Source organism: Kitasatospora purpeofusca, assembly GCF_000718025.1.
In the GTDB taxonomy this organism is placed as follows: Bacteria; Actinomycetota; Actinomycetes; order Streptomycetales; family Streptomycetaceae; genus Kitasatospora; species Kitasatospora purpeofusca.
In genome coordinates, this window is sequence record NZ_JODS01000050.1 from 1 (window position 1) to 40,466 (window position 40,466).

The following is a 40,466-nucleotide window of genomic DNA, read 5'->3' on the forward strand; positions in this document are numbered from 1 at the left end:
GTCGAGCACGACGGTGTCGACCCGGCGGGTGTTCTCCAGCACCTCGGGGCCCTTGATCAGGATGCCGAGCTGGGCGCCGCGGCCGGTGCCGACCATCAGCGCGGTCGGGGTGGCCAGGCCCAGGGCGCACGGGCAGGCGATGATCAGCACCGCCACGGCCGCGGTGAAGGCGGCCGTCCAGCCCTCCCCGGTGGCGAGCCAGTAGCCGAGGGTGGCGAGGGCCAGCGCGATCACGATCGGTACGAAGACGGCGGAGATCCGGTCGGCGAGCCGCTGGGCGGCGGCCTTGCCGTTCTGGGCGTCCTCGACCAGCTGGGCCATCCGGGCGAGCCTGGTGTCGGCGCCGACCCGGGTGGCCTCCACCACGAGCCGGCCGCCGGCGTTCACGGTGGCGCCGGTGACGGTGTCGCCGGGAGCGGGCCTCGAACCAGCGCCCGGCCAGGATGAAGGCGGTGACCCCGGCGGCGGCCTCCAGGTAGATGCTGGACGAGCCGTCGCCCCGGGCGACGGTGAACTCGAAGCCGTGCCGCATCCCGGGCATGCCCGCGTGGCCGAGGAACAGCGCCCACAGGGACCACAGGAACGCGGCGCCGGTGCCGAGCGAGACCAGGGTGTCCATGGTCGCGGCGCCGTGCTTGAGGTTGGTCCAGGCGGCGCGGTGGAACGGCCAGGCGGCGTAGGTGACGACGGGCGCGGCGAGGGTGAGCGAGAGCCACTGCCAGTTGTCGAACTGGAGGGCGGGGACCATCGCCATCGCGACCACGGGGACGGCCAGGACGACCGCGGTGATCAGCCGCTGCCGCAGCGGGGCGAGCTCGTCCGCGGCGGAACCGTCGGCGTGGTCGCCGGCATGGTCGTCGGCGCGGTCGCTCACGGGGCCGGCGGGGGCGGTGGTGGCCGGTCGGGGCGGGGCGGCCGTGTAGCCGGTGGCCTCGACGGTGGCAACGAGGTCGGCGACGCTCACGTCCGGCCCGAACGCGACCTTGGCCTTCTCGGTGGCGTAGTTGACGGTGGCGGTGACCCCGTCCATGCGGTTGAGCTTCTTCTCGATCCGGGCGGCGCACGAGGCGCAGGTCATGCCGCCGATCCGGAGTTCCACCTCGGTGGAGGCGGGTGCCTGGGTGGTCATCTGAGCTCCTCGTGCTCGTTGTCCATCGGATCCGGGTCCGGGGCCGATACCCCCTGGGGGTTCTAACCCCGGACCCGCCGGGATTTCAGGCCCGCTGGGCGGGAACGCGGTCGGCGTCGGCCTCGGCGGCAGGGGCATCGCCCTGGGCGACGGCGTCCACGGCGACATCGACGGCCTCGGCGCCGGTCGAGCAGGTGCCTTCGGTGGAGCAGCAGGACATGGGATTCCTCCATTGGTGTCGGCGGCAGTTCCGGATACCCCCAGCGGGTATCCCTGCGCCACGAGCCCATTTATACCCCTAGGGGGTATCCAACGCAAGCACTGCCCCCGTAGGCGCAGACGCGACAGGGCCCCGCACCGGGAGTCGCTCCCCCGGTGCGGGGCCCTGTCGCGCGCGGTCGCGCGCGGTCGCGCGTCCGTTCAAGCGCTCAGGCGCTCAGGCGCTCAGACGCTCAGACGCTCAGCCGAAGTAGCCCAGCGCACCCACCGCGCACAGACCGCCGGCGCCCATGAAGACCGGCATCAGCACCTTGAGCTCCACCCAGCTGCCGGCCCGGAAGCGCATCCCCTTCGGCGGGCCGATCGGGTACCAGCGCTTGCGGCCGATCGGGATCGGCCACAGCACCGGGCAGCCGGAGACGGTGAGCGCGTCGCCCAGGCAGTGCACCAGCGCGCCGAGGGTGATCGGCAGGCCGATCCACAGGTACTCCTGCCCCGGCTGGTCGAACAGCCAGAGCGCGCCGTTGCCCGGCTTGTCCAGGACGTCCGTCAGCATCCAGGCGCCGGCCGCGCCGAGCAGCCAGACCAGGACGTCACTGGAGACCCGGGCCTGGCGCCACAGCAGTCCCTCGATCGCCAGCACCATGTGCACGAAGAGCACCCCGAGCACGCCCCACCGTCCGCCGTAGACGGCGACGGCCGACGCGCCCGCACCGCAGAGCGCCGCCCAGACCCAGGTGTGGGTCAGCGTGCGGTGGCCGCCGGTGCGGCGCGGGTCCCGCTTGCCGCGGGTCGACTTGTAGACGGCGTAGGAAAGCTTGTCGATCACCTCGCAGAGGATCCGCGAGACCGGGCCGAACGCCCGGGATATGGTCGCCGCCTTGTGGTCGAGGTCCGGCGCCAGGGCGGCGCCCGCACAGATCAGCGTCCCCGCGAGCAGCACCGGCCAGGGCATCGGTTCGCCCATGCCCGCCGCGATCGCTCCCGCGCCCAGCCATGCCGCCGCGCCGGACAGTGAATGCGCCGGTCCCATCATCTTGTCGGCTCCCGCCCTCGTTCCGTACCGCCCGTCGCGAGGGCTTCGCGAGGGCCTGACGGGGCGGCAGCATATCCGTCCAAGATCGGAAACACCCGGAGGCCCTCCTTCACCCGACCGGCGGTAGCGGTTCACCGATCCGGATCAAGCCTCCGGATACGGACGGTGACGTCCCTTCACCTGTTGGAGCGAAGGAGCGGCCCGGGCGGGTCGCGGCGGCCGGATCCGCGAGTGGCCCAGGAAAACCGCACCGGACCGGCCCTTCCGAGCGGTCCGGCACGCCCCTAGGCTCGGCCGGGTGACCACTACAGCTGCCAATGCCGACGCCAATGCCGATGCCAACGCCGACTCCGGTACCGCCGCCGACTCCGGTACCGCCGCCGGTGCCGGTGCCGCGACCAACACCGTGGACTTCTACTTCGACCCGATCTGCCCGTTCGCCTGGATCACCTCCCGCTGGATCCTGGAGGTGGAGAAGCACCGGGACCTCGACCTGACGTTCCGGGTGATGAGCCTGTCCGTGCTCAACGAGGGCCGCGAGGGCCTGCCCGAGCGCTACGAGCGGCTGCTCACCACCGGCTGGGGCCCCGTCCGGGTCTGCATCGCCGCCGCCGAGCAGCACGGCGTCGGGGTGCTGCGCGACCTCTACACCGCGCTCGGCACCCGGCTGCACGTCGAGGACCGGGAGGTCGACGACAAGCTGCTCCGCGAGGCGCTGGCCGAGGCCGGCCTGCCGGAGGAGCTCGCCGAGGCCGCGCACGGCACCGAGTGGGACGAGGCGCTGCGCCGCAGCCACCACGCGGGCATGGACCCGGTCGGCGAGGAGGTCGGCACCCCGACCATCCACGTCGACGGCACCGCGTTCTTCGGGCCGGTGCTGAACGCGATCCCGCGCGGCGAGGAGGCCGTCCAGGTCTTCGACGGCGTCCGGCTGCTGGCCGGGCACAAGGCGTTCTTCGAGCTCAAGCGCACCCGGACGGGCTCGCTCGACTTCGGCTGAGGATCCGGGAACGGGTAAGGCGGTCGCCTGCCGACGGGTACGACCGACCCGTCGGCAGGCGACCGCCTTACCCGTTCGGCCCAGCTCCGATCGTGGCGGCGGCCCGCAGTTCGCAGACTCGGACGCGGGGGACCGAAGAACGGGGCGGGTCCAACCGGAAGAGGCATCCTCATGAACAACGGGCTTCGCCGCACGCTCGCGGCCGCCGCAGTGGTTTCCCTCGGTCTCGCGCTGTCCTCGTGCGGCAGCGCCAAGGAATCCTCCGGGGGCGGCTCGTCCGGCTCCGCGAGCGGTTCCGCCGGCGGCGGGAGCACGGTCGGCGCGGTCCGGATCGGGCTGCTGCTGCCCGAGACCAAGACCACCCGCTACGAGCAGTTCGACCGGCCGCTGATCGAGCAGAAGATCAAGGAGCTGGCACCGCAGGCGCAGATCGACTACTACAACGCGAACGAGAACGCCACGACCCAGCAGACCCAGGTCGACACCGCGCTCACCAAGGGCGACAAGGTGCTGATCCTGGACGCCGTGGACGCGAAGTCGATCCAGTCCTCCGTCCAGAAGGCGCACGACGCGGGCGTCAAGGTGATCGCCTACGACCGCCTGGCGCAGGGCCCGGTCGACGCCTACGTCTCCTTCGACAACAAGAAGGTCGGCCAGCTCCAGGGCGAGGCCCTGGTCGCCGCCGTCGGCGACAAGGCCGGCTCCGGGTCGATCATCATGATCAACGGCTCGCCGACCGACCCCAACGCGGCCGACTTCAAGGCCGGCGCGCACAGCGCGATCGACGGCAAGCTGAAGATCGGCAAGGAGTACGACACCCCCAACTGGGACCCGAACAACGCCAACCAGGAGGCCTCCGCCGCGATCACCGCGATCGGCGGGCCCAATGTGGTCGGCGTCTACTCGGCCAACGACGGCATGGCCGCCGGCATCGCCACCGCCCTCAAGGCGGCCGGCCTCAGCGTGCCGCTCACCGGCCAGGACGCCCAGCTGGACGGCGTGCAGCGGATCCTGGCGGGCACCCAGACGATGTCGATCTACAAGCCGTTCAAGCCGGAGACCGACATCGCGGCGCAGATGGCGGTGACCTTCGCCCAGGGCAAGCCGCTGGACGCCGCGCTGGTGCCGGTCACGGTCACCAACGGCAGCGGCAACCAGGTCCCGGCCAACCTGATCACCCCGGTCGTCCTGACCAAGGACAACATCAAGACCACCGTGGTGGCCGACGGCCTCTACACCGTGGACCAGATCTGCACCCCGGACTACGCGGACGCCTGCAAGGCCGCGGGCCTCCAGTAACCGTGCCCGTCAACCCGTTCGAGGGAGTTGGTCACCGTGACGGGTGAGACCGTCCTGGCCCTGCGCGGGGTCTCCAAGCGGTTCGGCGCCGTCCAGGCGCTCACCGACATCGAGCTGGAGGTCCGCGCCGGCGAAGTGCTGGCCCTGGTCGGCGACAACGGCGCCGGCAAGTCCACCCTGGTCAAGTCCATCGCCGGGGTGCACCAGCCGGACGAGGGCACGATCGAGTGGCAGGGCCGCCCGGTCAGCGTCCACCGGCCCCAGGACGCCCAGCAGTTGGGCATCGCCACGGTCTACCAGGACCTGGCGCTCTGCGACAACCTCGATGTCGTCGGCAACCTCTTCCTCGGCCGGGAGATCCGGCGCTTCGCCGTGCTCGACGAGGTCGCGATGGAGAAGCGGTCCCGCTCCCTGCTGGACACCCTCTCCATCCGCATCCCCAGTGTGCGGATCCCGGTCGCCTCACTGTCCGGCGGTCAGCGCCAGGTGGTCGCGATCGCCCGCGCGCTGGTCGGCTCGCCGAAGGTCGTGATGCTCGACGAGCCGACCGCCGCCCTCGGCGTGGAGCAGACCGCCCAGGTCCTCGACCTGGTCGAACGGCTCCGCGACCAGGGCCTCGGCGTCATCCTGATCAGCCACAACATGGCCGACGTGATGGCCGTCGCGGACACCGTCGCGGTGCTGCGGCTCGGCCGCAACAACGGCGTCTTCGACAAGCGCCGGACCAGCCAGGAAGAGATCATCTCGGCCATCACCGGCGCCACGGACAACGCGGTGACCCGCCGGGAGGCCCGCGGTACGGAGGGCTCCCCATGACCGAGCAGACCCCCGGCGGCGACGAGCACCGCCATGTCCCGCTCCCCGAAGACAGCATGCCCAAGGGGGGTGTCAACGCCCCCGTGCCGGTCGCCGCCGAGGCCACCCCGGCCGTCGACCCGCGGCTGATCGTGCGGCAGGAGGGCGTCAAGGGCTACCTGGGCGAGTTCCGCCGCCGCATCACCAGCGGCGAACTGGGCTCGCTCCCGGTGGTGCTGGCGCTGATCGTGATCTGGGCCGTCTTCGGCAGCCTGAACAGCTCCTTCCTGTCCGCCCAGAACCTCTCCAACCTGTCGCAGCAGATCGTCGGCACCGGCATGATCGCGATCGGCGTGGTGTTCGTGCTGCTGCTCGGCGAGATCGACCTCTCGGTCGGCTCGGTCAGCGGCCTGTGCGCGGCGATCTTCGCCGTGCTGAACGTCACCCACGGCGTCAACCAGTGGGTGGCCCTGCTCTCCGCCCTGGTCGGGGGCGCCGTGGTCGGCCTGATCCAGGGCGTGTTCTTCGCCAAGGTCGGCGTGCCGGCCTTCGTCGTCACCCTGGCCGGCAACCTCGGCTGGAACGGCCTGATGCTCCAGGTGCTGGGCGCCAACGGCACCGTCAACCTGTCCGGCAAGGACATCGTCTCCCGGCTCTACAGCACCATCTACAGCTCACAGGCCGCCGCGTACGGGGTGGCCGTGATCGGCGTGCTGCTCTTCCTCGGCGCCTCGGTGCTGGACGCCCGGCGGCGCCAGGCCGCCGGGGTTCCGTCCCGTCCCGTGCTGGACATCGCGCTGCGCACCGCGGCGATCGCGGTGGTCGCCTTCCTGGCCGCCTACACGCTCAACCAGTACAAGGGCCTGCCGCTGGCCCTGCTGATCTTCCTGGTCTTCATCGTGGTGCTGGACTTCGTACTGCGGCGCACCACCTACGGCCGGCAGGTGTTCGCCCTCGGCGGCAACATCGAGGGCGCCCGGCGGGCCGGTATCAACGTGTCGTGGATCCGGATCAGCGTGTTCACCATCTGCTCCACCATGGCGGCCGTCGGCGGCCTGTTCCTGGCCGCGCAGATCCAGTCGGCGAGCCAGACCTCCGGCGGCGGCAACCTGCTGATGAACGCCATCGCGGCCGGCGTCATCGGCGGCACCAGCCTGTTCGGCGGACGCGGCTCGACCTGGTCGGCGCTGCTCGGTGCGCTGGTGATCGGCTCGATCCAGTCCGGGATGAACATCCAGGGGCTGAGCAACGCCATCCAGTTCATGATCACCGGTGCGGTGCTGCTCGCGGCCGTGGTCGTCGACTCCCTGGCCCGCCGCACCCAGCGGGCGGCCGGCCGCGCCTGAGGGGCGGGCTCCCCGGCCGGCCGCCGCGTGACGGGCCCGTCCGGTCGCAGGACGGGCCCGTCCGGGGTCAGCCCAGTCGCTCGCCGTAGACGTGGTCGACGGCGAGCACCATCAGGACCCTGCGGTCGGCGACCATCACGGACCGGTACTCGTCCCAGTCCGGGTGCTCGCCGGCCGCCCGGCGGTAGTAGTCGACCAGGGCCTCCACCTCGGGGCCCTTCGGGTCGTTTCCCGGCCCGATCAGGGTGACGGTGCCCTCGGCGGTGGCCCAGGCCCGGCCGTCGGCCCGGGTCACCTCCAGGGCGGCGCGCGGGTCGCGGCGCAGATTGGCCGTCTTGGCGCGGCCCTCGGTCACCGAGACGTACAGCCGCTCGGCGGCGCGGTCGTAGAACGGCATGACCGGCGACAGCTGGGGCCGCCCGTCGGACTTGATCGTGGCCAGCACACCGAGGCGGGCGGCTTCGAGCAGGGCGCGGGGATCGAAGGTCGTCATGGGGCCATCATCGACCTTCACACCGGTGTGAAGGTCAAGTGACGCACGCGGATCGGCGTTTCACGCGCGGATCGGCGTTCCGGCTGGACCGTGCGCGGATCGGCGTTCCACGTGGGCCGCGCGCGGATCAGCGTTCCAGGTGGGCCAGGACGGCGAGGACCCGGCGGTTGTCGTCGGCCGAGGACTCGATCCGCAGCTTGGCGAAGATGCTCGCGGTGTGCTTGGCCACGGCGCTCTCGCTGATGTGCAGGGCACGCGTGATCGCCGCGTTGGAGCGGCCCTCCGCCATCAGCCGCAGCACCTCGTGCTCGCGCGGCGTCAGCTCGGCGGTGCTGCCCCGGGCGTCGCCGCGCGCCAGCAGCTTCGCGATCACCTGCGGGTCCATCACCGTGCCGCCGCCCGCGACCGTCCGCACCGCGTCCACGAACTGCTCGGTGCGGGTGACCCGGTCCTTCAGCAGATAGCCGATCGCGCCCCGACCGTCGGCCAGCAGCTCCCGCGCGTACAGCCGGTCCACGTACTGGGAGAGGACCAGCACCGGCAGGGCCGGGCGGGCGCGGCGCGCCTCCAGCGCGGCCCGCAGCCCCTCGTCGGTGAAGGACGGCGGCAGCCGGACGTCCACCACCGCGACGTCCGGCTCCTGCTCGTGCAGCGCGCGCCGCAGGTCCGGACCGTTGTCCACGGCCGCGACCACCTCGAAGCCGTGCTCCCGCAGCGTCCGGATCAGCCCGTCCCGGAGCAGGAAGAGGTCTTCGGCGAGGACGACGCGCACGGTATCTCCAGGGTCACGGTGGTCGGGCCGCCCGGCGGGCTGTGCAGGACGAGGGTTCCGTCGACGGTACTCAGCCGGCGCGCCACCCCGCGCAGCCCGCTGCCCCCGCCGGGGTCCGCACCGCCGCGGCCGTCGTCCGCGACGGTGGCGGTCAGGGTCCCGCCCGCGTGCGCCAGCCGGATCGTCACCTCCCGGCCGCCACCGTGCTTGGCCGCGTTGGCGAGCAGCTCGGCGACCGCGAAGTAGGCCGCCGCCTCGACCGGCGCCGGGAAGCGCCCCGGCAGTTCGACGGTCACGTGCGTGTCCAGGAAGCAGTCCAGCGCGAGGGAGCGGACGGCGTCGCCGAGGCCCCGGTCGGTGAGGATCGGCGGGTGGATGCCGTGCACCAGGTCCCGGAGGTCCTGGAGGGCCCGCGCCGAACTCGCCCGCACCTCCCGCAGCAGGTCGCGGGCGGCGGCCGGGTCGGAGTCCAGCAGCCGGGTCGCGGCGTCCAGGGTCATGCCGAGGGCGACCAGCCGGGCCTGCGCGCCGTCGTGCAGATCGCGTTCGATCCGCCGCAGTTCGGCCGCCTGCGCGTCCAGCACCTCGGCCCGGGTGTCGGTGAGGTGCTCGACCCGGCGCACCAGTTCGGTGGTGTACGGCGCGGCGAGGACCTTCCGGGTCCACCGGGCGTGCAGCCCGAGCACCGCGGGCGCCAGCCGCAGCCCGGCCGCGACGAACAGCAGCCCGAGCACGGCGGCGGCCAGCATCGAGGGGGTGGAGTCGACGAGCACGAAGGCGTACCAGTTGTCGGGCCCGAGCAGGCGCCACACGAAGGGCTGGACCAGCGCGCCGAACAGTCCGAAGCCGGCCAGCGTCGGCGGGACGGCGACCAGCAGCCCGCCCACCCACGGCTCCAGCCAGGACCAGCGGACGTCCTGCCAGAAGCCCTCGTCGGCGAGGACCGCGCCCGCCCGCTGTCGGCCCTCCCCCTCCGGCAGCGGGTCGGGCGGGCTGATCCGGGTGCCCGTCCAGTCGGTCGCCCAGGAGCGGTAGCGGTCGGACAGCCGGCGCAGGCGCCTGGCCGCGCCCGGCAGCAGCGAGCGGCCGAGGCCGACCGGGAGCAGCAGCATGACGCCCACCACGAGGGCGCCGAGCGCGGTCACGGCGAAGGCGTAGAGGGAGAGCAACTGGCAGCGGAGCAAGGCCCGCACCGTGCCGTCCGGCCACCCGCCCGCCTGCCCCCGCACCGCTGTGTCCGCCCGTCGTTCCGTCACCTCAGCGCGCCCCGTGCGGCGCCGCCGGGATCCTACCGGGCGCGGCCGACGGCTGCCCTCCACCGTCCCATCGGGCCCGCAGCACCCACGGCACGGCCGCCAGCAGGCAGGCGCCGCCGAAGAGCACCATCGGCAGCACCGTGCCGTCCTCCTCGTCCATCGTCAGCAGCATCCCGAGGTTGACCAGGGTGTGGAAGCCGCCCGCGAGCAGCAGCCGGTGGGCCCGCACGCCCTCCAGGCCGAGCCCGAGCACCACCGACATCGCGACCGTGGCCAGCAGGAACCCGGCCGCGTACCCGGGCCGCTGCGCGAACACCTGGACGTGCCAGGCGCCCCAGAGCAGCCCCACCGCGACCGGGGCGGCGAGCGGCCCGAACCGGGTGCGCAGCAGCGGCTGCAAGTAGCACCGCCAGCCGATCTCCTCGCCGCAGGCGCCGACCAGCTGGGCGAGCACGATCAGCGCGAAGGGGTGGGCGAGGGAGCGGGGACCGGTCAGCCGCGCGTCGCCGTCGAGCAGCGCGTAGGCGCCGGCGGCGAGGGCGATGATCAGCGGCGCGGTGAGCAGCAGGAGGAGGCCGGCGCGGTTGCGGCCGGGGCCCGCCCAGGCGGTGTCGCGGGCCGCGCGGACGGTGCCGGCGAGCCGGGCGCGGATCCGCTCCGACCACAGCAGGGCGACCGCCAACACGCCTGCGGCGGGCCCGAACTGGGTCAGCTGCACCACCTCGGTCGGGACCCCGGTGGCCGGCTGGACGACGCCGAGCGCGCCCGCGCCGAGGAAGGCGACGGCGAGGAACACCCCCGCCTCGGCCTTCCAGGGCACCCTCCGGTCCTGCCCCGCCGTGCCCGTGTCCCAGTACTTTCCGTTTCTCATGTCGTCCGCCTCCGGTCCGCTCGTTCGCGTGCTTCCGTCGACGACGACTCTTCCGGGGCGCGGGCTGCCGGACATTGCGTCCAACTGCCCGGCGGGGGTGTATCCAGGTACACCCCCGGCTCGGTCAGGACTGCTTCTGCTGCTGCCGGGGCGGTTCCTCCTCCTCGACCGGGTCGGGCGGCCGGATCTCCGCGGGCAGGTCGCCGAACAGCGGCACCGTGGGCGGCTCGGAACCGGTGATGTCGGTGAGCGTCTCGGACCGGCCGGTGCCGAGGTCCTTGGCGGACACCGAGATCCTGCCGTTGGCGTCGATGTCCGCGGTGACCTCGATCTGCGGCAGCCCGAGCGGTGCGGGCGGCAGTCCGGAGAGCCGGAAGCTCGCGAGCAGGCTGTTCCGGGCCGCGAGCTCGTGGCCGCCCTGGTACACGTTGATGTTCATCCCCGGCTGGTCGACCGAGGAACTGGTGAAGATCTCGCTCCTCTTCGTCGGGAGGCTCGTGCTCGCCGGCACCAGGACTCTCATCAGCCCGTCCTCGGTCTCGATGCCGATCGCCCGGGGAGCGATGTCCACCCCGAGCACGTCGCGCGCCGCTTTGGTCATCATGCCCGCGTGCAGCATCGCTCCGGTCGCCAGTTGGGTGTCGGCCGTGATAACGGCGTTGACGTCCTGCCGTCCGACGGCCCGGCGCGCCAACTCGCCCACCCCAGGGATTCGGGCGCCGGCGCCGACCAGCAGGACGTGCTCGATGTCCTCCCGCCACGACTCCGCCAACGCCCGATCGACCGTTGTCGCGCAGGCGGTGAGCAGGTCGGCGGTGATCCGGTCGAACCGCTCGCGGGTGACCGGGGTTTCGAGGGCGGCCGGGCCCGCTGGCGTGTCCGCGAGGTAGGGCAGGTGGACGGTCGTCTCCCCGACCGACCCGAGTTCCGCCATCGCCGCTCCCGCTGCCTCCTGCACCCGTCGGCGGACGTCCGGATCCCTGTCGAGACGCACTCCGTGCCGGTGCTCGAACTCCGTCAGCAGATCGTCGGCGAGACGGGCCACCCAGCGGTCGCTGCCGATCCCCTCCCCGAGTGCGATCGCGTTCACGAACGTCATGCCGTAGCCGACCTCGACCACAGCGACCTCCAAGGATGTCGCCTCCAGCCCCACCACGAGCAAGGTCGACTCCCGGTCGCCCAACTGCCGGTCGAAGGCCATCCCGGCGGCGAGCGAGGTGGAGATGAATCGCAGCGGCTCGATGCCCACGGCCCTGCAGGCTCGACGGATCCGGCGCCGCTCCGCCTCGCTGGTGGCGGCCGGGACGACGAATGTGGCCCGGGCGACCCGCTCACCGAGCCGGTCCTCGGTGTCCCGCTTCAGCTTGGCGAGCAACGCGGTGCAGACGCGGTCGGCGATGACCGGGTCCACATCTGCTCCGGCCAGCCGGTAGGTGCCCTCCGGGTTGAGCAGTTCCTGCCGCAGGGCCGGTTCGCCGACCAGCACCCGGTCACCGGCCGTACCGGTCAGGGCGACCACGGACGGGGTCCGCTCCGCGCCCTCGCCGTTGGGGACGATCTCGATCCGGGCGCCCTCCTGTACCGCCACCGAGCAGAAGGTGGGTCCCAGGGCGATCCCCACCGTCCGGAAGCCGGTCAGCGGGGGCTGCTCCGGCGGCGGGGGGACGGCGGCCACGACCGCCGCCCGGCGGGCCGCCCAGAAGGCGCGGCTGCGCTGGGCGGCCTCGGCGAGTTCGTCCTTGGGGCCGAACAGCCGGGCCAGCACCTCGGCGACGGTCGCGTAGCCGTCCGCCGCCTCCTCGTGCCCGCCGACGTGCCCGGCGCGCTCCTCCTCGTCGAGCAGCAGCCGGCCCTCGCGCAGCGCGGGGTGCCCCGCGTGCCCGGACCGCTCGGCCCGCCAGTTGCCGGTGTCGGGGCGGTAGCCGCGGTTGCGGGCGATCACCAGCCGGGCGGCCGTGTTGGTGGCCGTCCTGGTGGGCCGGGGCCGGCCGGCCGCGGTGAGTTCGTGGAGCAGGTGCTGGTAGACGTTGTCGAGCGTCAACTCCGGTCCGAGTCGGGACGATCCGTCCTGGAGGAGCACGATCAGCTCCTTGGTGAACGCGGTGAACCGCTCCCCCACCGGCGCCAGCGAGGTGCTGTCGTGCTCGGAGGAGGCCAGCACGAACGCGCCCTCGATCGCGGTCTGGGTGCGCAGCCGCTCGTGGCCGCCCGCCATGTGGGCGGTGGTGGCCATCCCGGACCAGCAGGCGTCGATGATGACGACCCGGTTGCGGGCCCTGGCGCCGAGCACCACCTTGCGCAGCGTGCGGTACGGGAGCGCGCTGATCGACGGCTCCTCGGGGTCGGTCTCGGTGACCGCGAGGTAGTAGTCGGTGTCCTCGACGATGCCGTGGCCCGCGTAGTAGACCAGCAGCAGGTCCTCGGCCGCCAGCACCGACGGCCGCAGGGCCCGGACGACGTCCGCCGCCGTACCGGGATCGGGCACCAGTGTGCACTGGGCCTCGTCGAGCCAGCCCTGCTGCGGGTCGGTGAGCGCGGCGGCCAGGTCGGTGAGGTTGTTGCGGACGGCGGGCAGCGGCGGCAGATCCTCGTGCCGGTAGGCGGCCGAGCCGATCAGGACGATCCGCGAGCCCGGTCCGTCAGGCAGTGCCATGCTCGGTGACCCGCTCCGGCGGCTGTACGTGCTGCTGCTCCTGCTCCTGCCGTCCTTGCTCCTGCTGACCCTGCTCCTGCTGGCCGTTGACGAAAGCCTCGAAACGGTCGAGCAGCACGCCCGCGTCCTTGACGTTGTCGAGTTCGAGCTCGTACGTCTCGTGCTCGGCCCGGCTGACCTTGATCACCAGATGGCTGCGCTGCCCGCGCAGCCAGTCCGCCACCACCCGCACCAGCACCGTCCCGGCGCCCCCGGAGGCGAGCGCCACGGTCACCAGCTGGACCACCCCGGCGTTCATCTCCCCCGCCGCCGGTCCGGTCCCGCGCAGCGCCACCCGGCCCCGCAACTCGTCCTCGGCCCGCAGCCGTTGCGCCAGCGCGCGCACCGCCGCCGGCACCGCCGCCCCCGACCCGCCGTCCACCAGCGCCAACCCGATCTCCACGACGCGCGGTTCCCCTTCCCGTCCCCCGTCCGACCCCGGTGTCGGTGTCGGTGCAGATGTCGGCCAACCTATTCCGGGTCACGGTCCCCCGTCCCCCGGATCGCGGGAATCCGGCGGACGGCGGCGGTCCGGCGCCCGGGCGGGAAACCTGGTTGCGGACGGGGCACGAGGGCGGTTAGCGTCCTGCGACTTGTCGCCTTCGGGCGCATCCGAACCCGGTTCATGGAGAAGATTTGTCGATTCGCATCACTGCTCTGACCGACCCCGACCACGGCACCCACAGCCGACGGCTGGTGTGGCTGGCGGCGGACGGGGAGGGAAACCCGGTCGGGACGGCCTCGTTGCGGTTGTTCACCGACCCGGGGCAGGCGCACCTGGCCGAACTGGCCGTGCGGGTGCACCCGGCGGAGCGGCGCCGGGGCTTCGGGGCCCGACTGGTGGACGCCGCGGTGGAGGCGGCCGGCGCCGACGGGCGGCGGGCCGTGGTGGTGGCGGTCGACAGTGGGACGCCGGGCGAGGAGTTCCTCTCCGCACGGGGCTTCCGGAAGGCGCTGACACTGCTTCACTCCCGGCTCGACCTGGCCGAGTCGGGCGACGCCGGGGCGTCCGGTGGAACGGAGCACCCCTACCGACTGGTGACCTGGGACGGCGCCGTCCCCGACGAGCTCGCCGCCCCGTACGCCGCCGCCCGCCGCGCGATGGACGACATGCCGATGGGCGAGATCGACCACGGCACGGTGAGCTGGGACGTCGACCGGCTCCGGGCGGTGGCCCGGGTGGTGGCGGAACGCGGCGAGCACCTGCACACGGTGGCGGCGGTGGCCGCGTCCGACGGCTCGATGGTCGGCTTCACCGAACTGGTGGTCCCGGCCGACGGCACCGGCGACGGCCAGCACTACGGCACCGCCGTCCTGCCCTCCCACCGCGGGCACGGGCTGGCCCGGCGGATGAAGGCCGAGGCGATCGCCCTGGCCCGCCGCCGGCACCCGGCCCTCGGCGGCCTGCTCACCGACACCGCCGAGGACAACACCGCGATGCGGAGGGTCAACGAGGCCCTCGGGTACCGGCCGACGCACGAGACCTACCAGTACCAGCGGGTGCTGTAGGCGGCCCGCCGGAACGGGGGTGCGACGTCAGAGGTCGAGGAGTTCGACGGTGACGGTGGCGGTGTCACCGGCGTCGAGGTCCTCGGCCTTGCGGACGGCGCGTTTGACCGGGAGCACGTAGGCGCTGTCGGAGGCCGGGAAGATCGAGGTCTGCCAGCTGCTGGCACCGATCGTGACCCGCACCCGCAGCGAGCCGAACCCGCGTCTCGGCCCGGCGGCGGTCAGGTCGTGGATCTCCTCGGAGGCCTCGACGGGCAGCTTGACGAAGGTCCAGTTGTCGGAGCGCCGGGCTTCCCAGATCCAGAGCTCGGCCTGGAATTCGAACTTCATCGGACAAGCATCCCACGCGTCACATCGGCAACGAGTGCAACCGGAGGGCGCCTCCGGGCCACTGGGCACCGTCGTGCAGCGGGAACCACATCGTGCGCAGCGGCATCGTCGCCGGGCCGGTGGGCTGTTCGACCTCGACCGGGCCCGCCAGCGGCTGCCAGCCGAGGCGGGCGTAGAGCTCGGCCTTGTCCGGGCGGCAGAACAGGACGGCGAAGCGCGGCCCGAGGGTTCGGGCGTGGGCGAGGGCGCCGTGCACCACCGTGCGGGCGAGGCCGTGTCCGCGCAGGTCGGCGGCGACGGCCACGCCGCCGAGCCCGATGATCTCGGTCGGGCTCCCGTCGATCGACACCGGCAGGACCACCAGTCCGGTGTGTGCGACGAGCCGGCCGTCCGGTTCGGTGCGGATGCCGAAGTGGAGGTCCTTGGGCCGCCAGACCATCCCGTGCTCGGCGACCTGGAAGGGGTCCGGCCCGTCGCCGAGGATCTCGGTGTGGGTGTACTCCTCCAGTGGGACGACTGCGCTGAATATGCTGATCTGATCATCACTCATTCCCGCATCATGCCAAGGTCCGCCCGCGGCGGCAGGGCCTGCGGTCCCGAGGAGGAAGCGTGGGCACTCTCCCGAACGGGCCCGGACCGGACGGGCGCGGACCGGACGGGCGCGGACCGGACGGGCCCGGAGCGGACGGCGACGGGCCGGGGCACCTGCCGGTACCGCCGGTTCCGCTGGTTCGGGTCGACGGGCGGTGGCTGCTGGGCGACCACCGGGACCGCACGCACCTGGAGTTCGCCCCCGAGGGCATCGTCCCGCACGCGGACGGGCAGGCGGGCGAGGTGGTGCCGTGGGCCCGCTTCATGGCCCTCGGCCTCCAGGTCACGACCCACCGGTGGATGGGGTCCCGGCGGACGGCCTTGCTGTCGCTCGGCCAGATGGCCCCGCTCGGACTGACCGGTCCGCACCTGGCGGCGACGGTCCGGCACCCGTACACGTACTGGACCGGCCGGTTCAGCCACCACCGGGGCCTGCAGTACGCACCAGCCGGACTGGTGACCCTGGGCGTACTGCTCGGCGTCACCGTCGACGCCGGGGAGGCCGCTCTGCTCGGCGACCGCGCGTGGATGGACGAGGCCGTCCCGGCGGTCCTCGCGCTGCGGCGGGACGACGAGGCCCGGGCGGCCGTCACCAAGCTGGTGGCGGGCGCCCGGGCGACCCGGGGGCTGCGCGAGGCGTGACCGTGCGGGGCCGCGGCGGACTGCGCGTCAGCGGACGACGTCGAAGACCTGCTTCTGGAGGCCGTTGGCGTAGGCGGCGTACTCGACCAGCTTCAGCTTCTGGGTGTCCTTGTCGGCCTCGCTGAAGAGGCGCTTGCCGGCGCCGAGCAGCAGCGGGAAGACCAGCAGGTGGTAGCGGTCGATCAGGCCGGCGTCGGAGAGCGCCCGGTTGAGGGACGCGCTGCCGTGGACGATGATCGGGCCGCCCTCGGTCTCCTTCAGGGCCGCGACCTCGTCGAGCGAGCGCAGGATGCTGGTCTCGCCCCAGTTCGGCACCAGGTCGTCCTCGGCGAGGGTGGTGGAGACCACGTACTTCGGCAGGGTCTTGTAGCGGGCGAAGTCCGCCATGTCCGGCCAGACGGGGCTGAAGGCCTCGTAGCTGACCCGGCCCAGCAGCATCGCGGTGGCCTCCTCCTGCTCCCGGCCCTTGATCTCGAAGGCCTCGGGGAGGAAGTCGATGTCCTTGAAGGTCCAGCCCGCGTTGCGGTAACCGGACTCGCCGCCCGGGGCCTCGACGACGCCGTCGAGGGAGACGAAGGCGGTGCTGATCAGCGTGCGCATGATGGTTCCTCGGGGTGCTTGTGCGGGGGTACGGGCTGTCTGAGGGGGCTGCTCGGCGGGGGGGGTTGTCCGGCTGGGGGGTCGTCCGGCAGGGGGGCGGTCAGGCGAGGACGCCGGTCAGCCACTGCTGCCAGGCGGTCTCGGCGCCGTCGGTGTCCGGTCCGAAGAGGTGGTGGAACATCAGCACCAGGCCGGCGCTGTGGTGGAAGCCGTACAGGCCGTCGGCGGTGCGGATCGCGAAGCGCTCGTCGTCCGCCCACACCACCTCGCCGTCCAGCGGCGGGAGCCCGGCCGGGCGGGCCGCCACCCGGGTGCCGGTGGTGGGCGGGGAGGGCAGCGCGAGCGCGCCCGCCAGCACGCCCCGGAGTTCCGCCGCCGGGCGGCCGGACACCGGCGCGACACCGAAGACGGGTGCTCCGGTGCGGCCCCGGAAGTGGGTGAGGTACTCGACGAGCGTGTGCAGGTGGAACGGCCAGCCGCGCCGCAGCGCGTCGTACTCGTCCTCCCAGTCGTCGCCCAGCAGGCCGCTGTGGACGACGCGCAGCACGGTGGCGGAGCCCTCCCGGCCCTCGACGAGGTACTCGAAGGCCATGAAGCGGCCGTTCTCGGCGGTGGCGGTCCGGGTGGCCAGGCGCTTGCCGGGCTCGTAGACGGTGATCAGCGCGTCCTCGCGGTGGCCGCCGATCTCCATCGAGGCCGTGCCGCCCTCGCGCGGGTCCAGCTCGTTGCGGCCCATGAACCAGGAGTCGATGCCCGGTCCGGTGGCGATCGCCTCCCAGACCTCGTCCGGGCTCGCCGGCAGCACCGTCTCCAGCTCGATCTCGAACGGGTGGGTCATCGTGCGTTCTCCTGTCCGGGCCCCGGATCGGGGGCGGTGTCGGTGTCGGGGGCGGTGTCAGGGGCGGAGCCGGGAGCGGCGGCGGCACCGGTGTCGGTCCCGGTATCGGCGGCCGGAGCGGGGGCGGCGGGGATCTGGTGCAGGCCGACCACCACCCGGTGGCTGCGTCCGCCGGGGGCCGACTCGTCGTGGTAGCGGGCGACCAGGCCGGCGACCGCCTCCGCGAGTCCGTCGGCGAAGGCCGTGCGGTCGGCCGCCGAGGCGAACCGCACCTCCGCGTCGATGCCGAAACTGGCGACCCGCCGCTGCGCCCGGGCGGCGCCGGTCAGCAGCGCGCCGACCTCCTGCACCAGCCGGGAGCCGAGGGCCAGCAGCCAGCGGGCGGAGAGCTGGTCCGGCGAGCGGGTCGGGTCCGGGCTCACGGCGGCCAGGACGGCGGGCGAGATCACGTAGGAGCCGGCGGTGGCCCGGTACACCCGTTCGGTGACGTTGCCCTTACGCCGTTCCTCGGCGAGTTCGACCAGGCCGTGCCGCTCCAGCTCCTTCAGGTGGTAGTTGACCTTCTGCCGCGCCAGCCCCAGGCGGGCGGCCAGTGCGGCGGCCGAGCCGGGCTCGGCGAGGGCGGCGAGGATGCGCCGCCGGATCGGGTCCAGCGAGGCCTCGGCCGCTGCGGGTTCTTCGATCACGGCGACGTCCAACATGCTTCAAGGATTGTGCCGACAAGAAAAATTGTCAAGGAAAGATTTCTTGTCGGTGAGGCGGGAGGGAGGGAAGGCAGGACCGGGGATGCGGCAACGCCAGCGGCCGGCGGCAGGGGAGGTGCCGCCGGCCGCTGGGTCCGGGGTGGGTCCCGAGGTGGGACCGGGGTGGGGCGATCAGGAGGCGGGCGGGGTCCAGTCGGCGGGCAGGCCGGACTGGGTGAGCACCTCGGCCAGGCTGTAGTGGTCCTGGTCCGAGGCGATCCGGCCGTGGCCGTCGAGGTCGAGCAGGGTCGTCATCGGCACCGCGAAGGCCTCGGGCGCCCCCTTGAGGTGGCCGGCGTAGACGGCCCCGACGGTGATCCGGCCGCCGTCGCGGTGCGCGGCGCGCACGGTGACGTGGATGCCGTCGATCAGCCGGTCCGCGCGGGCCTTCCAGCCGGATATCTCCTCCCGGCCGCGGAAGGTGACGCCCACGCCCAGGTCGGCGTAGACGCCGCGGGCGGTGAACAGGGCGCCGAGCGCCCGGGGGTCGGTGCCGTTCCAGGCCCGGGCCCAGTCGGCGACGATCCTCGGCGGGTACGGTGCGACGCCTGCCGAGGCGGTGGCGGTGACCGCGGTGGCGCCGGAGAGTGCCGCGGCGGCGACCAGCGGGATCGCGACGCGGGTGACATGGGACATCGTGGACTCCTCGGGGAGTGAGGGTTCGGGGAGTGACGGTTCGGGGAGAGGACGGTCAGCCACGGTCGGCGTCGGCGTCGCTGTCGGCGTCGGCGATCCAGGAGCCGTGCAGGCCGGCGGCCACCCGGTGGGGCAGGTGCACGGTGGCGACGGTGTCGAGCCCGGCCGCGTCGAGGACCAGCAGCTGCGAGGCGTCCTGCTTGAGGTCGGAGACCACGGTGAGCAGGTAGCCCTCGTCCTCGCCGGTGGACCCGGCGGCCGGGACGAACAGGGCCTCGCTCGGCATCCGGGCGTCGCCGACCCGGCGGATCCGGCGGGCACCGGTGACCCGGTCGTACTTGACGATGCCGTAGCTGCCGAAGCCCTGCTGGTCGGGGAAGGCCACCGCGTACTGGTAGCGGTTCTCGGCGCCCAGGTACGCCTCGTTGAGGCTCGGGAACTCCACCGGCAGGTCGTCGACGATCCGCTCGTCCACGCTGCCGGTCGCCAGGTCGACCACCCAGCGCCGGGTGTAGGAGTGGGAGACCGGCTCGGAACCGCGACCGGGCGCGCCGATCCACCAGTTCCAGGAGAGCCGGAAGCCCTCCCGGTCCACCGTCGGACCCTCCAGCACGATGCGGCCGCGCTCGTCCTCGTAGGCGTTCGAGACGTGCAGCATGTTGCCCGGCTCGATGGAGAACCAGCGGATCCGCGCGGCGCCGTCCGCACCGCGCGGCATGACGCCGATCCGGGACGGGTGCTCGTCGTTCCAGCCGTAGGGGATGCCGGAGTGGTCGGTGGGGTCGAAGGTGACGTTGCCCTCGACGAAGACCACGTGGTTGCGGGTGATCGCGAAATCGTGCTTGAGCGCACCGGTCGCGTCCGGCACCTCGGCACTGTGGACGATCGCGCCGGAGGCGTCGGCGACGTAGTAGGTGAGGAACGGCGGGAGGGGCGAGGAGGCGAAGAAGTGCAGCTCGCCGGTGACCGGGTCCTCCTTCGGGTGGGCGGTCATCGCGGTCCGCAGCTTGCCCTCGAAGTCGTAGGCGCCGACCGTGTCCAGCTCCCGGGTGAGCTCGAACGGCAGGTTGGCCTCGCACAGGGCGAGCAGCCGGCCGGCGTGCTCGATGACGTGGGTGCCGGCGGCGGAGGCGGTCAGGTCGGGGCCGCGCTCGGTCATGTACGGGGCGCCGTCCAGGGCCGGGGTCTTCACCCAGCGGTTGCGGTACCACTCGGCGCGGCCCTCGCGCAGCTGGATGCCGTGCACCATGCCGCTGCCCTTGAACCAGTGGGTGGGGGTGACGCCGGGCTTGGGGTTGTGGCCGTTGCGCAGCAGCCGGCCGCTCAGCTCGGGCGGCAGGGTGCCCTCGACGGTCAGTTCGGTGGCGGTGACCTCGTCGACGACGGGGGTGAAGTGGCCGGTCAGGTACGGGGGCTTCTTGGGGGTGCTCATGACATATCCCTTTCGGTGAAGGTGAGGAGACGGTGGTTCGTGGTCCGCCGTCAGACGGCGGGTCCGGTCCGGACGGCGTGCCGTCAGACGGCGGGTTCGGTGCGCACGGCGCCCGGCGCGGCGGTCGCCTTCCGGCGGCCGGTGCAGCGGGCCAGCAGGACCGCGAGGACCGCGGTGCCCGTCAGGACGGCGGCGGAGACCGCGAAGGCGGCGCGGTAGCCGGCGGTCAGGGCCTCCAGGTGGGACCCGTGGGCGGCGGCGGCGCCGGTGACGGAGCCGGCCAGGGTGGTCAGGACGGCGAGTCCGATCGCGCCGCCGACCTGCCGGGTGGTGTTCACCAGTCCGCCGGCCAGCCCGGCCTGCCGCGCCGGGACGCCGTCCACGGCGAGTGCGGTGAGCTGGACGAACGCGATGCCGAGGCCGAGTCCGACGAGCAGGCTCGGGCCCAGGATGTCCGTGACGTAGCCGCCGTCGGCGTCGATCCGGGACAGCCAGAGCAGGCCGAGCGCCTCGGTGAGCAGGGCGGTCACCGTGGTCGCGGTGGAACCGGCCCGCCGGGCCAGTCGCGGTGCCAGCGTGGCGCCGAGCATATTGGCGGCGGCGAGCGGGAGTTGTCCCGCACCGGTGGCCAGCGGCCCCGAGCCGAGGACCTGCTGCTGGTAGAGCGGGAGGAAGAAGAACAGGGCGATCCAGACCGAGCCGAGCAGCGCCATCAGCACGTTCCCGGCGGCCACCCGGCCGGTGGCCAGCAGCCCGGGCGGGATCAGCGCGTCCGGGCGGCGGCGCTCGATCGCGACGAAGGCGGTGAGGAGGAGGACGGCGGCGGCCAGCGCGCCGAGCACGCCGCCGTCGCCCCAGCCGGCGCCGCGTGCGGTGGTCAGGCCCCAGACCAGGCAGGTCAGGGCGAGGGTGACGGTCACGGTGCCGGGAAGGTCGAACCCGCCGCCGGCCCCTGCGGCCCGCTGCCCGGGCGCAGAAACGGTCTTGCGGAGCGACGGCCGGGCGGCCTCCGGCGGCACCAGGACCACCACCGCCGCGAGCACCAGCGCCGAGCCCAGCGCGACCGAGTGGAAGATCCACGGCCAGCCCCAGGCCTGGGTGAGCACTCCGCCCAGCAGGACGCCGCCCGCCCCGCCCGCGCCGGAGACCGCCCCCCACACGCCCAGCGCCCTGCCCCGCCCGGCCCCGCCGGGGAACTGCGTCATCGCCAGGGCCAGCGCCGCCGGGGCGATCGCCGCCGCCGCGAGGCCCTGGACGGCCCGGGCCACGATCAGCGGCGCCGGGGCGGTGGCCAGGCCCGCCGCCAGCGAGGCCGCCGCGAACAGCGCGAGCCCGGCGGCCAGCACCCGGCGGCGGCCGAGCAGGTCGGCCGCCCGCCCGCCGGCCGGGAGCAGCGCCCCGAACGCCAGGCCGTAGGCGTTGACCACCCAGGTGACGGCACCGTCGGAGAGGCCGGTCCCGGCCCGGATCTGCGGGAGCGCCACATTGACGATCGAGGTGGCGAGCATGACGGTGAACTGGGCCCCGGCGAGCGCCGCGAGTGCCGCTCCCGGGGAGCGGGGGCGGCCGGCGGCCGGGGCTTCGGGTATTGGTGCCTGTGGTGTCGGTGCAACGTTCATGGCCACAGATTCGGGCCGGTGACTGTCCACTTGCCAGGCCCGGCGGGGTCCGGGGACTGTCCACCGCTGTCCGCGACTGTCCACTGTCCGGCCCCCGAGGACGGCGCAGGGCCCCGCACCCGGAGGTGCGGGGCCCGTGACCGTGACCGTGGCAGTGGCAGTGGCAGTGGCAGTGCCCGTGCCCGTGCCCGTGGCAGTGGCAGTGGCCGAAGCCGCTCCCGTCAGCGCGAGCCGTGCAGCTCCTGCTCCCACAGCGTCTCGCACAGCAGGTCGAGCCCCTGCCGCAGATGCCGCCGGTACGTCCCGTACGGCAGGCCCAGCCGGCGGGCTGCGCCCTCCTGGGTCGGCGCGCCGGAGAAGTAGCCCGCCGTCAGGGCCTCGCGGGCGCGGGCGCCGCGCGGGTCCTGCGCGAGGTCCTCCACGGCCTGGCGCAGCAGCGCCCGCAGTTCCTCGACCGGCTCGTCCAGGTCGGCCGCGAGCCGGGTCCGCAGCAGGGCGCAGGCGGCGAACGTGCCCGGGTCGCGCCAGTGCGTGAACGCCTCCCGCACCGCCTGGTCGAACGCGGTCCGGGAGACCCCGGACGGGCCGGCCTCGGTCGGCACGGGCGTCGAGGTCATGAAGTGGCGCAGCCAGGTCTCGACCGGCAGTTGCCGCCAGTCGACGCCGAACACGCCGTAGGTGTGCGCGCCGACCCGGGGCCGGGCTCCGGTGTCGGTGAGGCTGCCGCTGACCCGGGCGGCCCAGGTGTCGGCGTCGCGCCAGACCGCGAAGCCGTAGGCGCGGGCCCGGGCGCGGGCGGACTCGGCCTGGGCCCGGGAGGAGCTGAGGTCGATCACGCGCGAGGGCACCTGGTAGCGCTCGGGGTAGACGGTGAACCGGCTGACGCCGATGTGCTCGCCGGGCCGCACCGGCGCGGTGGCCTCGGTGTACGCCCAGGCGGCGGCGACCACCGGGTCGGTGGCGAGGTCCTCGGGGTCGGCGGGGGCGGGCAGGGCGAGCCGGGCCGTGAACGCCACCACCCGGCCGGTGCTGACCAGCCGGTAGACGCTGAAGGCCTGCGGTTGGCGCCGGGCCCAGTAGCGGACCAGTTCGGCGGACTCCGGTCCCTCGGTCTCGGTGGCCATCCGCAGCACCGTGTCGAGGTCGCCGGGGTGCAGCGGCCGGTCGTGCACCTCGTCCTCGCGGGACCAGGTGCGCAGCCGGGCCACCAGTTCGCCGTCCCGGAACAGGTGGAAGAGCTCGTCGGTGACGGTCCACACCTGTTCCTCGGGGGCCTCGCGCAGCAGCCGCAGGTACTCCTCGGCCAGCCGTCGGCGCATCTCGACGAAGGCGTTGGGGGCCCGCCAGCGAAGGTCGGCGGCCAGGGTCTCGCGGGCGGCGTCGTGCGGGTACAGGCCCCGGTGGCTGGACTCCATGAACGGCAGGCTGCGGAGCCAGCCGAAGAGGAGGTGGGCGTCCTCGTCGGGCAGGACGGTGGCGAGCAGTTCCTCGGAGGTCGACCAGGCCTGCGCCGCCACCTCCAGGGCCCGGCGGTGGGCGGCCGTCGGCACCTCGCCGACCAGGCCGGACAGCAGGGTGCGCAGGACGTCGGCGGAGGGGGCCCAGACGCCCTCGCGGCTCCAGTCGTCCTCCCTGGCGGCGGCCGCGAGGGAGAGCGCCAGCGGGTTGCCGCCGGCGAACCGCAGGACGCGTTCGCGCAGTTGGGGCGACACCTGGGCGGTGCTGAGCAGGCTGCGGGCCTGCGTCTCGGAGAACGGTCCCAGTTCGAGCACCCGCAGCAGCCCGGACCAGGCGGGGTCGGCGGTCCACTGGGGCTGCGGGGCGAGGCGTCCGGCCAGCACCACCAGGGTGTCGTCGGCGGCGCGGGGCAGGAAGCGCTGCCACAGCCAGCTCTCCAGCCACTGGCAGTGCTCGAAGGAGTCGACGAACAGGACCGTGCCGGGGATGTCGAGGAACGGCGCGGCGGCGCGTTCGAAGTCGGCCGGGTCGCGGCCGACGAAGCGGCCGTCCAGCTCCAGCAGCAGCCGGCCGGTCGACCTGGCGTGGTCGGCGAGGCGGCGCAGCAGGGTCGACTTGCCGATGCCGCCCGGGCCGACCACGTAGAAGGCGAACGGCGCCTGCGGGTCGCCGGTCAGTGCCCGGGCGAAGCCGTCGAACTCCTCGTCGCGGCCGACGAAGGCCTGGACCCTTGCGGTGCTCAGTCTCTGCTTGACGGAGGCCATGTGACGGCTCCCCTCCCCTCGTGCCGGTGCCGGTGCCGGGCCGCGGCGGCGGCCGTTCCCGCTCCTGCGCCCGTTCCCGCTCCTGCTCCTGCTCCCGTTCCCGTTCCCGCTTCCGCTTCCGTTTCCGTTTCCGTTTCCGCCGTGACGGGGCCGCGCTTCCTGTCGTCGCGCTCCGGTCCGCGCGGGCTCACCTGATCGAGCCCAGGTCGCGGTCGTCCTCGTCGCCGGAGAGGAGCAGGGTGGTCTCCTCGACGCGCGCGAACCGCCCGTCGGGGGCGAGTTCGGCGAACAGGTACACCTCGATGCGGGAGGTGTGGCCGTCGTGCTTGGTGACGGTGACGGTGTGGCGGTCGGCGTAGCGGGTGCCGTCGCGGAGTTCGTCGTGGACCTCGACCCGGCCCTCGCGGACCAGGGAGCGCAGCTTGGCGATGTGCTCGACGAAGCCCGCCCGGTCGCTCCACTCGCCGTTGGTGCGCTGGCGGTAGTCGGGGGTGAAGTGCCGGGCCACCACCTCGTCGAGCGGGAGGTCCGGGTCCGGGGCGAACAGCAGGTCGTCGAGTGCCCTGCGGATGTCGGTGGTGGTCATCGCGGTCTTCCTCCAGGAGGGGTCCGGCAGGGGATCAGTGGTGGTGCGCGAGGGCTGTCGGGCTGCGGACGGGGGTGAAGTCCAGGGACAGCGCGGCGGGGCCCCGGGTGTAGAGGCCGGTCTCCCGGTAGCCGGAGCCCGGGGTGAGGCGGACCTCGTCCAGCAGCGGCAGCAGCAGCGCGGCCACCGTCTCGATCTCCGCGCGGGCGAAGGCCGCGCCGACGCACTGGTGCAGGCCGGTGCCGAAGGCCAGGTGCTGGGCGGCGGCGGTGAACGAGCGGGCGGCGCCGAGGTCGGGGCGGTGGAGGTCGAAGCGGTCCGGGTCGGTGAAGGCCTCGGGGTCCCGGTTGGCCGCGCCGATCAGGCAGAAGACGGTGGCGCCGGCCGGGACGACGGTGCCGGCGAACTCCGCGTCGCGCTCCGCCTGCCGGGGCACCAACTGGACAGGCGGGGTGAACCGCAGGGTCTCGGCGATGGCGGCGGGCAGCAGGGACTGGTCCCGGCGGACGTCCGCGAGCTGCTCCGGGTGGTCGATCAGGTGCTTGAGGAGGAGGCCGAGGGTCTTGTCGGCGGGCTCGACGGCGGCCACCAGGACGTTGACGATCAGCGCGACCACCTCGCGGGTGCTCATCGCCACGCCGTCGAACTCGGCCGTGCAGAGCGCGGATATCAGGTCGGCGCCGGGGTGGCGGCGGCGCTGTTCGACGATCGGGGCGAGGTGGGCCTCCAACTCCCCGGCGAGCTCCAGGCAGACCCGGCGGCGGTCCTCGGTGAGGGTGACGGCGGTGATGAACTCGCCGACCCCGGCGAGCCGTCCGGCGACCCACTGCCAGTCCTCGCGGTCCAGGCCGAGGACGTCCAGCGCGGCGCGGACGGCGAAGGGCTTGCCGAACTCGTTGACGAGGTCCATCCGGCCCCGGGCGAGCAGGGGTGCGAGGAGTTCGACGGAGTTGGCGCGGAGGGTGCGGACCTGGTCCTGGAGCGCCGCGCCGGTGAACGCCCGCACGACGATCCTCCGCTTGGCGGTGTGCTCCGCCCCCGTCATCTGTGCCAGCACCGGGCCGCGCATCACCGGCTCGGCACGGACCTGGAGGGTCGCGGTGCTGAACGCCTCGTGGTCCGTCAGCACTCGGCGGACGTCGCGGTGGCGGGAGAGGAACCAGGCGTCGGCGGCCGGCTCGTGGTGCACCGGCGCGTGCTCGCGCAGCCGACCGAAGTACCGCTCGGGCGCGGCGGCGAACTCCTCGGACAGGATGCTGAAGCGGGACTCGGCCATGGACGGGGCGGACCTCTCGGGGGAACGGGCAGCCGGGGAGCGCGGGGGCGACGGAGGCTTCGGTGACGTGGTGCTCGGGGACGAATGCGGTGCTCGGGGACGAACATGGTGCTCGGGGACGCCGAGACCCCTGGGGGACGCGGGACGTCGGTGACGTGGAATCAGTGACGTGAAATCAGGGGACGCGGGATCGGGGGACGAATCCGGGTGACGGTGAATGTCGCTCGACGACGCTCGACGACGCTCGGGGGAGCGGCGGAGCGGCGGGCGCTGGGGCCGGCGGCGGGATCCGCGGGCGGGGCACTCAGGCCGGCGTCAGGGGGAACGAGGATCTCCGGCGGCCGGGCCGGCCGGAGGCCGTGAGAGGCCGTGGAGGACGACGTCCCGGGGCTCCGCACAGCGCGACCCGGCCCCGGAGCGCTGGGCTCCGGGTCGCGGCCGTGCCGGCAACTCGCTCTCGGGGCAACGTCGTCGGTTCCTGTCTCGGGACGGTCCCGGGGCTGGTCCGGGGCTGGTCCAGCCCGGTCCGCTCAGGGTCCGCCGTGGGGACGGCAGCCCTCGGCCGGCCCTCCCCCGGGCATTTGACGTGGGCACTATAACCCGAAGCCCGAGCGGCGCGACCTGCGGGTTTCGGTGCCAAGGATGGTTCGTACCTTGCCTGTTCCGGGGGCGCGGACGAATCGTTCGACGACCCCCGGGGCGGACAGGTCCGGACATCTGCGGACAGCGGTGAACAGCCGTGGGCAGCCGGCGGACAGCAGTGGAAACCCGGGCGCGGCAACGCTCGCACCTGCGCCGTCGGTGGTCCGAAAGGTTCCCGGTCCGGTTCGTACCACTCGCACGAGTGAACTCCCGGGGCTGGGGAATGCGCCTGTGGCTCCGGAGCGTTGGCGGTGTCGAGGGAACGGACGAACGGGGAGGTCGGCATGGCCGGAGCAGTGATCGTCGGAGCGGGACCGGGGATCGGACAGGCAGTGGCGCTGCGGTTCGCGCGGGAGGGCCTGCCGGTCGGCCTGGTCGCACGGAGCGGGGCGACGGCCGAGGCGGTGGCCGAGGCCGTCCGGCAGGCCGGGGGCAAGGCGGCGGTGCGCACCGCCGACAGCACGGACGAGCAGGCGCTGCGGGCCGCGCTCGACGGGCTGGCGGAGGAGCTGGGGCAGCCCGACGCGCTGGTGTACAACGCGGCACTGATCCGGCCGGACGCCGTCGGGGAGTCCTCCGCCCGTGAGCAGTTGGACGCCTGGGCGGTCAATGTGGTGGGCGCGCTCACCGCCGCCGCGCACGTCGCACCGGGGATGGCGGAGCGCGGCCGGGGCACCGTGCTGGTGACGGGCGGCATGCCCGAGCCGAAGCCGGAGTACGTCAGCCTCTCCCTCGGCAAGGCAGGGGTACGCACCCTCGTCACCCTGCTGCACCAGACCTACGGCGCCGCGGGTGTGCACGCGGCCAGTGTGACGGTGGCCGGCGCGGTCGCCCCCGGCACCGCCTTCGACCCGGACGACATCGCGGAGCACTACTGGCGACTGCACACCCAGCCGCGCGGGGCGTGGGAGCAGGAGGTGGTCCACGGGGGCTGACAGCTGATCACGGGGTCTCCTGCCGCAGGGCATCGCGCAGGAGCAGCAGTGCGCGGTGGCGGGCCCGCGCGCGCCGCAGCGCGAGCCCGGCGGCGGCAACGAGGGCGGCGATTCCGGCGGAAAGGTTCGCGGTGACACAGCCAGCCCCAGCGGTCGATCGCCTCCGAAATCCGTCCGGGCTCAGCGGAGTTGATTGACTGTCACCCATGACCTCAACAGTGTTCGAGACCGCCACCCCCGACCCGATCGCCTACCTCGATCGGGTAGCCGCGACCGACCTCGGCCGCTCCTACAAACGGCGCATGCTCGACGAGCTCAACATCCGCCCGGGCCAGACGGTGCTCGATCTGGGCTGCGGTCCCGGCACCGATCTCGCCTCGCTCGCCGAGGCCGGCACCGGGACGGGCACGGTGATCGGCGTCGACCGCGACCCGGCGGCGGTCGAGGCCGCGAGGGAGCGCACCGCCGACCGGCACACCGTCACGGTGCTGCTCGGCGACATCCACGACCTGCCGCTGCCGGACCACGCCGCCGACCGCGCCCGCACCGACCGGGTATTGCAACACGTCGCCGACCCTGCCCAGGCGCTCCGGGAGTTCCACCGCGTGCTGCGACCCGGCGGGCGGCTCGTCATGGGCGAGCCGGACTGGGACACCCTGGCCGTCGACCACCCGGACAACGACCTCTCCCGCGCCTACACCCGGTACGTCGCGGACAAGGTCGTCCGCAACGCCCGCATCGGAAGGCAACTCCCCCGGTTGGCAGCAGACGCCGGATTCGCCGTGCCCGCGGTCGTCCCCATTACCTCCGTGTTCCGCGATGCCCGGGAGGCCGACAAGATCCTCGGACTGGAGCGCACCACACAGCGCGCCGTCGCCGCCGGACACCTCACCGAGGAAGGGGCAGGACGCTGGCTGGACCACCTCTCCACCGGGCCCTTCCTCGCGGCGGTGACGTTCTACATCGTCGTCGCCGAGTCGTAGCCGCGTCGTCGCCGCCCCGCCAGGGACGACGAGCCGGGGACGACCGAGCGCCCGGAGCAGCTTGCACCGGGCCCGGACAGCGACCGACGCGCCGCCACTCGTCCCGGGCTCGCGACACTTGTAGACGCGAGCCCACCAGCACCGCGGTCGGCGAACGCCCGGCCGGATGCTTCCGGCCGAGCGTCTCGCGTCCGCAACCGGGATGCAGAGTCGGAGAGGTGGCCGCTCAGGCCACCGGAACCATCCCGAGCAGTTCGCCCAGCCGGCGGACCGTGGCGGGCGACTCGCGGTGCAGTCCGGCGATGTCGAGGCCCTCGTCACCCAGGACCATCAGCAGCGCCCGGTCGCCGATCGCCAGCACCACGACGTAGCCGCCGTCGCAGCGGGTGACCACCTCCCGCAACCCGCCCACGCCGACCTCGGCGGCGGTGCGGCGGCCGAGGCCGAGCATGGCAGCCGACAGAGCGGCGGCCGACTCGGGGTGGACGGCGGCCGTGTCGGCGGCCACCAGCAGGCCGTCGGCGGTGGAGACGACGCTCTCCGAGATGCCCATGACCCGCTCGCGGAGGGACTTCAACTCGTCGACCAGCACGGCGGTCGGCGTCTGGCTGCTCATGGTGTGCTCTTCTCGGTCGTCACGGTCGTGTCGGTTGGCGCTGTCGTTGCGGCGGGCCCGGTGCCGTCGGCGCGCCGGGCGGGCGGTGGACCGCCGGGAGCGGCCGTCGCTCCCCCGGTCCCGGCTCCTCCGGTCACGACTCCCCCGGCCGCTCCGCCCGGGGTCCGTGCGCCGGGGACGCGGCGCGGCAGGGGCTGCCCGTTGTCGGTCGGAAGCGGTGCGCCCGGCGCTGTCCGGGGGGCGACGCTCGGCGCCATCGGGACGGCGTCGGCCGTTTCCCGGTGGAGCAGCTGCCGGGCGTCCATTCGGACGAGGTCGAGCAGCACCGCGAACACGCCCCGCCCCAGCGCGAAGCTGATGTCGCGCGCGGTGCGGCGGCCGGTCGCGGCGGCCAGGATCTCCCGGTGGCGGGCGGGTATCCGGGCGGCGCTGGGCCCCGCGGCCCCTGCCGGCGCCGCGGCGGGCCGGATCCGGGTGCGGGCCAGCTCGCCGGGCGGGCCCCAGGCGCGGGTCAGCAGGGCTGTCCGGCGGGCGGTCTCCTCGAAGAGCCGCTTCGGCTCGATCCCGGGCCGCAGCGCGAGCCCGGCGGGCGGGGCCGCTGCGACGGTCTCCCACTCCCCCGGCGGGCTCAGCACCAGGGCGAAGGCGCCGTCGAAGACGGCGGAGGCGCAGACCGTCTCGAGTTCGGCGGCGCCGATCGAGCCCTGGGCGACCAGGGCCGCGCCGAGGTCGCCGGCCCCGGTGGAGGAGGCGGCCGTCTCCGCCGCCGCCCAGTCCGGCTGGCCGATGCGCCCCGACTTCAGCAGCAGGGTCTCGGCGGTCGGGGCGCCGGGGGTCTCGATCGCCGTGATCAGGCCGCGCTCCAGGTGGATCGTGCCGCCGGGTGCGCTGGAGACGACGACCGCGCCGGTGAAGTCCTCGTCCCGCAGTGCCAGCAGGTGCGCGGGCACATTGCGGGCCGGGCGCGAACCGGCCTGGGCCTGGTCGTGGTCGTGGGCATGGGCGGTGCCGTGGGTGTCGGGGGTGTCGGGGCTCATGACACAAAGCCCCGCGCACCGTCGGCGGTCTGGCGCAGCGCCAGTGCCAGGTTGACCCGCGTCCGGTCCAGCACGGTGGCCAGCAGCAGTGGATCGCCCTGACGGGGCAGCACCTGGACCACCTCGTGGTGCCGGGTGCTGGTGACGACGACGCTCTCCAGTTCCCCGTCGGCCCCGGCCTCGCACAGCCGGTCGCCGATCAGGGCGGCCAGCTCGGCCAGTTCGGCCCCGGGGCCGAGCAGCCGATGGTCCCCGCCCGCCCCGTAGGTGAGGCCGGTGGCGGCGTCGACGAGCGCGGCGCCGACCACGCCGGTGGAGCCGAGCACATCGGAGAGGGAGGCTTCGAGTGCGCGCACCGGTACCCCTTCGTGTTCTGAACTGTTGGCAGCGTACTTTATTCCATCATTTCCGCGACGGGGCCGATGCGGGGGACTTCTTGCTACTTTGTTCCCGCACACGGGAGTTCTGCCCCGCAGTTACGCAAAGGACGAACAGCGCATGAACATTGACGACGCACTCAAGGACGCGATGGCCATCGAGGGCGCGATCGGCGTCGCCGTGGCCGACTACGAGAGCGGTATGTCACTCGGTTTCCTCGGCGGCGGGCCGAAGCTGGACCTGGAGGTCGCGGCGGCCGTCAACACCGAGGTCGTGCGGGCCAAGGTGCGGGCGCTGGCCGCGCTGTCGATCGACGACGTCATCGAGGACATCCTGATCACCCTGGGCACCCAGTACCACCTGATCCGCCCGCTCGCGAGCAGCCACGGCTCGCTCTTCCTCTACCTGGCACTGGACCGCTCGCGTGCCAACCTGGCGCTCGCCAGGCACAGCCTCAAGCGCATCGAGACCTCGCTCCAGGTCTGAGCGGCTCCCTGAACCGCCCCCGGTCCGGCGCCGTTCCTTCGTTCCGGAATTCCGGTCCGGACGAACGCGAAGCGTGATGAACCGGCCACAGTGCCACAGCCGTAGGAATTGATCCGCGAATAGCCGCAGGTACACCTCAATCATTGAATGGCGTAATCCTTCGGTGACTGGGCGTCATTCTCGCGCCGGCCGAGTCGGCCCCGCGGAGTGGAATGTCGGCGCCGTCGACGTTCCACTCCGAGCGGCGGTCGGCTCGGAATTCACCGGGCAATTGACCGGCTTCGTGGAGTGACCGAGCGGCGCGGCTCCCCGGACCGGCACGTCCCGCCGCCATGTCCCGCCCGCACCGCAGGACTTCCACAACTCCGTCACAACACCGCCGAGTTGCTCCCCGTCGACCGACGGCCCTGGCAGCATCCCCACTGGGGGCCGGGGCGGTGCCCGGGGCGCGATCGTGGGGGCAGCGATGGAGACGTGGATGAGAGACCCGGGAGCGTCCGGCCGCAGCCGGCGGACGCGGGCCTCCCTGCCGACAGGTGCCCTCCTGCTCCAGGGGCTCTTCGTCCTGGCGGGGCTGGCCGTCACCGCGCTCGGCTTCGGGCTGTTCCTCGACGCCCACGAGGAGATGCACGGCTACCGGACCGCGCCGGCCTGTGACACGGCCGCCGAGCCGGGGCCGGACTGCAACCGTTACGAGACCGGCAGGGTGACGGCCCGGAAGAACGACGGCGAGTACCGGCTGACCGTGGCGCGCGAAGCAGCACCCAAGGAGACGTACAACGTCGACCAGGACTTCTACGACGACGTGCAGATCGGTACGGAGGTACGGGTGACGGTCTTCCACGCGCGAGCGGTCGAGATCTCCGAGCGCGGGCACCACGCCGACAGCCTCCAGGACCCCCACCTGCCCGCCCTGGAGGTGGCGGCCCTGATCGCCGTGGGGTCGGCGCTGACGGTGCACGGCCTGGCTCGGTCGCGCGACAGTGACGCCGGTCTGCTCTCCGGACTCGGGATCGGGTTCCTCGCCTTCGTCGTCGGCTCGATGCTGCTGCAGCTGCCGTTGCCGCTCGCCGTCACCCTGGGCATCCCCCTCGTCGGCTGGGTCACCTTTGTCGCCATCGCCGCGACGCGCGCCTGAGCAGCGAGGCCGCCCAACACTTTCTCAGGCTCCGGGCAGCAGCCGGACCTCCGCGCCGTCCGTCCGCGCGCCCGGCTTGCTCCACCAGTGGTCGTACCGGCGGTAGACGTGCGGTTCGCGCCCGGCGAGCAGCGCCGTCAGCGAGCGGGCTTCCGCGGCGAGCTGCTCCCACGCCGCGTCCGGCAGCGGGTGGAACGCCGTCGCCTCGACGCCGCCCTCGACCGTGCGCCACACCCCGGCCACCCGGCCGTCCACGAGCAGGGTCGGCAGCACATCGCCGTTGCGCCTGATCACCAGGGCGCGGTACTCCGGCGGGATGACCCGGCTCCGGTCGGCGTAGGCCAGCAGGACGCTGTCCCACATCGCCATCAGCCGGGCCGGCACCGGCAGGTCCTCGTCCGGCACCGTCGCCCCCGGGAGGTCGTACAGCTCCGCGCCGCCCGGCCCCTCCAGGCGCTCGACCCCGCCCTCGGCCGCCAGCACCCGCAGCGCCTCCTTGGCCCGGCCCCGCTGCACCAGCGCGAACTGCGCCACGTCCGCCACCGAGGCCGGACCGAAGCCGGCCAGGTACCGCCGCACCAGCGTCCGCAGCGAGGCCGCGTACACCTCCGGATCGCCGAGCACCGGCCGGACCGGCGGGGCGACGTAGGAGAGCCGGTGGCCGAACGACCAGTGCCCCTCCCCCGGCGCGCGCAGCAGCGGCGCCACCTGCCGCAGCCCCCACCAGGCCGGCGCCGCCGCCTCGGCACCGATCCGCCCGGCGAGCCAGGTCTCGAACTCCGGGGCGGCGCGCGGACGGTCGCCGAAGTCCAGCACGTCCGCGACCAGCGCGTCCCCGTCGGCGGCGGTCAGCCCGGAGGCCGTGAACCGGTCGTCGCCCAGCCGGGCGCCCCGCACCGAGGGGTGCACGGCCTCCCGGAACGTCGCGAAGTCGTCGACGTGCACGGCGTGCAGGGTGATCCGCATCAGCGTGGACCGCACGATCCCCAGCTCCGCGAAGGCCCGGTCCAGCTCGGCGGGGTCGAAGCCGGCCACCCGGTTCCACAGCGCGAGGTAGGGCGAGGCCGGCTGCTGCGCCTGGAGCGCGACCACCCGCCGCACCGCCTCGGCGACGCCGATCTCCTCCCGCTGGACCAGCAGCTGCCGTTCGAGCGTGGCCCGGTTGAGCTGCCCCGCGGTGATCGTCACGTCCATGCCCTTCTCGTCGTCCGCCCACCCGGTGCGGCCGCGGTGAATGTCGGATCTGGAGCCTAGCCCCAGGGTCCGACAGTCCCGCCGCCGCCGAACCCCGTCGGCCCGGGGACGGGATAAGTGGACGTCACTGTTCGCCAGCGAATCATTGCGCCCCGGAATCACGGATTTCTGTACACCGGACCGGGAGTTCAATGGCATGGGCAGGTCACATGGCACCCCATCAGGGATCCACTGCCCAGCTCCCGGTTCCAACAGGGGGGGCCGTTCCACTCCGTGACGCCCCGGTGACCGGAGCGGGGCATCGGCCGGTAAGGGCCAAAAGGGCACGGAATCCGCGGCTTGACGATAAGTCAACGGAACACGGATACTCCGTTTGCCCTCGACGATCATCGCCTGCGGCGGGTGGGCCCTCCACCGGATCGCGGGGCCTTCCGACCGCTCGACCGAAACGGGGTTGTCCATGAAGATCCGCAACAAGGTCGCCGCCGGGGTGCTGTCCATAGCCGCCCTCGGCTTCGCCGTCGCCACCGCCGCGCCCGCCTCGGCGTCCAGTGGCGGGTGTGCCGACTACGACGCCTGCCTGTACTACAGCCCCAACTTCCAGGGCGCCTACTTCGGCGACGGTGACGGCAGCAGCCAGGGCTACGAGACCTACCAGTACAACTCCACCTACACCTTCGGTGGCGGCGGCGCCGGTGACGGCCAGCAGGTGCGGAACAACGCGGCGTCGGTGTTCAACAAGAACCGGAACAACAGCGTGACGATCTACTACAGCCCGGGTGGCTACGGCGTCAGCCAGTACATCAAGCGCGGCACCGGTGCCAACCTGATCCCCCAGCTGCGGAACAACAACGCCTCGCAGTGCTTCGACGTCTTCGCGCCCTGCCGCTGACCTCGGGTCGGCCTGCGATTCCCTCGGCGGCGGTGCCGCGCAGCCCCTGGCACGCGGCACCGCCCCTGTTCCAGTTGGAAGAAGAGTTCACCATGCGCAGTGCAGCCCTCGCGTCGACGCGGTCGGTACGGCGGTCGGTCCGGTCGATACGCCCGGTCGGCGCGCCGGTGATCGCCGCCCTGGTCGCACTGGGCGCCGCCGCCGCGGGCTGCGCGGGCGCCGACCCGAAGGCGGGCCCGGCTCCGGCGGCGGCCCCGCCGGTGGTCGACGCGATCCCGACCCTGGCCACGGCCGACGGCCGGGCGCTGCCCGTCGCCCAGTACCTGATCAGCCCGGACGAGGACCGCCGGATCGAGACCGCCAGGACGGCGCTCATCGGGGCGTGCATGAAGCGCTTCGGATTCGACTACGCGCCGGCGGCGAACGGGACCAAACCGGACCTGATGGTCCGCCGGTACTACCTCACGGACGCCGCGAGCGCGGCCGTCCAGGGCTACCACTGGGGCTCGCCGGCGGACCGGACACAGCAGTCCGCCGCCCCGCAGCCCCCCGCACCGGAGCTGCAGGCCGTCCTGGGCCAGGGCCGGGGTGCCCCCGCCGATCCGGCGGCGCCCGCCGACCGCAGCTACAACGGCATCGCGATCCCGCCCGGCGGCTGCCTCGGCGAGGCGGACGACACCCTGACCCGGGGCGGCGGAATCCTCCAGGACGATGCCGGGGCCCTGGAGATCAACGGCCGGAGCTTCGCGGACTCCATGGCCGACGGGCGGGTCAAGGCGGCCTTCGCCGCCTGGTCGCGCTGCATGAAGGAGAAGGGGCTGACGTACGCCAGCCCCGTGGACGCGGTGGGCGACGAACGCTGGTTCTCGTCGCCGACGGCGACCGCTCCCGAGATCGCGGCCGCGACGGCCGACATCGAGTGCAAGCAGCAGAACAACGTCGTCGGCATCTGGTTCGCCGTCGAGACCGCCTACCAGAACCGGTCGGTCCAGGCGGATTCGAAGCGCCTGGAGCAGGCCCGGAAGGCGATCGACGTCACCCTCGCGAACGCGGCGGCCACCAAGGCGCCGTGACGTCACTGCATCGCTACGTCCCTGCGTGCTTGCGACCTTGCGACCTTGCGACCTTGCGCTACGTCGAGAGCGGCTCGGCGAGCACTCGTGCGAAGCCGTCCAGCAGCGCCCGGTTGACGTTCCCGGCCTCCGGGGTGTCGGCGTGGATGGTGTTGACGAACAGGCCGTCGTCGGTGCGGTGCAGCCAGTGCAGGATCCCGTTGCAGCCGGACACCCACACATGCATCCGGGCCTGTTGGGCGGCGTGCCGGTCCGCGCCGGGGAGCCTGCGGCAGTCGATGTAGGAGAAGAAGTTCACCGCGTACGGCCAGTAGCGCAGTGACGCGTACTCGGCCGGGGCCAGCAGCTTCCACGCCTTGACGAAGTGCACCGCCGCGTGGGCCTGCACCTGCGCGTAGGCGTCCTGGGCCTCGGCGAGCACGTCACCGAGGCCGGCCTGCGGCCCGACGGGGAACTCGATCGGCAGGGTGTTGATGAACCACCCCATCGACTCCGCGTAGTCACCCCGGCCGCGTTCGTTGAACGGCATCAGCCCGCGGTACACCGCCGGCCCGCCCAACTCCCGGAGGGCGAGCGCGACGCTCGCCAGCAGCCCCATCGACAGCCGCCCGCCCAACTCCCGGCAGGCGGTGCCGAACTCCTCGACCTGCTGGGCGCTCAGCAGCCTCTCGGTGCTCGCCACCGGCGCGTACAGCTGCCCGGGCCGGACCCCGAGGTCGAGCGGAAAGCGCGGGAAGAGGCCGCCGTTGCGTTCGCAGAACGCCCGCCAGTGGTCCAGCCGCGCGTCGTCGGCGCGCATCGCCCGGTTGGCCCGGCGCTGGGTGCGGCTGAACTCCAGGTAGCTCCCCGCGCCCGGGGCAGTGGCGGGGGCGGCCTGCGGCGCGGGTTCGGCCTCGGAGGTGAGATTCCGGTACGCCGTCGCGATGTCGTTGATGGCGATCGCGCTGGAGAGGCCGTCGGTGACCAGGTGGTCGCAGGAGAACCAGACGGTGGTGGACCCGGGCCGCACCACCGCACCCATCGTGATCAGCGGCCAGGAGAGGGTGTCCACCTCCTGGAACGCCTCCTGGAGGTGCCGGGTCACCTGCGCGCCAGTCTCCAACGGGCCGCCGTAGACGTGCTTGAGGGCCACCTCGTCCGGGGTGAGGACCTCGCAGCCGAGGTCCCCCGCCAGCGGCTGGTAGATCGCCCGCAGCACCTCGTGCCGCTGCACCAGGTGGAGCAGCGCGGCCGCCAGGGCGTCCAGGTCCACCTGGCCGGTGAGTTCGAAGCTCGCCGCGACGTACGACCGGATCGGGTCGTCGACGCTCTGCGCGTACTGGGCGACGGTGAAATGTTTCGCCTGGTTGTAGCCGGTCATCCGGCGCGGGGCGGGTCCCTCCGCACCGGTCAGGGGGACAAGATGCCACCGGTGGGCCTCACCTGGGCCGATCTCGGAGTCCTCGACTGAGATCTGGAGCATGCTGCCCTCTTTTGCTGCTGTCGTGATCAGATGCCGTCGGGAGCGGTTGAGCACCGCCCTGCCACTCGGTGCCATACCAACGCAGCTTCTTGGCCATCGGATACGCGCAGCGGCCGATCGGGTGACGTGCCCCCCGGTGGTGGCGCGCTGTCCGCCGCACGCCGGGCCCGTGGCTGTCGGACCGGGCCGTCCGGTCCGACAGCCACGGAGGTCAGGACAGCGCCGCTCCCCCGTCGAGGGTGAGCACGCTGCCGGTCGCGTAGCCGTTGTCGAGGAGGTAGAGGTAGGCCGCCGCGGCCTCCTCCGGGGTGCCGACCCGCTGCACGGGGAGGCCGCTGCCCTGCGCCTGGAGGAAGGCCTCCGGATCCGGCACGGTGCTGTCCCAGAGCTCGGTGCGAACCGCCCCGAGGCGGACGGCGTTGACCCGCAGCGGGGCGAGTTCCAGGGCGAGGGCCCTCGTCACGCCCTCGACGGCCGCGGTGATGCTCGCGCCGAGCAGGGCCCCGGGGACGGGCCGGGTGGCGAAGGCGCCGGAGGTGAGGGTGATCGAACCGCCGGAACGGAGCTTCGGCGTCGCGTACTTGGCGGCGAGCAGGGCGCCCCAGAACCGGCGCTCGAAGAACTCCCGGGACTCCCCGGTGGTGAGTTCGGCGAGCGGCTTCAGCAGCAGGGGCTCGCCCGCCGTGTAGACGAGGTGGTCGAACTCGCCTACCCGGTCGAAGAAGGCGACGATCGCGGCCTCGTCGGCGACGTCCAGCACGATGCCCTCGGCCTGGTCACCGATCTTCTTGACCGCCAGGTCGACCCGGTGCTGACTGCTGGAGGCGACGACCACGTTCGAGCCCCGGGCCGCTGCGGCCTGCGCGATGGCGAATCCGACGCCGGAGGTACCGCCGATGACGACGACGCGCGGGGTGTCTGCTGTGTTGTTCATGCCGAGGACGCTACGGCTCACGACTGGAGACAGTGAATGACATAAAGTCTCGATTCTCTGCCCGATCGTCTCAGTACTGGCGCGCTAGGGTGGGCGAATGGACATCCTCAGCGACACCCTCGCCGCTCTGCGCACCGGGCGTCCGTCCGTCGTCCGCACGGACGCGCGGGCGCCGTGGGGTGTGCGCTTCCAGCCCATCGCGGGGGCCGGGTTCCACGTCGTCGTCGAAGGGCGCTGCGTTCTGCTGCCGGTCGGCGGCGATCCGATCGAACTGGGCCCCGGTGATGTGGTGTTCCTGCGGCGCGGAACCGATCACGCCATCTGCGACGCTGTCGCGAGCGAGCCGGTGGCCTTCGTGCCCGACCGCGTCGACAGGTCCTCGCCGATCGGGTCCTTCACCGTCGGGGACGGCGGCGCTCGCAGCGTGCTGGTGTGCGGGGCCTACCACCTCGACATCGACCGGCCGCATCCGCTGCTCGGCGACCTCCCGGAAGTCATCCACCTCCCGGCCGGCCCGGGCCGCCATCCGGCGCTGCGCTCGGCGGTCGACCAGCTCTGCGCCGAGATCCACCGGCCGCAGCCGGGTTCGGACTCGGTGGTCACGGCGCTCGTCGACCTGCTGCTGCTGTACATCCTGCGGTCCTGGTACGCCGAGTTGCCGAGGGAGCAGACACAGGGCTGGGCGTCCGCGCTGAACGATCCGTTGATCGCGCCCGCGCTGAAGGCGATCCACGACGACCCCGCGCATCCCTGGACCGTCGAGTCGCTGGGCGGCCGGGCCGGACTGTCCCGGGCGGCGTTCGCCCGGCGGTTCAGTGCGGTGGTCGGCGAGCCGCCGTTGAGCTATCTGACGACGTGGCGGATGGCGATCGCGGCGCGGATGCTGCGCGAGACGGGGGCGTCGTTGAGTGATGTGGCCGAGAACGCCGGCTACATCTCGGAGTTCGCGTTCGCGAGGGCGTTCAAGCGACACTTCGGCGCCCCGCCCGGGGCGTATCGACGGGAGCGGCGGGTGGCTGCGGCGCCCCTGTGATGTGTCAGACGGTGCCGAACTCGCCTGCCTGAATGGCGGCGACGAACGCGTTCCAGGCTTCGGAGGGGAAGGCGAGGACGGGACCGGAGGGGTCCTTGGAGTCACGAACAGGGACGAGACCGGGGACGTCGGGTGCGACCTCGACGCATTCGCCACCGTTGTCGCTGTAGGAACTCTTGCGCCAGCTCACATGGTTCATGGCACTGACGGTAGCGCGGACCCATCAACACATCGGCCCCGACCGGGAATCCGGTCGGGGCCGATGGTGAGTTCAGGTCAGGCGGTGCCGAACTCGCCCGCCTGCACGCCGGCGACGAAGGACTGCCAGGCATCGGAGGGGAAGAGGAGAGCGGGGCCAGCCGGGTCTTTGGAGTCGCGGACCGGGACGAGGCCCGGGAAGTCGGGGGTGACCTCGATGCAGTTGCCGCCGTTCTGGCTGTAGCTGGACTTCACCCAGGTGGCGCCGGTCGGGTCTAGAGGGAGGGTGCGGCTCATGGTCGGAGATCCTTCCGGGCTGCGCGGATCATTTCGAGGGATGCCACATCCGAACTGGCTCCCACTTGGAGCCGATCGTAGTCCCTCGCCCAGAGGGTGACCCGGTGGGATTCCCTGGTGAGATAGCCGCGTTCCTGGGACTCCGTGTACCCCAGCATGCTGCGATCGGCCAAGGTCAGTAGAACCACTGGCAATGCGAGGGATCTGCGCTCACCCATGGAGAACGGTGCCACCTGAATGATGGTCCGGGGGCGGTTCGCCAGCTCGGCGAGATGATCGAGCTGCTCGCGCATCACGCCTGCGCCACCCACCGTGCGACGAAGGCAACTCTCGTCGAGCACGGCATGGACCAGTGGTGATTCCTTGCCGTTGAGCCGCTGTTGGCGGCTCAGGAGGTAGGCAACCCTCCCGTCGGCTTCCTCCTCGGTGATGGCTCCTCGCCTCACATCCGCAGAAGCCAGCGTCTCTGCGTAGGCCTTGGTCTGGAACAGTCCAGGAATGACACCGAGTTCGAACTGCCTCAGCTCTACGGCCTTCGCCTCTTGCGCCACGTACTCGGGAAATCCCTCCAGAAGGGCCGGTCCGGCGAGACTCCAGAACATCAGTTCCAGAGTCCCACCAGTCTCCAGTACTTCGTCGGCCAGGCGCACCCAGTCAAGTGTGGGAACGCGCGTACCTCTTTCGAGGTTCGAAATCTGACTGTCACTCAAGTTCGTGAGGCGACCGAGCTGCACCTGGTTCAGCCCTGCCGCCTTGCGTGACCTGCGGAGTTGAACGCCGAAGGCTGCAAGGGGAGATGTTGAAGGATCGAGCTTTGTCTCTCGCATGATCAGACCTCTTTGATCCCTGAATCCCACAGGGAAATCTGTCAAGTGGGGATGCCTTCCGATCCTAGGGTGCGCAGGTCCACCATGGCTACACCCCGTGAGAAACCGGGGACCCAGCGCAACCAGTGGAGCCCCCATGCCCATCTACACCCCTGCCATCGGCGAGGTCGTCCGCGACCTCGCGCACCTCGACACCTCCGGCAAGCCCCTCGAAGCCGTCTACATGGACACCCTCGCCGGGCTCGTCTACCTCCGCCAACCCCGAGAACTGACTGACCCAGGAGCCCCACCGTGCTGCACCACCTCCCCTCCCTCCACACGACGCCGCCCCGCCGACGGCACCACCACCACGCCCTGATCCTCAACCGCGACGGCGCCCTCCTCGTCATCGGCACCACCCACACCACCG

The 40,466-nt window shown here is 72.9% G+C and carries 41 protein-coding genes and 1 pseudogene; 13 read left to right on the forward strand and 29 right to left on the reverse strand.

Going from position 1 to position 40,466, the window contains the following annotated elements:
• The 3 genes and pseudogenes from IF01_RS46450 to IF01_RS0139000 form a co-directional block, all read right to left on the reverse strand.
• Positions 1–1,078, reverse strand: a pseudogene (locus tag IF01_RS46450) (heavy metal translocating P-type ATPase); the annotation flags it as partial.
• A 136-nt stretch (positions 1,079–1,214) separates the two neighbouring features.
• Positions 1,215–1,349 (reverse strand): hypothetical protein, encoded by a 135-nt coding sequence (locus tag IF01_RS51290; protein ID WP_255360264.1) that lies wholly within the window; start codon positions 1,347–1,349, stop codon positions 1,215–1,217.
• A 240-nt stretch (positions 1,350–1,589) separates the two neighbouring features.
• Entirely contained in the window at positions 1,590–2,384 is a 795-nt protein-coding gene (locus IF01_RS0139000) for a metal-dependent hydrolase (RefSeq protein WP_030398388.1), read from the reverse strand.
• Between the two features lie 406 nt (positions 2,385–2,790).
• Between IF01_RS0139000 and IF01_RS0139005 the strand changes: the two genes are divergently transcribed.
• The 4 genes from IF01_RS0139005 (at position 2,791) to IF01_RS0139020 (ending at position 6,824) form a co-directional block, all read left to right on the forward strand.
• The gene (locus tag IF01_RS0139005; RefSeq protein WP_030398389.1) at positions 2,791–3,384 is read left to right on the forward strand and encodes a mycothiol-dependent nitroreductase Rv2466c family protein; all 594 of its coding nucleotides are present in this window, start codon (positions 2,791–2,793) and stop codon (positions 3,382–3,384) included.
• Between the two features lie 171 nt (positions 3,385–3,555).
• Complete coding sequence (locus IF01_RS0139010) at positions 3,556–4,683, forward strand: sugar ABC transporter substrate-binding protein (protein WP_030398390.1); 1,128 nt, start codon at positions 3,556–3,558, stop codon at positions 4,681–4,683.
• A gap of 36 nt (positions 4,684–4,719) precedes the next feature.
• A complete protein-coding gene (locus IF01_RS0139015) occupies positions 4,720–5,499 on the forward strand; it encodes an ATP-binding cassette domain-containing protein (protein ID WP_078880721.1) in 780 nt (259 codons plus the stop codon).
• A 56-nt stretch (positions 5,500–5,555) separates the two neighbouring features.
• Entirely contained in the window at positions 5,556–6,824 is a 1,269-nt protein-coding gene (locus IF01_RS0139020; protein ID WP_051757126.1) for a sugar ABC transporter permease, read from the forward strand.
• A gap of 67 nt (positions 6,825–6,891) precedes the next feature.
• Here the strand turns inward: IF01_RS0139020 and IF01_RS0139025 are convergent, their stop codons facing one another.
• The 6 genes from IF01_RS0139025 to IF01_RS0139050 all read right to left on the reverse strand — a co-directional run bounded on the left by IF01_RS0139025 (position 6,892) and on the right by IF01_RS0139050 (position 13,311).
• Entirely contained in the window at positions 6,892–7,317 is a 426-nt protein-coding gene (locus IF01_RS0139025; RefSeq protein WP_030398393.1) for a PPOX class F420-dependent oxidoreductase, read from the reverse strand.
• A gap of 127 nt (positions 7,318–7,444) precedes the next feature.
• The gene (locus IF01_RS0139030; protein ID WP_030398394.1) at positions 7,445–8,089 is read right to left on the reverse strand and encodes a LuxR C-terminal-related transcriptional regulator; all 645 of its coding nucleotides are present in this window, start codon (positions 8,087–8,089) and stop codon (positions 7,445–7,447) included.
• Positions 8,041–9,282, reverse strand: coding sequence for a sensor histidine kinase (locus IF01_RS0139035; protein WP_030398395.1), 1,242 nt, complete (start codon positions 9,280–9,282; stop codon positions 8,041–8,043). Before IF01_RS0139035 ends, IF01_RS0139030 begins: the two co-directional genes overlap by 49 nt.
• A gap of 64 nt (positions 9,283–9,346) precedes the next feature.
• Entirely contained in the window at positions 9,347–10,216 is an 870-nt protein-coding gene (locus tag IF01_RS0139040) for a CPBP family intramembrane glutamic endopeptidase (protein ID WP_078880719.1), read from the reverse strand.
• A gap of 124 nt (positions 10,217–10,340) precedes the next feature.
• A complete protein-coding gene (locus IF01_RS44770; protein ID WP_051757117.1) occupies positions 10,341–12,869 on the reverse strand; it encodes a caspase, EACC1-associated type in 2,529 nt (842 codons plus the stop codon).
• Entirely contained in the window at positions 12,856–13,311 is a 456-nt protein-coding gene (locus IF01_RS0139050; protein WP_030398398.1) for an effector-associated constant component EACC1, read from the reverse strand. Before IF01_RS0139050 ends, IF01_RS44770 begins: the two co-directional genes overlap by 14 nt.
• 233 nt (positions 13,312–13,544) lie before the next feature.
• On the opposite strand from IF01_RS0139050, the gene IF01_RS0139055 reads away from it, so the two are divergent.
• Positions 13,545–14,417, forward strand: coding sequence for a GNAT family N-acetyltransferase (locus tag IF01_RS0139055; protein WP_030398399.1), 873 nt, complete (start codon positions 13,545–13,547; stop codon positions 14,415–14,417).
• 27 nt (positions 14,418–14,444) lie between these two features.
• Here the strand turns inward: IF01_RS0139055 and IF01_RS0139060 are convergent, their stop codons facing one another.
• Both IF01_RS0139060 and IF01_RS0139065 read right to left on the reverse strand, forming a co-directional pair.
• Positions 14,445–14,747, reverse strand: coding sequence for a DUF1905 domain-containing protein (locus IF01_RS0139060; RefSeq protein WP_030398400.1), 303 nt, complete (start codon positions 14,745–14,747; stop codon positions 14,445–14,447).
• Between the two features lie 19 nt (positions 14,748–14,766).
• Complete coding sequence (locus IF01_RS0139065) at positions 14,767–15,297, reverse strand: GNAT family N-acetyltransferase (protein ID WP_030398401.1); 531 nt, start codon at positions 15,295–15,297, stop codon at positions 14,767–14,769.
• Positions 15,298–15,356: 59 nt separating this feature from the next.
• Between IF01_RS0139065 and IF01_RS44775 the strand changes: the two genes are divergently transcribed.
• On the forward strand, positions 15,357–15,980 hold the full coding sequence (locus tag IF01_RS44775; RefSeq protein ID WP_051757118.1) for a hypothetical protein: 624 nt from the start codon (positions 15,357–15,359) through the stop codon (positions 15,978–15,980).
• Between the two features lie 27 nt (positions 15,981–16,007).
• On the opposite strand, the gene IF01_RS0139075 is transcribed toward IF01_RS44775, so the two are convergent.
• From IF01_RS0139075 to IF01_RS0139115, 9 genes are all read right to left on the reverse strand, one after another.
• Positions 16,008–16,580 (reverse strand): dihydrofolate reductase family protein, encoded by a 573-nt coding sequence (locus tag IF01_RS0139075; protein WP_030398403.1) that lies wholly within the window; start codon positions 16,578–16,580, stop codon positions 16,008–16,010.
• 100 nt (positions 16,581–16,680) lie between these two features.
• Positions 16,681–17,418, reverse strand: a complete 738-nt coding sequence (locus IF01_RS0139080; RefSeq protein WP_030398404.1) for an SRPBCC family protein — start codon at positions 17,416–17,418, stop codon at positions 16,681–16,683.
• Positions 17,415–18,119 carry an ArsR/SmtB family transcription factor gene (locus IF01_RS0139085; protein WP_030398405.1) on the reverse strand — a complete coding sequence of 235 codons (705 nt, stop codon included), beginning with the start codon at positions 18,117–18,119 and terminating at the stop codon, positions 17,415–17,417. The genes IF01_RS0139080 and IF01_RS0139085 overlap by 4 nt, the downstream gene beginning before the upstream one ends.
• A 174-nt stretch (positions 18,120–18,293) precedes the next feature.
• Positions 18,294–18,797: a nuclear transport factor 2 family protein gene (locus IF01_RS0139090; protein ID WP_030398406.1), complete on the reverse strand. Its 504-nt coding sequence runs from the start codon at positions 18,795–18,797 to the stop codon at positions 18,294–18,296.
• A gap of 55 nt (positions 18,798–18,852) precedes the next feature.
• Positions 18,853–20,229, reverse strand: coding sequence for a carotenoid oxygenase family protein (locus IF01_RS0139095; RefSeq protein WP_030398407.1), 1,377 nt, complete (start codon positions 20,227–20,229; stop codon positions 18,853–18,855).
• Between the two features lie 83 nt (positions 20,230–20,312).
• Entirely contained in the window at positions 20,313–21,848 is a 1,536-nt protein-coding gene (locus IF01_RS0139100) for an MFS transporter (protein WP_051757121.1), read from the reverse strand.
• A gap of 221 nt (positions 21,849–22,069) precedes the next feature.
• Positions 22,070–24,070, reverse strand: a complete 2,001-nt coding sequence (locus tag IF01_RS0139105) for an ATP-binding protein (protein WP_030398409.1) — start codon at positions 24,068–24,070, stop codon at positions 22,070–22,072.
• Positions 24,071–24,257: 187 nt separating this feature from the next.
• A complete protein-coding gene (locus IF01_RS0139110) occupies positions 24,258–24,656 on the reverse strand; it encodes a nuclear transport factor 2 family protein (RefSeq protein WP_030398410.1) in 399 nt (132 codons plus the stop codon).
• A 34-nt stretch (positions 24,657–24,690) separates the two neighbouring features.
• The gene (locus IF01_RS0139115) at positions 24,691–25,932 is read right to left on the reverse strand and encodes a cytochrome P450 (RefSeq protein WP_030398411.1); all 1,242 of its coding nucleotides are present in this window, start codon (positions 25,930–25,932) and stop codon (positions 24,691–24,693) included.
• A gap of 926 nt (positions 25,933–26,858) precedes the next feature.
• Between IF01_RS0139115 and IF01_RS0139120 the strand changes: the two genes are divergently transcribed.
• Both IF01_RS0139120 and IF01_RS0139125 read left to right on the forward strand, forming a co-directional pair.
• On the forward strand, positions 26,859–27,509 hold the full coding sequence (locus IF01_RS0139120; protein ID WP_030398412.1) for an SDR family NAD(P)-dependent oxidoreductase: 651 nt from the start codon (positions 26,859–26,861) through the stop codon (positions 27,507–27,509).
• A gap of 206 nt (positions 27,510–27,715) precedes the next feature.
• Positions 27,716–28,492: a methyltransferase domain-containing protein gene (locus IF01_RS0139125; protein WP_030398413.1), complete on the forward strand. Its 777-nt coding sequence runs from the start codon at positions 27,716–27,718 to the stop codon at positions 28,490–28,492.
• A gap of 226 nt (positions 28,493–28,718) precedes the next feature.
• Here IF01_RS0139125 and IF01_RS0139130 read toward each other — a convergent pair whose 3' ends face one another.
• From IF01_RS0139130 to IF01_RS0139140, 3 genes are read right to left on the reverse strand one after another with little or no spacing between them, the layout of a single operon-like run.
• A complete protein-coding gene (locus IF01_RS0139130; RefSeq protein ID WP_030398414.1) occupies positions 28,719–29,108 on the reverse strand; it encodes a roadblock/LC7 domain-containing protein in 390 nt (129 codons plus the stop codon).
• Positions 29,105–30,145: a hypothetical protein gene (locus IF01_RS0139135; protein ID WP_063764422.1), complete on the reverse strand. Its 1,041-nt coding sequence runs from the start codon at positions 30,143–30,145 to the stop codon at positions 29,105–29,107. The genes IF01_RS0139130 and IF01_RS0139135 overlap by 4 nt, the downstream gene beginning before the upstream one ends.
• Positions 30,142–30,501 (reverse strand): hypothetical protein, encoded by a 360-nt coding sequence (locus IF01_RS0139140; RefSeq protein ID WP_030398416.1) that lies wholly within the window; start codon positions 30,499–30,501, stop codon positions 30,142–30,144. Before IF01_RS0139140 ends, IF01_RS0139135 begins: the two co-directional genes overlap by 4 nt.
• 142 nt (positions 30,502–30,643) lie before the next feature.
• On the opposite strand from IF01_RS0139140, the gene IF01_RS0139145 reads away from it, so the two are divergent.
• A complete protein-coding gene (locus tag IF01_RS0139145; RefSeq protein ID WP_030398417.1) occupies positions 30,644–31,009 on the forward strand; it encodes a hypothetical protein in 366 nt (121 codons plus the stop codon).
• A gap of 478 nt (positions 31,010–31,487) precedes the next feature.
• Positions 31,488–32,147, forward strand: coding sequence for a hypothetical protein (locus tag IF01_RS0139150; RefSeq protein ID WP_030398418.1), 660 nt, complete (start codon positions 31,488–31,490; stop codon positions 32,145–32,147).
• A gap of 24 nt (positions 32,148–32,171) precedes the next feature.
• Here the strand turns inward: IF01_RS0139150 and IF01_RS0139155 are convergent, their stop codons facing one another.
• The gene (locus tag IF01_RS0139155) at positions 32,172–33,335 is read right to left on the reverse strand and encodes a winged helix DNA-binding domain-containing protein (protein WP_030398419.1); all 1,164 of its coding nucleotides are present in this window, start codon (positions 33,333–33,335) and stop codon (positions 32,172–32,174) included.
• 466 nt (positions 33,336–33,801) lie between these two features.
• Between IF01_RS0139155 and IF01_RS0139160 the strand changes: the two genes are divergently transcribed.
• Together IF01_RS0139160 and IF01_RS0139165 are read left to right on the forward strand one after the other, a co-directional pair.
• Entirely contained in the window at positions 33,802–34,233 is a 432-nt protein-coding gene (locus IF01_RS0139160) for a peptidase inhibitor family I36 protein (protein WP_051757123.1), read from the forward strand.
• 92 nt (positions 34,234–34,325) lie between these two features.
• Positions 34,326–35,306, forward strand: a complete 981-nt coding sequence (locus IF01_RS0139165) for a hypothetical protein (protein ID WP_157855476.1) — start codon at positions 34,326–34,328, stop codon at positions 35,304–35,306.
• A 58-nt stretch (positions 35,307–35,364) separates the two neighbouring features.
• Here IF01_RS0139165 and IF01_RS0139170 read toward each other — a convergent pair whose 3' ends face one another.
• Both IF01_RS0139170 and IF01_RS0139175 read right to left on the reverse strand, forming a co-directional pair.
• Entirely contained in the window at positions 35,365–36,768 is a 1,404-nt protein-coding gene (locus tag IF01_RS0139170; RefSeq protein ID WP_157855477.1) for a condensation domain-containing protein, read from the reverse strand.
• Positions 36,769–36,979: 211 nt separating this feature from the next.
• Entirely contained in the window at positions 36,980–37,702 is a 723-nt protein-coding gene (locus tag IF01_RS0139175; RefSeq protein WP_030398423.1) for an SDR family oxidoreductase, read from the reverse strand.
• Positions 37,703–37,799: 97 nt separating this feature from the next.
• On the opposite strand from IF01_RS0139175, the gene IF01_RS0139180 reads away from it, so the two are divergent.
• On the forward strand, positions 37,800–38,735 hold the full coding sequence (locus IF01_RS0139180; RefSeq protein ID WP_030398424.1) for an AraC family transcriptional regulator: 936 nt from the start codon (positions 37,800–37,802) through the stop codon (positions 38,733–38,735).
• Between the two features lie 4 nt (positions 38,736–38,739).
• On the opposite strand, the gene IF01_RS0139185 is transcribed toward IF01_RS0139180, so the two are convergent.
• The 3 genes from IF01_RS0139185 to IF01_RS43120 all read right to left on the reverse strand — a co-directional run bounded on the left by IF01_RS0139185 (position 38,740) and on the right by IF01_RS43120 (position 40,057).
• On the reverse strand, positions 38,740–38,934 hold the full coding sequence (locus IF01_RS0139185) for a DUF397 domain-containing protein (RefSeq protein WP_030398425.1): 195 nt from the start codon (positions 38,932–38,934) through the stop codon (positions 38,740–38,742).
• A gap of 77 nt (positions 38,935–39,011) precedes the next feature.
• Positions 39,012–39,230 (reverse strand): DUF397 domain-containing protein, encoded by a 219-nt coding sequence (locus tag IF01_RS0139190; protein ID WP_030398426.1) that lies wholly within the window; start codon positions 39,228–39,230, stop codon positions 39,012–39,014.
• Positions 39,227–40,057 carry a helix-turn-helix domain-containing protein gene (locus tag IF01_RS43120; RefSeq protein WP_030398427.1) on the reverse strand — a complete coding sequence of 277 codons (831 nt, stop codon included), beginning with the start codon at positions 40,055–40,057 and terminating at the stop codon, positions 39,227–39,229. Before IF01_RS43120 ends, IF01_RS0139190 begins: the two co-directional genes overlap by 4 nt.
• Between the last annotated feature and the right edge of the window lie 409 nt (positions 40,058–40,466).

What these genes read in the sequence shown, in the direction of transcription:
- IF01_RS0139150 (WP_030398418.1), top strand. Translation starts at nt 31,488, where the DNA reads ATGAGAGACCCGGGAGCGTCCGGCCGCAGCCGGCGGACGCGGGCCTCC.
- IF01_RS0139130 (WP_030398414.1), bottom strand. Translation starts at nt 29,108, where the DNA reads ATGAGCAGCCAGACGCCGACCGCCGTGCTGGTCGACGAGTTGAAGTCC.
- IF01_RS0139040 (WP_078880719.1), bottom strand. Translation starts at nt 10,216, where the DNA reads ATGAGAAACGGAAAGTACTGGGACACGGGCACGGCGGGGCAGGACCGG.
- IF01_RS0139170 (WP_157855477.1), bottom strand. Translation starts at nt 36,768, where the DNA reads ATGCTCCAGATCTCAGTCGAGGACTCCGAGATCGGCCCAGGTGAGGCC.
- IF01_RS0139190 (WP_030398426.1), bottom strand. Translation starts at nt 39,230, where the DNA reads ATGAGCCGCACCCTCCCTCTAGACCCGACCGGCGCCACCTGGGTGAAG.
- IF01_RS44770 (WP_051757117.1), bottom strand. Translation starts at nt 12,869, where the DNA reads ATGGCACTGCCTGACGGACCGGGCTCGCGGATCGTCCTGATCGGCTCG.
- IF01_RS0139145 (WP_030398417.1), top strand. Translation starts at nt 30,644, where the DNA reads ATGAACATTGACGACGCACTCAAGGACGCGATGGCCATCGAGGGCGCG.
- IF01_RS0139095 (WP_030398407.1), bottom strand. Translation starts at nt 20,229, where the DNA reads ATGAGCACCCCCAAGAAGCCCCCGTACCTGACCGGCCACTTCACCCCC.
- IF01_RS51290 (WP_255360264.1), bottom strand. Translation starts at nt 1,349, where the DNA reads ATGTCCTGCTGCTCCACCGAAGGCACCTGCTCGACCGGCGCCGAGGCC.
- IF01_RS0139010 (WP_030398390.1), top strand. Translation starts at nt 3,556, where the DNA reads ATGAACAACGGGCTTCGCCGCACGCTCGCGGCCGCCGCAGTGGTTTCC.
- IF01_RS0139105 (WP_030398409.1), bottom strand. Translation starts at nt 24,070, where the DNA reads ATGGCCTCCGTCAAGCAGAGACTGAGCACCGCAAGGGTCCAGGCCTTC.
- IF01_RS0139135 (WP_063764422.1), bottom strand. Translation starts at nt 30,145, where the DNA reads ATGAGCCCCGACACCCCCGACACCCACGGCACCGCCCATGCCCACGAC.
- IF01_RS0139180 (WP_030398424.1), top strand. Translation starts at nt 37,800, where the DNA reads ATGGACATCCTCAGCGACACCCTCGCCGCTCTGCGCACCGGGCGTCCG.
- IF01_RS0139185 (WP_030398425.1), bottom strand. Translation starts at nt 38,934, where the DNA reads ATGAACCATGTGAGCTGGCGCAAGAGTTCCTACAGCGACAACGGTGGC.
- IF01_RS0139065 (WP_030398401.1), bottom strand. Translation starts at nt 15,297, where the DNA reads ATGAGTGATGATCAGATCAGCATATTCAGCGCAGTCGTCCCACTGGAG.
- IF01_RS0139160 (WP_051757123.1), top strand. Translation starts at nt 33,802, where the DNA reads ATGAAGATCCGCAACAAGGTCGCCGCCGGGGTGCTGTCCATAGCCGCC.
- IF01_RS0139100 (WP_051757121.1), bottom strand. Translation starts at nt 21,848, where the DNA reads ATGAACGTTGCACCGACACCACAGGCACCAATACCCGAAGCCCCGGCC.
- IF01_RS0139120 (WP_030398412.1), top strand. Translation starts at nt 26,859, where the DNA reads ATGGCCGGAGCAGTGATCGTCGGAGCGGGACCGGGGATCGGACAGGCA.
- IF01_RS0139165 (WP_157855476.1), top strand. Translation starts at nt 34,326, where the DNA reads ATGCGCAGTGCAGCCCTCGCGTCGACGCGGTCGGTACGGCGGTCGGTC.
- IF01_RS0139090 (WP_030398406.1), bottom strand. Translation starts at nt 18,797, where the DNA reads ATGTCCCATGTCACCCGCGTCGCGATCCCGCTGGTCGCCGCCGCGGCA.
- IF01_RS0139060 (WP_030398400.1), bottom strand. Translation starts at nt 14,747, where the DNA reads ATGAAGTTCGAATTCCAGGCCGAGCTCTGGATCTGGGAAGCCCGGCGC.
- IF01_RS0139085 (WP_030398405.1), bottom strand. Translation starts at nt 18,119, where the DNA reads ATGTTGGACGTCGCCGTGATCGAAGAACCCGCAGCGGCCGAGGCCTCG.
- IF01_RS0139115 (WP_030398411.1), bottom strand. Translation starts at nt 25,932, where the DNA reads ATGGCCGAGTCCCGCTTCAGCATCCTGTCCGAGGAGTTCGCCGCCGCG.
- IF01_RS0139110 (WP_030398410.1), bottom strand. Translation starts at nt 24,656, where the DNA reads ATGACCACCACCGACATCCGCAGGGCACTCGACGACCTGCTGTTCGCC.
- IF01_RS0139020 (WP_051757126.1), top strand. Translation starts at nt 5,556, where the DNA reads ATGCCCAAGGGGGGTGTCAACGCCCCCGTGCCGGTCGCCGCCGAGGCC.
- IF01_RS0139175 (WP_030398423.1), bottom strand. Translation starts at nt 37,702, where the DNA reads ATGAACAACACAGCAGACACCCCGCGCGTCGTCGTCATCGGCGGTACC.
- IF01_RS0139080 (WP_030398404.1), bottom strand. Translation starts at nt 17,418, where the DNA reads ATGACCCACCCGTTCGAGATCGAGCTGGAGACGGTGCTGCCGGCGAGC.
- IF01_RS0139025 (WP_030398393.1), bottom strand. Translation starts at nt 7,317, where the DNA reads ATGACGACCTTCGATCCCCGCGCCCTGCTCGAAGCCGCCCGCCTCGGT.
- IF01_RS43120 (WP_030398427.1), bottom strand. Translation starts at nt 40,057, where the DNA reads ATGCGAGAGACAAAGCTCGATCCTTCAACATCTCCCCTTGCAGCCTTC.
- IF01_RS0139000 (WP_030398388.1), bottom strand. Translation starts at nt 2,384, where the DNA reads ATGATGGGACCGGCGCATTCACTGTCCGGCGCGGCGGCATGGCTGGGC.
- IF01_RS0139075 (WP_030398403.1), bottom strand. Translation starts at nt 16,580, where the DNA reads ATGCGCACGCTGATCAGCACCGCCTTCGTCTCCCTCGACGGCGTCGTC.
- IF01_RS0139125 (WP_030398413.1), top strand. Translation starts at nt 27,716, where the DNA reads ATGACCTCAACAGTGTTCGAGACCGCCACCCCCGACCCGATCGCCTAC.